The 57,671-nt window shown below is 26.0% G+C and carries 54 protein-coding genes, 3 tRNA genes and 1 other RNA gene (2 of these 58 cut by a window edge); 21 read left to right on the top strand and 37 right to left on the bottom strand.

The window, feature by feature from the left end:
- The 12 genes from metG to smrB all read right to left on the bottom strand — a co-directional run.
- Positions 1-1,378: the 5' portion of a methionine--tRNA ligase gene (gene metG, locus BU_RS00610; RefSeq protein ID WP_009874064.1), read on the bottom strand. Its footprint begins 266 nt before the window's first position; 1,378 of the gene's 1,644 nt are visible here — the first part of the coding sequence; the start codon lies at positions 1,376-1,378; its stop codon lies beyond the left edge, outside the window.
- 147 nt (positions 1,379-1,525) lie between these two features.
- Positions 1,526-2,107: a dCTP deaminase gene (gene dcd, locus BU_RS00605; protein ID WP_010895949.1), complete on the bottom strand. Its 582-nt coding sequence runs from the start codon at positions 2,105-2,107 to the stop codon at positions 1,526-1,528.
- A 201-nt stretch (positions 2,108-2,308) separates the two neighbouring features.
- Complete coding sequence (gene gndA, locus BU_RS00600; RefSeq protein WP_010895948.1) at positions 2,309-3,715, bottom strand: NADP-dependent phosphogluconate dehydrogenase; 1,407 nt, start codon at positions 3,713-3,715, stop codon at positions 2,309-2,311.
- A gap of 358 nt (positions 3,716-4,073) precedes the next feature.
- Positions 4,074-4,721 (bottom strand): bifunctional phosphoribosyl-AMP cyclohydrolase/phosphoribosyl-ATP diphosphatase HisIE, encoded by a 648-nt coding sequence (gene hisIE, locus BU_RS00595; protein ID WP_010895947.1) that lies wholly within the window; start codon positions 4,719-4,721, stop codon positions 4,074-4,076.
- Complete coding sequence (gene hisF, locus BU_RS00590; protein WP_010895946.1) at positions 4,715-5,491, bottom strand: imidazole glycerol phosphate synthase subunit HisF; 777 nt, start codon at positions 5,489-5,491, stop codon at positions 4,715-4,717. Before hisF ends, hisIE begins: the two co-directional genes overlap by 7 nt.
- Entirely contained in the window at positions 5,470-6,210 is a 741-nt protein-coding gene (gene hisA, locus BU_RS00585; RefSeq protein WP_009874059.1) for a 1-(5-phosphoribosyl)-5-[(5-phosphoribosylamino)methylideneamino]imidazole-4-carboxamide isomerase, read from the bottom strand. The genes hisF and hisA overlap by 22 nt, the downstream gene beginning before the upstream one ends.
- A 4-nt stretch (positions 6,211-6,214) precedes the next feature.
- Complete coding sequence (hisH, locus tag BU_RS00580) at positions 6,215-6,805, bottom strand: imidazole glycerol phosphate synthase subunit HisH (protein ID WP_010895945.1); 591 nt, start codon at positions 6,803-6,805, stop codon at positions 6,215-6,217.
- A complete protein-coding gene (gene hisB, locus BU_RS00575) occupies positions 6,805-7,866 on the bottom strand; it encodes a bifunctional histidinol-phosphatase/imidazoleglycerol-phosphate dehydratase HisB (protein WP_009874057.1) in 1,062 nt (353 codons plus the stop codon). The genes hisH and hisB overlap by 1 nt, the downstream gene beginning before the upstream one ends.
- On the bottom strand, positions 7,856-8,962 hold the full coding sequence (hisC, locus tag BU_RS00570; RefSeq protein WP_010895944.1) for a histidinol-phosphate transaminase: 1,107 nt from the start codon (positions 8,960-8,962) through the stop codon (positions 7,856-7,858). Before hisC ends, hisB begins: the two co-directional genes overlap by 11 nt.
- Positions 8,959-10,266 carry a histidinol dehydrogenase gene (gene hisD, locus BU_RS00565; RefSeq protein ID WP_009874055.1) on the bottom strand — a complete coding sequence of 436 codons (1,308 nt, stop codon included), beginning with the start codon at positions 10,264-10,266 and terminating at the stop codon, positions 8,959-8,961. The genes hisC and hisD overlap by 4 nt, the downstream gene beginning before the upstream one ends.
- A gap of 8 nt (positions 10,267-10,274) precedes the next feature.
- Complete coding sequence (gene hisG, locus BU_RS00560; RefSeq protein WP_009874054.1) at positions 10,275-11,174, bottom strand: ATP phosphoribosyltransferase; 900 nt, start codon at positions 11,172-11,174, stop codon at positions 10,275-10,277.
- A 324-nt stretch (positions 11,175-11,498) separates the two neighbouring features.
- A complete protein-coding gene (gene smrB, locus BU_RS00555; protein WP_009874053.1) occupies positions 11,499-12,059 on the bottom strand; it encodes an endonuclease SmrB in 561 nt (186 codons plus the stop codon).
- A 295-nt stretch (positions 12,060-12,354) separates the two neighbouring features.
- Between smrB and aroC the strand changes: the two genes are divergently transcribed.
- The 3 genes from aroC to BU_RS00535 all read left to right on the top strand — a co-directional run bounded on the left by aroC (position 12,355) and on the right by BU_RS00535 (position 15,111).
- Complete coding sequence (gene aroC / locus BU_RS00545; RefSeq protein ID WP_009874051.1) at positions 12,355-13,419, top strand: chorismate synthase; 1,065 nt, start codon at positions 12,355-12,357, stop codon at positions 13,417-13,419.
- 575 nt (positions 13,420-13,994) lie between these two features.
- A complete protein-coding gene (dapA, locus tag BU_RS00540; protein WP_010895943.1) occupies positions 13,995-14,879 on the top strand; it encodes a 4-hydroxy-tetrahydrodipicolinate synthase in 885 nt (294 codons plus the stop codon).
- Complete coding sequence (locus BU_RS00535) at positions 14,857-15,111, top strand: hypothetical protein (RefSeq protein WP_009874049.1); 255 nt, start codon at positions 14,857-14,859, stop codon at positions 15,109-15,111. The genes dapA and BU_RS00535 overlap by 23 nt, the downstream gene beginning before the upstream one ends.
- Before the next feature lie 157 nt (positions 15,112-15,268).
- Here BU_RS00535 and dapE read toward each other — a convergent pair whose 3' ends face one another.
- The 4 genes from dapE to BU_RS00515 form a co-directional block, all read right to left on the bottom strand.
- On the bottom strand, positions 15,269-16,396 hold the full coding sequence (dapE, locus tag BU_RS00530; protein ID WP_010895942.1) for a succinyl-diaminopimelate desuccinylase: 1,128 nt from the start codon (positions 16,394-16,396) through the stop codon (positions 15,269-15,271).
- A 104-nt stretch (positions 16,397-16,500) separates the two neighbouring features.
- On the bottom strand, positions 16,501-18,498 hold the full coding sequence (tkt, locus tag BU_RS00525; protein WP_010895941.1) for a transketolase: 1,998 nt from the start codon (positions 18,496-18,498) through the stop codon (positions 16,501-16,503).
- Between the two features lie 54 nt (positions 18,499-18,552).
- A complete protein-coding gene (tal, locus tag BU_RS00520) occupies positions 18,553-19,503 on the bottom strand; it encodes a transaldolase (protein WP_009874046.1) in 951 nt (316 codons plus the stop codon).
- A gap of 239 nt (positions 19,504-19,742) precedes the next feature.
- A complete protein-coding gene (locus tag BU_RS00515; RefSeq protein ID WP_009874045.1) occupies positions 19,743-20,963 on the bottom strand; it encodes a 3-oxoacyl-ACP synthase I in 1,221 nt (406 codons plus the stop codon).
- Between the two features lie 138 nt (positions 20,964-21,101).
- Here BU_RS00515 and rsmI point away from each other — a divergent pair, with 138 nt between their 5' ends.
- Both rsmI and rnpB read left to right on the top strand, forming a co-directional pair.
- On the top strand, positions 21,102-21,950 hold the full coding sequence (gene rsmI / locus BU_RS00510) for a 16S rRNA (cytidine(1402)-2'-O)-methyltransferase (RefSeq protein ID WP_009874044.1): 849 nt from the start codon (positions 21,102-21,104) through the stop codon (positions 21,948-21,950).
- 33 nt (positions 21,951-21,983) lie between these two features.
- Positions 21,984-22,356, top strand: an RNA gene (gene rnpB / locus BU_RS00505) — RNase P RNA component class A.
- A gap of 71 nt (positions 22,357-22,427) precedes the next feature.
- Here rnpB and pmbA read toward each other — a convergent pair.
- Positions 22,428-23,768 carry a metalloprotease PmbA gene (gene pmbA / locus BU_RS00500; RefSeq protein WP_010895940.1) on the bottom strand — a complete coding sequence of 447 codons (1,341 nt, stop codon included), beginning with the start codon at positions 23,766-23,768 and terminating at the stop codon, positions 22,428-22,430.
- Positions 23,769-23,961: 193 nt separating this feature from the next.
- Here pmbA and ppa point away from each other — a divergent pair, with 193 nt between their 5' ends.
- Complete coding sequence (gene ppa / locus BU_RS00495) at positions 23,962-24,510, top strand: inorganic diphosphatase (protein WP_009874041.1); 549 nt, start codon at positions 23,962-23,964, stop codon at positions 24,508-24,510.
- A gap of 15 nt (positions 24,511-24,525) precedes the next feature.
- On the opposite strand, the gene BU_RS00490 is transcribed toward ppa, so the two are convergent.
- Complete coding sequence (locus BU_RS00490; RefSeq protein ID WP_010895939.1) at positions 24,526-27,438, bottom strand: translocation/assembly module TamB domain-containing protein; 2,913 nt, start codon at positions 27,436-27,438, stop codon at positions 24,526-24,528.
- A 345-nt stretch (positions 27,439-27,783) separates the two neighbouring features.
- Between BU_RS00490 and rpmB the strand changes: the two genes are divergently transcribed.
- Both rpmB and rpmG read left to right on the top strand, forming a co-directional pair.
- A complete protein-coding gene (rpmB, locus tag BU_RS00485) occupies positions 27,784-28,011 on the top strand; it encodes a 50S ribosomal protein L28 (RefSeq protein WP_010895938.1) in 228 nt (75 codons plus the stop codon).
- 10 nt (positions 28,012-28,021) lie between these two features.
- Entirely contained in the window at positions 28,022-28,189 is a 168-nt protein-coding gene (rpmG, locus tag BU_RS00480) for a 50S ribosomal protein L33 (protein WP_010895937.1), read from the top strand.
- Between the two features lie 152 nt (positions 28,190-28,341).
- On the opposite strand, the gene fliR is transcribed toward rpmG, so the two are convergent.
- The 12 genes from fliR to fliF all read right to left on the bottom strand — a co-directional run bounded on the left by fliR (position 28,342) and on the right by fliF (position 38,269).
- The gene (fliR, locus tag BU_RS00475; RefSeq protein ID WP_010895936.1) at positions 28,342-29,118 is read right to left on the bottom strand and encodes a flagellar biosynthetic protein FliR; all 777 of its coding nucleotides are present in this window, start codon (positions 29,116-29,118) and stop codon (positions 28,342-28,344) included.
- Positions 29,118-29,387: a flagellar biosynthesis protein FliQ gene (fliQ, locus tag BU_RS00470; protein ID WP_009874036.1), complete on the bottom strand. Its 270-nt coding sequence runs from the start codon at positions 29,385-29,387 to the stop codon at positions 29,118-29,120. The genes fliR and fliQ overlap by 1 nt, the downstream gene beginning before the upstream one ends.
- Positions 29,388-29,458: 71 nt before the next feature.
- On the bottom strand, positions 29,459-30,520 hold the full coding sequence (gene fliP, locus BU_RS03185) for a flagellar type III secretion system pore protein FliP (RefSeq protein WP_407843038.1): 1,062 nt from the start codon (positions 30,518-30,520) through the stop codon (positions 29,459-29,461).
- A gap of 89 nt (positions 30,521-30,609) precedes the next feature.
- A complete protein-coding gene (fliN, locus tag BU_RS00460; protein WP_010895934.1) occupies positions 30,610-31,011 on the bottom strand; it encodes a flagellar motor switch protein FliN in 402 nt (133 codons plus the stop codon).
- The gene (locus tag BU_RS00455; RefSeq protein WP_164927324.1) at positions 31,004-31,906 is read right to left on the bottom strand and encodes a FliM/FliN family flagellar motor switch protein; all 903 of its coding nucleotides are present in this window, start codon (positions 31,904-31,906) and stop codon (positions 31,004-31,006) included. Before BU_RS00455 ends, fliN begins: the two co-directional genes overlap by 8 nt.
- Positions 31,907-32,011: 105 nt before the next feature.
- A complete protein-coding gene (locus tag BU_RS00450) occupies positions 32,012-32,578 on the bottom strand; it encodes a flagellar hook-length control protein FliK (RefSeq protein ID WP_231834385.1) in 567 nt (188 codons plus the stop codon).
- 231 nt (positions 32,579-32,809) lie between these two features.
- Positions 32,810-33,148 (bottom strand): hypothetical protein, encoded by a 339-nt coding sequence (locus tag BU_RS00445; protein WP_010895931.1) that lies wholly within the window; start codon positions 33,146-33,148, stop codon positions 32,810-32,812.
- Between the two features lie 8 nt (positions 33,149-33,156).
- Positions 33,157-33,594, bottom strand: coding sequence for a flagellar export protein FliJ (locus tag BU_RS00440; protein ID WP_010895930.1), 438 nt, complete (start codon positions 33,592-33,594; stop codon positions 33,157-33,159).
- A 29-nt stretch (positions 33,595-33,623) separates the two neighbouring features.
- Entirely contained in the window at positions 33,624-35,027 is a 1,404-nt protein-coding gene (locus BU_RS00435) for a FliI/YscN family ATPase (RefSeq protein ID WP_010895929.1), read from the bottom strand.
- Complete coding sequence (locus BU_RS00430; RefSeq protein ID WP_010895928.1) at positions 34,985-35,647, bottom strand: flagellar assembly protein FliH; 663 nt, start codon at positions 35,645-35,647, stop codon at positions 34,985-34,987. Before BU_RS00430 ends, BU_RS00435 begins: the two co-directional genes overlap by 43 nt.
- A complete protein-coding gene (gene fliG, locus BU_RS00425) occupies positions 35,640-36,635 on the bottom strand; it encodes a flagellar motor switch protein FliG (protein ID WP_010895927.1) in 996 nt (331 codons plus the stop codon). The genes BU_RS00430 and fliG overlap by 8 nt, the downstream gene beginning before the upstream one ends.
- The gene (gene fliF / locus BU_RS00420) at positions 36,632-38,269 is read right to left on the bottom strand and encodes a flagellar basal-body MS-ring/collar protein FliF (protein WP_010895926.1); all 1,638 of its coding nucleotides are present in this window, start codon (positions 38,267-38,269) and stop codon (positions 36,632-36,634) included. Before fliF ends, fliG begins: the two co-directional genes overlap by 4 nt.
- 263 nt (positions 38,270-38,532) lie before the next feature.
- Here fliF and fliE point away from each other — a divergent pair, with 263 nt between their 5' ends.
- Positions 38,533-38,829, top strand: coding sequence for a flagellar hook-basal body complex protein FliE (gene fliE / locus BU_RS00415; RefSeq protein ID WP_009874026.1), 297 nt, complete (start codon positions 38,533-38,535; stop codon positions 38,827-38,829).
- A 93-nt stretch (positions 38,830-38,922) separates the two neighbouring features.
- Here fliE and BU_RS00410 read toward each other — a convergent pair.
- Both BU_RS00410 and gltX read right to left on the bottom strand, forming a co-directional pair.
- Positions 38,923-38,995 (bottom strand) — tRNA-Ala (locus BU_RS00410).
- 173 nt (positions 38,996-39,168) lie between these two features.
- Positions 39,169-40,572, bottom strand: coding sequence for a glutamate--tRNA ligase (gene gltX, locus BU_RS00405; protein ID WP_010895925.1), 1,404 nt, complete (start codon positions 40,570-40,572; stop codon positions 39,169-39,171).
- 125 nt (positions 40,573-40,697) lie between these two features.
- Here gltX and BU_RS00400 point away from each other — a divergent pair.
- Both BU_RS00400 and BU_RS00395 read left to right on the top strand, forming a co-directional pair.
- Positions 40,698-40,770 (top strand) — tRNA-Val (locus tag BU_RS00400).
- 28 nt (positions 40,771-40,798) lie between these two features.
- Positions 40,799-40,871, top strand: a tRNA-Lys gene (locus BU_RS00395).
- 12 nt (positions 40,872-40,883) lie between these two features.
- Here the strand turns inward: BU_RS00395 and ligA are convergent.
- Positions 40,884-42,911 (bottom strand): NAD-dependent DNA ligase LigA, encoded by a 2,028-nt coding sequence (gene ligA / locus BU_RS00390; protein WP_010895924.1) that lies wholly within the window; start codon positions 42,909-42,911, stop codon positions 40,884-40,886.
- Positions 42,912-43,165: 254 nt separating this feature from the next.
- Between ligA and cysK the strand changes: the two genes are divergently transcribed.
- From cysK to BU_RS00365, 5 genes are all read left to right on the top strand, one after another.
- Complete coding sequence (gene cysK, locus BU_RS00385; protein ID WP_010895923.1) at positions 43,166-44,113, top strand: cysteine synthase A; 948 nt, start codon at positions 43,166-43,168, stop codon at positions 44,111-44,113.
- 148 nt (positions 44,114-44,261) lie between these two features.
- Positions 44,262-44,519 carry an HPr family phosphocarrier protein gene (locus BU_RS00380; RefSeq protein WP_009874022.1) on the top strand — a complete coding sequence of 86 codons (258 nt, stop codon included), beginning with the start codon at positions 44,262-44,264 and terminating at the stop codon, positions 44,517-44,519.
- Positions 44,520-44,667: 148 nt separating this feature from the next.
- Complete coding sequence (gene ptsI / locus BU_RS00375) at positions 44,668-46,383, top strand: phosphoenolpyruvate-protein phosphotransferase PtsI (protein ID WP_010895922.1); 1,716 nt, start codon at positions 44,668-44,670, stop codon at positions 46,381-46,383.
- A 49-nt stretch (positions 46,384-46,432) separates the two neighbouring features.
- On the top strand, positions 46,433-46,918 hold the full coding sequence (gene crr, locus BU_RS00370; protein WP_010895921.1) for a PTS glucose transporter subunit IIA: 486 nt from the start codon (positions 46,433-46,435) through the stop codon (positions 46,916-46,918).
- Between the two features lie 85 nt (positions 46,919-47,003).
- The gene (locus tag BU_RS00365; RefSeq protein ID WP_009874019.1) at positions 47,004-47,801 is read left to right on the top strand and encodes an undecaprenyl-diphosphate phosphatase; all 798 of its coding nucleotides are present in this window, start codon (positions 47,004-47,006) and stop codon (positions 47,799-47,801) included.
- Positions 47,802-47,826: 25 nt separating this feature from the next.
- Here the strand turns inward: BU_RS00365 and BU_RS00360 are convergent, their stop codons facing one another.
- A complete protein-coding gene (locus BU_RS00360) occupies positions 47,827-49,071 on the bottom strand; it encodes a tRNA CCA-pyrophosphorylase (protein ID WP_009874018.1) in 1,245 nt (414 codons plus the stop codon).
- A 213-nt stretch (positions 49,072-49,284) separates the two neighbouring features.
- Between BU_RS00360 and rfaE1 the strand changes: the two genes are divergently transcribed.
- The gene (gene rfaE1, locus BU_RS00355; RefSeq protein WP_009874017.1) at positions 49,285-50,232 is read left to right on the top strand and encodes a D-glycero-beta-D-manno-heptose-7-phosphate kinase; all 948 of its coding nucleotides are present in this window, start codon (positions 49,285-49,287) and stop codon (positions 50,230-50,232) included.
- Between the two features lie 271 nt (positions 50,233-50,503).
- Entirely contained in the window at positions 50,504-51,151 is a 648-nt protein-coding gene (gene ribB / locus BU_RS00350) for a 3,4-dihydroxy-2-butanone-4-phosphate synthase (RefSeq protein WP_009874016.1), read from the top strand.
- Here the strand turns inward: ribB and tsaD are convergent.
- A complete protein-coding gene (tsaD, locus tag BU_RS00345; RefSeq protein WP_009874015.1) occupies positions 51,129-52,139 on the bottom strand; it encodes a tRNA (adenosine(37)-N6)-threonylcarbamoyltransferase complex transferase subunit TsaD in 1,011 nt (336 codons plus the stop codon). The genes ribB and tsaD overlap by 23 nt on opposite strands.
- Positions 52,140-52,372: 233 nt before the next feature.
- Between tsaD and rpsU the strand changes: the two genes are divergently transcribed.
- From rpsU to rpoD, 3 genes are all read left to right on the top strand, one after another.
- Entirely contained in the window at positions 52,373-52,588 is a 216-nt protein-coding gene (gene rpsU / locus BU_RS00340) for a 30S ribosomal protein S21 (RefSeq protein ID WP_009874014.1), read from the top strand.
- Positions 52,589-52,668: 80 nt separating this feature from the next.
- Complete coding sequence (dnaG, locus tag BU_RS00335; protein WP_010895920.1) at positions 52,669-54,402, top strand: DNA primase; 1,734 nt, start codon at positions 52,669-52,671, stop codon at positions 54,400-54,402.
- A gap of 167 nt (positions 54,403-54,569) precedes the next feature.
- Entirely contained in the window at positions 54,570-56,408 is a 1,839-nt protein-coding gene (rpoD, locus tag BU_RS00330) for an RNA polymerase sigma factor RpoD (protein ID WP_009874012.1), read from the top strand.
- 105 nt (positions 56,409-56,513) lie between these two features.
- Here the strand turns inward: rpoD and cysE are convergent, their stop codons facing one another.
- Positions 56,514-57,338 carry a serine O-acetyltransferase gene (gene cysE / locus BU_RS00325; RefSeq protein WP_009874011.1) on the bottom strand — a complete coding sequence of 275 codons (825 nt, stop codon included), beginning with the start codon at positions 57,336-57,338 and terminating at the stop codon, positions 56,514-56,516.
- A 101-nt stretch (positions 57,339-57,439) separates the two neighbouring features.
- Positions 57,440-57,671: the 3' portion of a protein-export chaperone SecB gene (gene secB, locus BU_RS00320; RefSeq protein WP_009874010.1), read on the bottom strand. It continues 197 nt past the right edge of the window; 232 of the gene's 429 nt are visible here — the last part of the coding sequence; its start codon lies beyond the right edge, outside the window; the stop codon is at positions 57,440-57,442.

Genomic DNA, 57,671 nt, shown 5'->3' with positions numbered 1-57,671 from the left:
GTTTTTTTTCATTAATATATTGATTGGCTACATCTAATAATCTCATTGATTCTTTAACTATAAAACTAAATTCACGATTTTCAAAAAAATCTTCAATACTACTACTAGTATTAACAAAATATTTATATAATTTTATATTGCTTAATTTATCAGATAAATACCCATTAAAATATTTATTAATAAAACTGGCATTTCTTGCTGCTAAATTTACTAGTTTATTTACGATATCACTATTTATTTTTTGAATAAAGTCTTCTAAATTAATTTCAATATCATGGGTTTTATTAGATAACTTGCTTGCATAATAATAACGCAAACTATCGGAATCGAAATACTGAATCCAATCACTAGCTTTAATCAAAGCACCTCTGGATTTTGACAATTTCAGTCCATTCATAGTAAGATGTCCATGAACAAAAATTCCACTAGGCTGTCTAAAAGAAACAGCTTCTAATATTGCAGGCCAAAATAAAGTATGAAAGTAAATAATATCTTTACCAATAAAATGGTATAATTCATAATTAGAATTTTGGTTCCAAAGTTCATTAAAATTTAATTTTTTACTCTTAAAACAAAGATTTTTAAACGCACTAATATAACCGATCGGAGCATCAAGCCAAACATAAAAATATTTGTTAGGATAATTTGGAATTTTAAAACCAAAATAAGGTGCATCACGAGAAATAGCCCACGACTTTAAACCTACTTTAAACCATTCTTCTGTTTTTTTAATAACTGATTCTTCTAAAACACCAGAATGTATCCATTTTTTTAACATATTAGTAAAAGAAGGTAAATCAAAATATAAATGTTTAGTGTTTTTTAAAATAGGTTTTTTTCCTGAAATAACAGAGATTGGATTAATTAAATCTGTAGGCTCATAAGTTGCACTACATATTTCACAGTTATCACCATATTGATTTTTTGATTTACAAATTGGGCATGTACCTTTTATAAATCTGTCTGGAAGAAAAATTTTTTTTACTGTATCATAAAGTTGGAAAATTTTTTTTTCTTTAATTAAACCTTTTTCATTTAAACATGTAAAAATTTTTCTTGATAAATATAAATTTTCTAAACTATGAGTTGAATAATAATTATCATGAGAAATTTTAAAATTCGAAAAATCTATTTGATGCTCTATCCTAATATTTTTAATTAATTTATTAGGAGATATTTCTAAATCTTGAGCTTTTAACATTATAGCAGTACCATGTGCATCATCAGCAGAAACAAACCATACTTCGTGACCACGCATTCTATGATAACGTACCCAAATATCTGCTTGAATATGTTCTAACATATGGCCAATGTGAATAGAACCATTAGCATAAGGTAAAGCACAGGTAACTAAAATTTTTCTAAATACACTTGACATAATATTATATTTTTTTTAAATAGAGTAATATGATATAAAAATAATAATTATAAACTATTCTTGATTTAAAAAAATAGTTTTATGAATAATTGACTTATGATATAACTAAGAAATTAAAAAATATACATAGTATATTACGTAAAAACTTTATTCCTTATGAATACGACTGGGAACTACTCCATTTTGAATTTTATATTTAGCCTCTTTTCTTAAATTATAGGGACGTAAAACTGGTTGAGATAGAACTTCAAAGCTAAGTGCTGCAATCCTCATTTTAGGTCGTAATACTAAAGTTAATTTTCCTGCATTAAACATTTCTAAAACAATATTACCATTCCAACCTGGATCAATACGATGAGCGGTAGCGTGAATCATTAATCCTAAACGAGCTAAAGAAGAACGCCCATCTAACCAACCCACTAAATTATTTGGCATTTTAATACTTTCAAAAGTCGAACATAATACTAAAGATCCTGGTTGTAAAAAACATGGCTGTTCTTTAGAAAATATTATTTCATTACTCATAATTTCCGTTAATGATAATCCACCGATTATTTTAGAATTACTCAAATCAATGCAAGATCCAGTATGTTCATAAAAAAAACGAAATTTATTACCAAGGTGTATATCGACAGTAATGCCATTAATTAATGTTTTATTAGGATAAGGTTCTATAATTAATTCTTTTCTCTCCAACCACTCTTCAATATCTTTATCACATAAACGCATTTTTATCCCTATGATATTATCTTTGATATATTTTAACATCACGTGTTATAAAACAAAGAAAATATATGAAGTAATAGATATAATCTAATAGCAGAGATATTTTCTAACATCGTCTGCTATTTTAATTTTTTATCATAAACTAGTAGCAGTAATATAAGAAATATGATATTCATATATAAATATCAACTATCTTAATGTTTTTTATTGAGACCAGTTTGTATGAAAGTAACCAGTCTGATCTGTTCTTTGATAAGTATGTGAACCAAAATAATCTCTTTGAGCCTGAATTAAGTTAGCCGGTAAATATAATGCTCTATAACTATCATAATATGATATTGCCGCAGAAAAAGTTGGAGTAGAAATTCCATATTTTATCGCATACATAACAATATTGCGTAATGAATTTTCATATTCATTAGCTATTTTGGAAAAATAAGGTGTTAATAATAAATTAACTACATTTTTATTTTGAGTATATTCGTCTGTTATTTTTTGTAAAAAATTTGCTCGTATAATACACCCTGCTCTAAAAATCTTAGCAATTTCACCATATTTTAAATTCCAATGATATTTTTCTGACGCTCTTTTTAATTGAGAAAAACCTTGAGCATAAGAAATTATCTTACCTAAATATAAAGCTCGTCGAACTTCTTCAATAAAACTATTTTTATCTTTAATAAACGTTTTTATCTTTGGACCCTGTAATATTTTTGATGCAATTATGCGTTGTCTTTTTAGAGAAGATAAATAACGAGCAAAAACGGATTCAGTAATTAATGAAAGCGGTTCTCGAAGATCTAAAGCACTTTTGCTAATCCACTTACCAGTACCTTTATCTTCTGCTACATCTAAAATACGATCTATCAAATATTTTCCCTTTTCATCTTTTTCAATAAAAATATTTTTTGTTATTTCAATTAAATAACTATTTAATTCACCTTTATTCCATTTAGAAAATGTAGATGATAATTCTTCATTACTCATATTTAATAAATATTTTAATAAAAAATATGACTCTGATATTAACTGCATATCACCATATTCAATACCATTGTGTACCATTTTTACATAATGACCTGCACCATTAGGACCAATATAGCTTACACATGGCTCACCTTTAAACTTTGCTGATATTTTTTCTAACATAGGTAAAACAAGTTTGTATGCTTCTTTTTGTCCGCCCGGCATAATAGAGGGACCGTTTAATGCTCCTAATTCACCTCCAGACACCCCCATTCCAATAAAATTAATCTCATATTTAGATAATTTTTCATTTCTCCGAATAGTGTCTTTGTAAAATGTATTACCTGCATCAATTAATATATCTTCTTTTTCTAAATAGGGCAGAATCATCTTGATAGTTTCATCAGTAGCTTTTCCAGATTGAACCATTAATAAGATGCATCTAGGCTTGAGAAGTGAATCAATAAAATCTTTAATAGAAAAATATGGGACAATATTTTTTTTCTTATTCTGATTAAATACTTCTTCTGTTACTGATCTAGTTCTATTGAATATAGATACGCTGTAATTTTTGCTTTCAATATTTAATGCTAAATTTCGTCCCATGACTGCCATTCCGACAACACCTATTTGTTGCCGTGACATTTTGTCCTCCAACTAAAATATATCAAAGAGATATTCAATAATTATCTTTTTACATTGTTAAATTTTATTAAATTACTTAAACAGTAAATCATATTTTAAATATTTTCAACTTTCTATTAGTTTAAAATAAAACATTCATAAAGAATATCTATCAATTAAAATATAGATAAAACTTTTTAAAAACATGACTTTTATTTTTTATTTTTAAATAAAAACATTAATTGATATGCTATTTAATAAATATTTTTAATATGGATATTTTTAAATATGATAATACATAAAATACACGTTCTTATATTATTAAAATTTATTGTGATGTTGAAATATTATAAATTTATTTTTTAGTGCCTCCAAAATATTATTTCAATAATTTTTCAGAATTAGTGTTCAGATTTTTTTCTCTTCTTTTTTTTAAGTTATCAATAACTAAATTGAAATTTAAATCTTGGTCGTGTAACAATACGACTAAATGATAAATTAAATCTGAAGCTTCATTAATTAATTCAATCTGATCTTTATTCATCGCTGCTAATATTGTTTCTATAGCCTCTTCACCTACTTTTTGTGCTATACGACTTGTTCCCGATTTATATAAACTAGATGTATATGAGTTATCTGAAAATTTATTTTTTCTCTCTTCTATAATTTCTTCTAATTTAAATAAAAAATTTATATTGTATTTATTTGAAATAAAACAACTTGAATTACCTAAATGACATGTTTTCCCTTGAGCTGCAACTAAAATTAATAATGTATCATTATCACAATCTGTACTAATTTCAATTACTTTTAAGTAATTACCTGATATTTCCCCTTTAGTCCATAAGCAATTTTTAGTACGAGAATAAAATGTCACTAAGCCATCTTCTTGGGTTTTAGTCAAAGCATCTTGATTCATGTATCCATGCATTAAAACTTCACTTGAAGAATAATCTTGTATGATCACGGGAATCATACCGTTAGTTTTTGTCCAATCAAGATTTAATAAATCATGTTTTTTTAACACTCTCTAATCTCCATTCCTCGCGCAATTAATTTTTTTTTCAACACTTTTATCTCTACTATATTTTTATGAAAAACAGATGCAGCTAGCACTCCATCAACATTAGAATAATATAATGCTTCATAAAAGTGTTCTACACTTCCAGCGCCACCTGATGCAATTAAGGGTACTTTACATATTTTTCTTATTTCACTTAAATGTGATATATCATACCCCTTTTGTAATCCATCTTTATTCATCATATTTAACACTATTTCACCAGCACCTTTTTCTTGTACTTTTTTTACCCAATCAGATGTTTTCCAAGACGTTTGATAAGTTTTACTAATATCTCCTGTATATTGTTGTACCATATAAGAATTTTTTGTTTTATCAAACCAAGAATCAATTCCAATAACTACACACTGTACACCAAAACGTTCTGAAATTTTAGTAATTAAATTAGGATCTATTAATGCTGAAGAATTGATTGATATTTTATCTGCACCACTAGATAAAACTTTTTTAGCATCTTCTACACTTTTAATACCTCCAGCTACGCAAAATGGAATATTTATAACTTTAGAAACATTTTTTATCCAACTACGATCAACTAATTTATTTTTTGTTGCAGCAGTAATATCATAAAAAACTAATTCATCTATACCTTCTTTTGCGTAGCGTCTGGCTAATGGTACAATATCGCCTACGATTTTATGATTCTGAAATTTAATTCCTTTCACTACTACACCATCATCAACATCAAGACACGCTATGATTCTCTTTGCCAGCATTTAACAGCCTCTTCTATTGTAAATTTTTTTTCTAATAAACTACGACCAATAATAATACTCTTCACTCCAGTTTTTTTTAAAAAAATAATATCTTGTAATGATGCTACACCTCCAGATGCTTGAAAATTAATATTTTTAAAATTGCTGCAAATTTCTTTGTACAACTTAAAATTTGGTCCTAAAAGTGTTCCATCTCTAGAGATATCGGTACATAATACGTGTTTTAAACCACTAGATAAGAAATATTCAATTATTTCCTCTAGAATAAAATTTGTTTTTTTTTGCCAACCATCAATAGAGATTTCTTTTTTGTTGCTACCATCAACATGTACATCTAATGCTAAAACAATTGCATCTGGACCATAAAAATTTAACCATTGTTTTACTTGTTTTTTATTACTTACAATAGAAGAACCAATTACTACCCTTTTGACTCCTAAATCAAGAAGTGTGCTTATATCTTTTGTAGTTCTTATTCCTCCACCTACTTGTACAGGTACGGTAGTATGAGAAACTATTTTCTTAAACAATTCTATTTGTCTATTTGCGCTATTTTTTGCACCATCTAAATCTACTAAATGAACTATCTCAATTCCTTTTGATTTGTATACTTCTAAGGAGTTGAATAAGTTTACATTATAATTTTTTTGATTCGAATAATCACCTTGATATAAACGTACTGTTCTACCGTTGATTAAGTCAAATGCAGGAATAATCATTCAATTATATCTCCAAAAAATTTTTTAACAATTGAGACCCTATATTTCCAGATTTTTCTGGATGAAACTGAACGCCAAAGAAATTGTCTTTTTGTATTATTGAACTAAAATTAATACCATAATTAGTTGTAGATAATGTATATTTATTTATTGGAACCATATAGCTATGAACAAAATAAAATCTTGAATTATTTGGTATATTTTTAAATAAAGCATGTCCTTTTTGAAATGTAATTTGATTCCAACCAATATGAGGTAAAGATAAATTATTAACTTTTAAACGCAATGCAGGAGTTTTAATAATACCAATTGTTTTTACGCCATTAGATTCTTCACTAGAAGCACAAAAAAGTTGCATACCCAAACATATTCCTAATATTGTTTGTTTGCATTCTCTAATAACATTGATGATTTTTTTTTTAGACAAAAGATCCATTACTGCCGAGGCAGTTCCTACTCCTGGTAAAAAAATCTTATTAGACTTTAAAATAATTGATGATTCAGAAGTTATTGTAGCATTATAACCTAAGTTATTAATTGCTACTTTTATTGATGTCAAATTAGCGCAACCTGTATCTACTATTACTATGTACATTATAAAATCCCTTTTGAAGTTGGTAACATATTTCCCTCTATCTTAATAGCTTGACGTAACGTTCGTCCAAAAACTTTAAATAAACTCTCAATACAATGGTGGTCGTTTTTACCTTCAGCATATAAATGAAGTGTAATTTTCATAGAGTAACAAAGAGAATAAAAAAAATGCTCTACCATATTAGTGCTTAGATCTCCAGCCATTTTATGATTGAATTTTGCTTTGAAATTTAAATACGGACGATTTGATATATCCATGATACAATTAGATCTACTTTCATCCATTGGCAAGTAGAAACCAAATCTAGATAGACCATTTTTTTTTCCTAAAGCTTGCAATAAAGCCTCTCCTAAAACAATGCCTGTGTCTTCTATTGTATGATGATCGTCAATATCAAGATCTCCCTGTACAGAAATATTCATGCAAATACCACTATGTACTGATAACTGTTCTAACATATGATCAAAAAACTTTACACCAGTATCAATCTTACTTGTTTCTTCTAAATCTAACCAAACTTTAATACTAACTTTAGTTTCTTTAGTTCTCCTGATAATTTCAGCATATCTATTATGTTTTATAATGTATTTTGTGATATGTAACCAATTACATATATCTTCTTTGTATTTTATACCTTTTATTTTAAGGTTATTTGATAGTTGCATATCTGTATCTCGATCACCAATCACATAGCTCTTCTTTAAGTCTATTTTATCTAACCATGGCTCTATCATTTTTATTTTAGGTTTTCGACATACACAGTCATCATCTAAAAAGTGAGGACAAATTAATATATCATCAAAAATAACCCCTTCTGAACGAAAAACACTCAACATAAAAAGATGAGCTGTACTAAAATCTTGTAAAGGAAAAGATTCAGTACCAAGACCATCTTGATTAGTAATCATTATCAATTTATAGTCGAGTTCAACTAATTTACGTAATGAGGAAATAACATATTTTTTAAATACTAATTTATTTATTGAGTCTACTTGAAAAGTATTAATTGGTTCATCAATTAATGTACCATCTCGATCAATAAATAATATTTTATTTTTCACTCATTTCACCTTGACACATGTTTTTTTTAGAAAAAATTTTAAGCTCTTTAATTAAACGCAAAGATTCTGATCGTGTTCCCATTGAAATTCTTATACATTTTTTTAAATTCGTTTTCTCATTTTGATTTCTTAAAATTATACCTTTATTCCATAAAGTTTCAAAAACCTTTTCAAACATAGAAAATTTTACTAATACATAATTAGCATTACTTTCAAATACTGTTTCTACGCATGTGATGTTTTTCAATTGATTAATCAACCAAATACGATTATTGTTTGAATCTAAGACTCTATTTTTCATTAATTGAACATAATCTTTTTCTAAAGATCGTATAGCTATATCAGAGACAGGGATAGATATTGGATAAGGACTAATAACTTTACTTAAAGTTTGAATAATTTCTTTTTTAGCTAAAGTAAATCCGCATCGTATTCCAGCTAAGGCAAAAGCTTTAGACAAGGTTCGTAGAACAACTAAATTCGGATAATCTTTTAAATAATTTGTCATGCTTTCTTCTGGTGAAAATTCAATATAAGCTTCATCTATTACAACTAGAGCCTGTCCTAAAGTTATATTCAATAAAAAAATAAGATCTTTTTTAAAAAAAATATTACCAGTAGGATTATTGGGATTGCAAATATAAATTAATTTTACTCTACTTAAGTTTAACTTAATATTTAACAAATCTAATTGCCAAGTATTTTTAATAGTAGGAATTTCTTTTATTTCTACACCAGCTATGGTTGCATTTATTCGATACATATCATAAGTAGGAGGGCAATAAATAATAGCATCTTTACCAGGTTCGCAAAAAGCCTTAATTAATAATTCAATTCCTTCATCAGCACCTCTTGTGGCTAAAATTTGATTACAAGATAAATTAACATAATGAGCATAAGAAGATATTAGTTTACTGGGTTGACATTCTGGATAACGATTAAATGGTTTTTTTTTTAATTTAAAAAAAATAGATACAGGCGATTCATTAGCATTTAATAATATATTCCCATGTTCCCCTCCGATACGTCTTGCGGATTGATAAGGTATTAGTTTTTTTATATTTTTTCTAGACAATTTCAAAACATTATCTGTCATATTTTTCCCTTTAAAAAATCTACGCGAATTTTTACAGCATTTTTATGTGCTTGAAGTTTTTCTGCGGAAGATAAAATTTCAATAGTATTAGATAATTTCATTAGTCCTTTAGCTGTTAATTCTTGAACTAATACACGTTTTTGAAAATCACACAATCCTAAAGACGAATTTGTAATAGATTTTCCATATGTTGGTAAAACATGATTTGTCCCAGACGCATAATCTCCGGCAGATTCAGGAGACCATAAACCAAGAAAAATAGAACTAGCATTAGAGATGTAGTTAAGTACTTCTCTAGGTGATTGTGTTTGAATAATTAGATGTTCAGGTGCATACATATTAGAGATTTCAATACATTCTGATAAATTTTTGACAATTATGACACTACTGTTTTTTAATGTTTTCAAAATTTCTGATAATCTAGATAAATTATTCAGTTGTTTATTAATGGAAAGCACTACCTTTTCTGCTAATTCAAAACATGGTGTAAGCAAAATTACTTGAGAAGAAACACCATGTTCAGCTTGTGATAATAAATCAGCGGCAATAAAATCTGGATTAGCAGTGTTGTCAGCAATGATTAATAATTCTGAAGGTCCTGCTAACATGTCTATTTCTGTTCCATTAAAAATTGAACTAACTTGTAATTTTGCTTCTGTAACATACGCATTGCCTGGTCCAAAAATCTTATCTACTTTAGGGACCGTTTCAGTACCTAAAGCGAGTGCAGCTATAGCCTGAGCTCCCCCAACTTGATAAATATCATGAATTCCACAAATATGAGCAGCATAAAGAACCTCGTTACTAATCGGAGGAGGAGAGCAAAGAATAATTTTTTTACAACCAGAAATTTTAGCAGGTATCGCTAACATTAATACAGTCGAAAATAAAGGAGCTGTTCCGCCAGGAATATAAATTCCTATAGAATTTAGAGGTAAATAGATTTGCTCACAACGGACTCCAACTTCTGTTTCAACATCTATTTTAGATGGAATTTGAGCTTTATGAAAACATGTAATATTTTTTTGCGCGACAGAAATGGAATCTTTTAGAACCTTACTTAAATAAAACGAAGATGAAGAGATTTTTTCTTTTGAAACTTGAAATGTATTTATATCTTGTTTATCAAATAAAAAAGTATATTTTTTTAATGCTGAATTTCCAAATAATCTAACATTTTCTATAATTTCTTTTACAGTCTTTTTAATGAAGTTATTTTCTTTTAAAATAGGTCTTGATAATATTTTTTTTTGTTCATCAGGGTGTAGTTTGTTCCAAAAAATTATATTTTTAAAATATTTCATTGCATTTCTTACTCCATCATTTTTTCAATTGGTAAAACTAAAATTGAACTAGCGCCTAATAATTTTAGCTTTTCCATCGTTTCCCAAAATAATGTCTCACTACTAACCATATGCATTGCTACTCGATTATCATCACCTGCTAATTTTAAAATGGTTGGTCTTTCTGCTCCATGAAGTAAAGATATCACCGCTTCTAATTGTTTTATAGGAGCATGTAACATAATATATTTAGATTCGCGAGCTTTAATCACGCCTTTAATACGAGTCATCAATTTATTAATAAATTCTTTTTTTATAGAATTAATATTTCCAGTCTTACAAATAAGACAGGCATGAGAATGATAAACTACTTGCACTTCACGTAAACCATTAGCTTCTAATGTTGCTCCTGTAGACACTAAATCACAAATAGCATCTGCTAAACCAGCTCTAGGTGCAACTTCTACCGATCCATTTAACATGCAGGATTTAAAAGAAATATTTTTTTCGTCTAAATATTTTTTTAATAAATGAGGATATGAGGTAGCTATTCTAATATTTTTTAAACATGTTATATTAGTGTATATAGTATTTACCGGTAAAGCTAAAGATAATCTACATACTCCAAAATCTAGTCGTCTTAAAGTAATATAAGAACATTCAGATTTTTGTGATTTTCGTTTCAATAACTCTTCTTCAAGCACATTTTCTCCAACTATTCCTAAATCTACTACACCATCCATTACCAATCCAGGAATATCATCGTCACGAACTAACATTACATCAATGGGCATATTTTCAGCAAATGCTATTAATTTTTGTTGTTTTAAATTAATTTTAACACCACAAGATGTCAGTAGTCTGATAGAATCTTTACTTAAACGGCCAGTTTTTTGCATCGCTATACGTACACGATTATTTTCAAACATATTTCGAATCCCTTAAAGTTCTTTTTATTACATAAAAAAACTTATATAAATTTACTTTTTTAGAAAATAAAAAAACCCAAAAAATAAGGGTTTTAAAAAAAATATCTTATTAGTGCTCATGAAAAAATTATAATTAAATCATTTTATGACATAGACAATGTTATTGCAAAAATGAAGTATAATAAATTAAAATTATTGATAACATTGTAGTTTAAAAAAAATAATTAAAGAAACTTTTTATATTAAATAAAATAGCACTGTTTTAGTTTAATTCAGAAAGCAATATTTCTATTTTAATGTCTTGATATAAAATTATTTGATTTTCTAATTAAAAATATTTATATTTTTTTTTAGAGAATTAATTTCAATTATAACTATAATTGCAGCATCGCTTCCAAAAAATTTAGGAGCTTCATGAAAGGCTATTATATCAGGGTGTTGAGACAACCAAAACGGAGTTTGTTTTTTTAAAATATGTTTACCATGACCATGCATTATATGAGCACAAAAAATTTTTTCTTTTTGACATGTCGTGATTAATTCTCCTAAAGCCTGTTGTGCCTGATGTTGTGTTAATCCATGCAAATCAATAGAAATATCTGGATTGTATCTTCCTTTTTTTAGATTTTTTAAAACATTATACAAGCTTTGATGACGAATATAAGAAACAGGATTTTCTTTAAATAAATTTTTATTATTTCTATAAGAAAAATAATGACTATGAGCATTTTGTTCGAAAAAAACGCGTTGAGATACTGGATGATTATTATTTTTTTTTTGAATTCGAGAATGAAAAATAGTATCTTGTACCATTTCACGAGTATCATTTAACCATTGACGAAATAAAATACTCGAATCAACGGTATATCGGCTATTTTTATCCATAGTTGTTTGTTACCAATAATGTTAATTAATTAAAAATTCCAAACATATGTATTTAATTTAAAATATTTATAATGAATTATGTATTTTTCATTAATTATATAATTTAGTTTTTGTAAAAACAACAAATAAAAAAATATTATTATAAAACTACATAAAAAAAGAAACAATTAGTTTAAACAGATGATTTTTTAAAAAATAAATACAATTTAAATATTTTAAAAAATAAAAAATCATTTTGTTTATTTGTTCTGTATAGTTGTATTATTTCATTTTAACAATTGCAGAAGGATAAAAAATGTCTGGAAATACAATTGGGAAAATATTCTGTGTAACCACTTTTGGCGAGTCACACGGAGAAGCATTAGGGTGCATAATTGACGGAACACCTCCTGGTCTTGAATTATCTTGTAAAGATTTGCAATATGATTTGAATCGTAGAAGACCAGGTACTTCCCGTTACACGACTTTGCGCCGTGAACCTGATGAAGTTAATATACTTTCCGGTATATTTAACGGGGTCACAACTGGTACTAGTATTGGTTTAATAATTTATAATCATGATCATAGGTCTCAAGACTATAGCGATATAAAGAATTTATTTCGACCGGGACATGCCGATTATACTTATGAAAAAAAATATGGAATTAGAGATTATCGCGGGGGAGGTAGATCTTCTGCTCGCGAAACTGCTATGAGAGTTGCAGCAGGAGCTATAGCAAAAAAATACCTTAATGAGAAATATGGGATAACTATTCGAGCATATTTGTCAGCAATGGGCAATATCAAATGCCCTTTTAAATCTTGGCAAGAAGTCGAAAATAATCCTTTTTTCTGTTCTGATCCTGAAAAAATTTTAGCACTAGAAAATTTAATTAAATATCTCAAAAAAATAGGTGATTCGATTGGTGCTGAAATAACAATTATTGCTGAAAATATCCCTGTAGGACTTGGAGAACCAGTTTTTGATCGTCTTGATGCTGATTTATCACACGCCTTGATGAGTATTAATGCCGCAAAAGGAGTAGAAATTGGAGACGGTTTTTCAGTAATAAATCAACGAGGAAGTGAACATCGTGATGAAATTACGCCACAAGGATTTTTAACTAATCATTCTGGTGGTATTCTAGGTGGTATTAGTAATGGTCGAGAAATTGTACTAAAAGTAGCATTTAAACCTACATCAAGTATTCGAAAAGCAGGCAATACAATAAATAAAAATAACGAAAAAGTTCAAATAGTTACTAAAGGACGACATGATCCATGTGTAGGTTTACGCGCTGTTCCAATCACTGAAGCAATGGTAGCAATTGTATTAATGGATCATTTATTAAGATTTCGCGCACAATGCAGTGGAAAATAATTCCTTTAAAATATATTCATAATGCTAAATAACTATTTATTCGATAGGATGATCATATTAAATATCATTGATATTTTTCACATGAATAGAATTATATTTTTCTAGAAATAGCGCATAATTTAATTATGCTAAGTACTATAATTAAATTTTAAAAATACTTTTGAAGTATATAAAAAAATATATTTGAAAAATAATGCAATAAAAATTGCAAAATTTTTCTTCTGTAAAAATAAATACTTTTATAAAGATGTTACGTACAATCATACTTATAAAGCGAAATGTTAATAATAAATATATATTTTCTACCTTTGTTTCTCTATAAAATATATTGTTCAAATTAATTGTATTTCATTTAAAAAAATAAAAAATATTAAATATAAGTTATTATTATAAAAAATTTTTCATTGAATTAGATAATTAAAACTCTATTATATGTACAATATTATCTAATATTTATATATTTATTTGTCAATAAAATTATATTTTTAAGATATTATATTAATAATTTCTATATACTTAATTTTTAAAACGTGCCAAACATCCCATAAAATATTTTTTATGGAGGAGGACAACTAATGTTCAAAGGAAGTATTGTTGCACTAATTACACCCATGGATGAAAAAGGTCAGATTTGTCGTATTAGTTTAGAAAAGTTAATTAATTATCATGTTGCTAGTAAAACTGAAGCAATTGTTTCAATTGGAACTACTGGAGAATCCGCAACACTTAGTCAAGAAGAACACATAAATATTGTTATGCTCACTTTAGAATTAGCAGATGGACGTATTCCAGTTATTGCAGGTACAGGAGCAAATGCTACAACAGAAGCTATATCTTTAACCAAAAGATTTGAAAAATCTGGTGTTGCAGGTTGTTTAAGTGTAACGCCATATTATAATAGACCTACACAAGAAGGATTGTATCAACATTTTAAAGCTATTTCAGAAAACACTGAATTACCACAAATTTTATATAATGTACCCAGTCGTACCGGATGTGATTTACTCCCAGAAACAGTTGCCAAATTATCTCATTTTAACAACATAATAGGAATTAAAGAAGCAACTGGAGATTTATCAAGAATCCATAAAATAAAAGAATTAGTTAAAACTAATTTTTTATTAATCAGTGGAGATGATGCAACAGCTTTAGATTTTATGCAATTAGGCGGACAAGGTGTAATATCGGTTACAGCAAATATTGCTGCAAAAGAAATGATGGAAATTTGTTCGTATGCATTAAAAGGGGATTTTATAAATGCAAGATCTATAAATAAACGCCTAATGTTACTACATGAAGCGCTGTTCATAGAACCCAATCCTATTCCCGTAAAATGGTTAGCAAAAAAAATAGGATTAATAAAAAGTGATACACTTCGTTTGCCTATGACACCCGTTTTAGATTCTACACGTTTTCAACTTGAAAAAGCAATTCAATATGCTAATCTCAAAATATCATAGAAAATTTTTCAAAATTATAATAATATCTCAAATATTAAATATATTTTTAATAACATCTTGTACATTAAATGATTCTAAAGAAAATTATCGTTTTGATAAAATAAAAAAACAATTTCGTAGATTGATTATTCCGAAAGGAATTAGCAGCCCTAAAAAAAAAGAAGAATATAGCATTCCCTATCAAGATAAAGATCTCAAAAAAGAAAATTATGATATATTTCCACCGGTATAAAATATATAATATATTAAAAATAATAATAATATTTAAGAAAATATTTTTTATACTAAATATTCATGCGTAATAATTGGTGCAGACTATCTCTATGATATTCTGCATCATTTATAAAAAATATAAAAAATGTTTTTTTATAAATATTTTTGTTGAAAAATTAAGATAATAAATTTTTCATAATATCTTCATACATACAGCTTAATAATTTTAAATCAGATATTTTGACACATTCATTAACTTTATGAATTGTATTATTGACTAATCCTAACTCTACTACTTCAGAACCCATTAAAGCAATAAATCGACCGTCAGAAGTGCCACCAGAAGTAGATAAAATAGGCTTTTTTTTGTTAAAATAAAAAATAGATTGTATCACTGTGTCTATCAATAAACCTTTTTTAGTGATAAATGGTTTTCCTGAAAATAACCATTCTATAGAATAATTAATATCATTTGAATTTAATATATTTACTATTTGAGATTGAATGTGTTTTTCAGAAACTTCGGAACTAAATCTAATATTAAATTGAACAAATAGAGATCCTGGAATCACATTATTAAATCCATTTCCTGCATGAATATTTGCAATATTTATGCTGCTAGGTAAAAAAAAGTCATTTCCAGAATCTAATTTTATAGACAATATTTTTAAAATAACAGGTAACCCTTTATGTATTGGATTATCTGCTAAATCAGGATATGCAATATGCCCCTGTATTCCATAAATAGTTATATTAGCTGTAATTGAACCACGTCGACCATTTTTTATAACATCACCCACTATATTAGTACTAGAGGGTTCTCCTACTATACAATAATCAATCATATCCCTTTTAGACATTAAATATTCTACTATTTTAATTGTTCCATCAACTGCACTAGACTCTTCGTCTGAAGTAATAAGAAAAGACAAACGTCCTTTATGATTTGGAAACTTATTTACAAATCTTTCAGCCGCAGTAATCATTGCTGCTAAAGCACCCTTCATATCAGCAGAACCTCTGCCAAATAAATATCCACTTCGTATGACTGGTTGAAAAGGATCAGTTTGCCAATCTTTATCTTGACCTATTGGAACTACATCTGTATGTCCTGCAAATGTTAATGTTTTACCTGTACCTCTAAAAGCCCAAAAATTTTTTGTATCATTAACATTTACTCTTTTAATGTCAAATCCTATTGCACATAAACGTTTTATTATAATATCTTGACAACCTAAATCTTTTGGACTAACAGAAGGAATAGAAATTAGTTTTTTTGCTAATTCAGTAATAGAACAAGTCATATTTTTTCCTAATTTAATATTTCTATTGATAAATATTATTTTTATTTTTCATAAAAGATGGGGCTATAATTGAGCCCCATAAATATTTAAAATTTTTAAATAAATTAAGATTTTAATAAAATTAATGATTTATTGAAGATATTTTGTACAGTAAAACCAAATTTTTTAAATAAATCTTCTGCTGGAGCAGATTCACCAAATGTTTTCATTCCAATAATTACACCATTTATCCCTACGTATTTATACCAAAAATCTTCTATACTAGCTTCAACAGCAACCCTTTTAGCAACATAAGTCGGTAATACAAATTCTTTATAAGAAGCATCTTGTCTATCAAAAACACTAGTACAGGGCATAGATACAACACGTACAGAATACCCTAAAGAAGCCAATTTTTTTGCAGCAATTAAAGTAACATTTAATTCTGATCCAGTTGATATAAAGATAATATCAAGTCTTTTTTTTGAATCATATAATATATATGCTCCATAAGAAATGTTTTCTAATTGTTCAGAACTTCTCTCAAATTGATCAAGATTTTGACGTGATAAAATTAATGCTGTAGGTCCTGATGTTTTTTCAATAGCTTTTTTCCAAGCAACAGCTGTTTCTACTTGGTCACTAGGTCTCCATACATCTATATTAGGAGTTATTCTCAAACTAGATAATTGTTCTACTGGTTGATGTGTAGGACCATCTTCACCCAGTCCAATAGAATCGTGAGTATACACAAAAATATGTTTGGTACACATTAAAGCAGCCATACGAACTGCATTTCGTGCATATTCGACAAACATTAAAAATGTAGCAGTATAAGGTATAAAACCTCCATGATGAGATATGCCATTTGCAATAGCGGTCATTCCAAATTCACGTACTCCATAATGAATATAGTTTCCAGATAAATTATCTTTAATGGAATTACATCTAGACCACATAGTGAGATTGCTCGGTGATAAATCTGCTGAACCACCGATTAACTCAGGTAAAATCATCGCATATTTTTCTAATGTATTTTGAGAAGCTTTACGACTAGCAATACTTTGTCTATTTTTTTGTAAAAAAGAAATGTAATTATTAGTTACTCTATCCCACTCAACAGGTAATTTTTTATTTATTCGCCGCAAATATTCAGTCGATAAATCAGGATATTTGGATTGATATAAAGAAAATTTTTCGTTCCATTTCTTTTCAAGTTTAGATCCTTCTTCTATAAAATTCCATTTTTTATAAATTTCTTTAGGTATCTGAAAAGGAGGATAATTCCATTTCAATTGTTCTCGAATTAAAGAAATTTCAACCTCACCTAGAGGAGCTCCATGTGATTCTGCTGTTCCTGATTTATTAGGAGAACCAAAACCAATAATAGTATTGCAAATAATAATAGAAGGTTGATTTGTTATTAATTTTGCTTGTTTTATACTTCTTTCTATAGATTCTGAATCATGACCATCTATATTATCTAATACATGCCAATTATAAGATTCAAAACGTTTTGCTGTATCATCGGTGAACCAGTGAGCTGTTTTCCCATCTATCGAAATACCATTTTTATCATAAAAAACGATTAATTTTCCAAGATTTAAAGTTCCTGCTAAAGAACAGACTTCGTGAGAAATACCCTCCATTAAGCAACCGTCGCCTACAAAAACCCAAGTATAATGATTAATTATATCATATCCTGGTCGATTAAAATAAGAACTTAAAGTTCTTTCTGCAATAGCCATACCAACAGCATTTGCTAACCCTTGTCCCAATGGACCAGTAGTTGTTTCTACACCAGGTGTTTCACCTGTTTCAGGATGTCCTGGAGTTTTTGAATTCAGTTGTCTAAATTTTTTTAATTCTTCGATCGGTAGATTATAGCCTGTAAGATGCAACAAACTATAGAGCAACATAGAACCATGTCCGTTAGATAATATAAAACGATCGCGATCATTCCAATTAGGATTTGCTGGATTATGTTTTAAAAAACTTCTCCATAACACTTCAGCAATATCTGCCATTCCCATCGGCATACCAGGATGTCCTGATTGTGCATTTTGTACAGCATCTATACTTAACATACGAATTGCATTAGCTAATTCTTTTCGTGAATACATAGATTTTCCTTATCAATTTAAAAATATTAGTCAAACTTTATTTTTTTATATTATTTATATTTTTTTAGAAAATATTTTCTCTAAACGTAATTGATCTTTTCCAAAATTTCGTATGCCGTCAGATAATTTTTGAACCGCCATAGCATCTTGATTATGTTCCCATCGAAACTCTTCTTCAGAAAGTGCTACTGGAGGGACTGAAATAAAACTAGGAGGAGCAAGATTTCTATCAATTTTTGCAGTATTAGATTCGAGTTCTTTTAATAAAACAGGTGAAATAGTTAACCGATCACATCCAGATAAATATAATATTTGTTGAATGTTACGGAAGCTAGCCCCCATGATAATCGTTTTATAGCCATACTTTTTATAATATTCATATATTTTACAAACAGATATTACACCAGGATCTTTTCCTAAAAAAGATTTAGATAGTAAATTTTGTGAAATATACCAATCATAAATACGTCCGACAAAAGGAGATATTAAAAACACATTTGATTCCGCGCAAGCACGCGCTTGAGCAAAGGAAAATAAAAGAGTTAAATTACAAAGAATACTATCTTTTTTAAGTTCTTCTGCAGCCTTTATACATTCCCATGTAGCAGCTAATTTAATTAAGACTCTATTCCTAGAAATCCCTTGTTCTTCATATAAATCAATTATTTTTTTTGCTTTTAAAATAGACGCCTCTGTACTAAAAGATAAACGAGCATCTACTTCGCTTGAAATATAACCTGGTATTTTTTTTAGAATTTCTATTCCTAAATCTACTAATATTTTATCACTTGCATTGATGATCTGATCTTTATATAGCCCTCCTTTCTTTTTTGCATATTGCACAGCTTGATCTACAAAATTTTGATTAGTATTAGAACTTACTGCTTGTAGTATTAAAGATGGGTTGGTAGTGGCATCTTCTGGTTGGTATTTACAAATAGATTTTATATCACTAGTATCTGCAACAATAATAGAAAATTGTTTCAAAGCACTCAATTGATTCATATTTAATCTCTCTTGTTTTTCAATAAAAAAATTTAAATCAAAAAATAAATAAATTAGATTTCATAAATATATTTTTTATTTTATATAAACTGAATAATATATATTAAGAATAAAAAATCATTTTAATATCAAAAAAATATTAAAATGATTTTTTTAAAAAATACTAGTCAGATATATAAAAAATATGTTTTTTAAATAGAAAAAGATTTTTAAAAAATATTTCAATTATTGATAGTATATTAATATTTTTTTACTATTAGTGACACGTTAGTTCCACCGAAACCAAAACTATTAGACATAGCTGTATTAATTTCTATATTTGTAGTTTTTTGAATAATATTCATATTTTCCGCACAAGGTTCTAAATTTTCTATATTGATTGTAGGAGCTATAAAATTATATTTTAACATTAATAGTGTATAAATCATTTCATGTACTCCTGAAGCTCCTAATCCATGGCCAGTCATTGACTTTGTTGCAGAAATCATTGGTTTTTTTTCATTTAAGAATACTTTTCTAATTGCTTCTAATTCTATTAAATCACCAATTTTTGTTCCAGTACCATGTACATTAAGATAATCAATAGGAATATTTTTACCTTTTCTAGCTAAATTCATACAACGAATTGCTCCATCTCCTGAAGGTACAACTATATTTGAACCATCAGATGTGGCTGCATATCCAATAATTTCTGCATAAATATAAGCAGAACGAGATAAAGCTGAATTCAATTCCTCAATTACTAGCATACCTGCTCCACCTGAAATAACAAAACCATCACGATATACATCATAGACACGTGATGCTTTTTTGGGGTCATTATTAAAACACGTAGACAAAGCTCTCATTGCATCAAATTGCATTGCTAGTTCTAAACTTATTTCCTCTCCTCCACCTGCAAAAATAAGATCTTGCCTACCGAATTGAATTAATTCAAATGCGTTTCCGATACAATGTGCAGAGGTTGCGCAAGCGGAACTTATAGAATAAGTGACCCCATAAATTTTAAACAGAGTAGATAAGCAAGCTGATATTCCAGAAGGCATCGTTTTAACTGCAAGATACGGACTGATGCCTTTTGAAATATGTTTATTTTTCATGAGATGAATATCAGATGTTAAAGTATTTTTTGAAAAACTACATCCTGATCCAGAAATTAGTCCAACACGAGGATTTTTTTGATAATATTCTCTATCTATCTTAGCATCTTTAATAGCTTCCATCATAGCAACAAAAGAATATCTAGAAGCATTATTCATAAAGCGAGATAATTTTTGTGTTATTATGTTTATACTTTCTAATTTAATATTACCCCAAACTGCACTACGCATGCCTAATTTTTTCATTTCTTCTGAAGAAACAATACCAGAAACACCTTTATATAAAGAAGCTAGTACTTCTTTTTTATTATTACCAATGCTAGAAACAATCCCAATGCCTGTTATAACTACTCGTCTCACTTTTTGTCCTTACATTTACAAAAACTTATATATTCAATTAAAATTAGAATAAAAAAATAAAAAAATTTTATATTTAAATAAAATGTTTGATTAATCTTAACTATTATCACATATATAATAATATTTTATGGAAAAAAAATGAATGAATTTTATATTGGTATTCTTTATATTGTACCTACTCCTATCGGTAATCTATCAGATATTACTTATAGAGCATTAGAAGTGTTAAAAGATGTTGATATAATCGCCGCTGAAAACATCAGACACACTAATATTTTACTTCAACATTTTAATATTAAAAATAATTTAATATTAATGAACAAAGATAATGAAAAAAAACAAAGTCATAATTTGATCCAAGAACTGAAAAAAGGGAAAAAAATTGCTTTAGTTTCTAATGCAGGCACACCGATTATTAATGATCCTGGTTGTATATTAATAAAACAATGTCATATTTTTGATATAAAAGTAATTCCTCTTCCAGGTGCTTGTGCTGCTATCACGGCATTAAGCGCTTCTGGAATAATAAATAATCGTTTTTGCTACGAAGGCTTTTTGCCTTCTAGAAAAAAATCAAGATGTGATTTACTACATTCTTTAAAAGAAGAAACACGAACAATTATTTTTTATGAATCAAAACACAGGATACTTGAAAGTATAAAAGATATAATAGAACAAATAGATAAAAATCGACATATAGTAATAGCAAGAGAAATGACAAAAAAATGGGAATCTATTTATGGTGCAAAAGCAAGTTTAATACTTGAATGGCTTAAAGAAAATAAATATCGTTATAAAGGAGAAATGGTAATTATCATTGATGGTTTTAAAAAATTAAAAAATTATACTCTATCAAAAAAAATATTAGATACATTTTCAATATTAAGAAAGTTTTTTTCATTAAAAACATCAGTTTTAATTACTGCACAAATACATGATATTAATAAAAATAAATTATATCAATATGTAATAAAAAAAGAAGAGTGACAAAATTATTAAAATAATGTATAATTTGATTTTGAAGTTGACTAAAAACAGTCGCTGTTTAGTTTTTAAAAATTAAAAAGAGGAAAGTCCGGGCTCCATAGAGCAGGGTGCCAGATAACATCTGGAAAGCGTGAGCTTATGACTAGTGCAACAGAAAATAAACCACCTATTTTGTAATATATAAAAATATGGCCAGGGTGAAAAGGCGTGGTAAGAGCACACCGCATAATTGGTAACAATTCATGGCATGGTAAACTCCACCCGGAGCAAAGCCAAATATAGGATAAATTTTTTGTACTGCTCGTACTTCTTAAACCTGGGTAGGCTGCTTGAATTAGTAAGTGATTGCTAATCTAGATGAATGACTGTTAAAACAGAACCCGGCTTACACGAGTCAACTTCAATAACTAGAAATATTTTTATAAAGGTAATAAATTTATTACCTTTAGTTCATTATTTAAAATTAAACAATATAAGTTAATTTCCAGAAACCTGAATTTCAGATAATAATACCGAACCACATTGAATATTATTACGTCTATCAACATCACTGCTAATACTCACGATATTATTCCACATATTTCTTAAATTTCCAGATATAGTAATTTCATTAATAGGATAAGAAATTTTTCCTTTTTCAACCCAAAAACCTACTGCTCCACGTGAATAATTACCATTTATAATATCTACACCTTGTCCCATTAATTCTGTTACTAATATACCTTGATCCATCTTTTTTAAAAGTTCTTCAAAAGATATATTTTGATTCGAAACTAACCAATTGTGAATTCCACCACAATTTCCTGTACTGTCTAATTTAAGTTTACGAGCATTGTAGCAATTTAATAACCAAGTTTGTAAGATTCCAGCTTTAATAATATATTTAATTTCTGTAGCTACACCTTCATTATCAAAAGGTTTACTACCCAAACCTCGTTTTAAATGTGGATTTTCTTCAATATCAAGCCAATCGGGAAAGATTTTCATTTTCAGATCATTAATTAAAAATGTAGATTTTTGATAAACATTATCACCGCTAATCGCACTAGCAAGATGTGAAAAAAACATGTGAGATATTTCTGATGAAAAAATAATTGGAGATCTCATAGTTTGTATTTTTCGAGAACCTAATCTAGATATAGCTCGTTTAGCTGTTTTTTGACCTAAAATTTCTGGTTTTATTAAATCATCAATTCTTCTTGAAAGAGAATAATCAAAATCTCTTTGCATAGAATTTTTATCTTTAGCGATCATACAAGTATAATTAGAATAACGAGTAGATTTATATTTTTCTAACACACCTAGACTGTTTCCAAAAACATTTATAGTTGTATGACTATTTAAAAAACTTCCTTCACTATTAACAATCCTTTTATCAGATTCAAAAGCTGATTTTTCTGATAATATAGACATCTTAATGGCATTTTCTATGTTAAATTCCCACGGATGAAACAAATCAAGTTCCATAGAATGAAAGCATAAAAATTTTATGTCCGGCAAACCTGAGAAAAAATCAGAAGAAGAATATTTTGAAATATTAATAGCTATGTCTAACATATTTTTAATGTTCTTAATACTAAAATCTTTAGATGAAACACTACCTTTAGAGAACTTATTATATACTGTTATAAACAATCCACCATCGCTATTAAACTCTACATTTTCAACAACATTATTTCTTACATTAACACTAATACCTATTGTTTTTTTTATAAATACTTCTACAGAGGCATTAATATTTTTAGATAGTTTAAGAGTGTTTTTTACTGTATTCACAAGATGTAATTCTTCGTTTTCTATTTCTTTAATTAATTGCATATATATAAATCCTTACAACATGTTTTTTGTATATAAATATTATATTAAAAAACATTCAAAATTAAAACACATTACTTTGTACAAAACGTAGATATAATTATTCTTCGATGTTAAAATTTATTTAAAACTATAAACTCATCTACTTATCTTAAAATTATATAAAATAATCACAAAGTATTAATAAGGAAAAAAAATGAATTTAAATAAAATTGTTGCTGGTGATGATATACCAAATGATATATATGTTATTATAGAAATTTCATCAAATTCATCCCCTATTAAATATGAGGTAGATAAAAAATCAGGAATGCTTTTTGTCGATCGTTTTATACCTACTCCAATGTTCTATCCCTGTAACTATGGTTATATTAATCATACTTTATCTTTAGATGGTGATCCCTTAGATGTTTTAGTACCTTCTCATTACCCAATAAAGTCTAGCTGTGTCATTCATTGTAAACCTATTGGGATATTAAATATGCAAGATGAATCAGGTGATGATGCTAAAATAATAGCAGTACCCAAAAGTAAAATTTGCCAAGAATATAAAAACATAAATGATATATCAGATATATCAGAATTGTTAAAAAAGCAAATTACTCATTTTTTTCAGAATTATAAAACATTAGAAAAAGAAAAATGGGTGGAAATTATTGGATGGGGAAACTGTCAAGATGCAAAATTAGAAATTAATGATGCATATAACCGTGCTAAAAAAAATAGTATCTTTTTAAATAAGTGATATTTTTTGATAACATTAAAAAATAAAATTTTTTTCGTTAATTTGAAAGTAAAATAAGGAAAATTTTATATATCCAATTAAGTCATATTTTGAAAATAAATAATGCAAATTTAATTTCGAAGAAAATTTTACCTTTATTTTTGGAAAAATTAATACTGATATTTTTTTGCTATTAAATGCAATATTCCATTCTATATCAGCAGAGTTATTTTTGAAAAATGGTTTTAATGTAAATAATATATTTCCTTTATTCATCATTATTTCTTGATTAATCTTTATATTATCTACTTTTCCTAAAAAATAAGGAAAAAATAAAGTTATATACTTTAATATGTTGTTACTTCTAATAAAAATATTTTTAAAATGTACATCGGCCAAAACTTTAGGCTGATATAAAGTTCCAAATAATTTTATTTTACTTTGAAACTTACCACTAACTTCTTTAAAATTTGTAGTAAAAAAATTTATAAAAGAAAAAGGAAATTTATAAAAGATAAATTCACCTTTTATGTTTTTTTTGTTGTAAATGTCTATAATGTTTAAATACCCAAAAATATTTTTATTATTCGATAATTTTTTATTTTTTTTTATTATCCATTTACTTTTAAAATCATTTTTTATTAAATTCATAGATATTTTAAAAAAATCTATATTTTGAATAAAAATTTTTTTATTAATTTTTTTTTCTAATTTCGTATTATTGCCTTTTAAAAAAATTGCACCATCAGAAATCATTTTTCCTAATATTAATTTTAATTTTGCATTAATAGATAATTTACTTTCAAAACTAATGAAGGATCTATTAAATAAATTAAAAAAAGACATCTTTACATTGTATAAAAAAGATGAAAAACAATTCCTTTTTTTGATACTTTTTTGATAAAAATTAGTGATACTGTTATGAGAATCATAATAATGAATAAAATTATTTTTTTTTGCAGTAACTTGCCCCCAAAAAGTACGAATATTTATTTTTTTAAAAAAACCATGCCAATGTCCTGTCTTATTATTAAAAGCTCCATTTATTATTAAATTTATATGTAATCGATTACTTTTTAATAAAAAAGAAAAATTTTGTTTATGATTATTCGAATAAGTTTGAATATGTAAAGTATTAATATAAAATTTATAAAAATGAATTTTATTTGCATATATTAACATTTTTCCTGAAAATGTATTATTAATATTTATTCCCGTAAGTACTTTAATATTCTTAAAATATATGTTGTTCCAATTTAAGTCTCGAGCTAAAATTTTGCTAGATATAATAGGAAATTTATTATTTCCTAGAAAATTCACTTTAGCTTGCATTCTACCTTGTAATTTAGGAAAAAAATAATCTAAATTATTCGCATAAATAGATGAATAAATATTATATTTTTTTCCTAATGAACCTCTTAAATACAGTTTATTTTTTCCTAAAAGTAAATTTATCCCAGGAGTTTCTATAAAATTAAAATTTTTATAATATAAAGCGCCTAATATAGATAATTTTTTTTTCATTATATTAGCATATAAATCTATTTTAGGGATATGTACATAATGTGTATGTCTATCAGATTTTCCTGTGATGTTAATTTGTCCTATTAATTTTAATATATATTGATTGTATTTTATATAATCTTCTGGATGAATTACTTTTTTATAAAATTTTTTTTGTTTGATCGGAAAAAAATTAATTTTTTTTAAAAAAATATTATTTAAATCACCTCTCCCTTGAATATCAATGAAAATTGGAGGCAAATCTTGTAAAGTAAAAATATTTTTTAAAGAAAAAAAATAATTATTAATATATCCTTTTAAAACACCATCAAAACTTTTTAATTTAAATATATAATTTTTTTTAATTACACAAGATAAATTACGACTCTGTAATTTTATAAAAAATGGATAATCTGAAAAATTTAAAAATACTAAACCATTAATTTTCATATTATATAAATCTTTAGAGATTAATTTAAATATTAATTGATGATCTACGTTAAAATTGGCTTTAAGTTGAAAATTTATACTTTTATTATACAAGCTTGGTATTACTGTTTTACTATTCATCACACATGAAATAGAATAATCATTATTAAAAATAACTTTTCCATAAGAATTCATCTTTAAAAAGGAAGAATCTACTTTCATTTTATTTATTTGTAAAATATTATTTTCTATATTAGCTTGTAACTCTACTTGCAATAGATTCTTATATTCATAATCTATAAATTGTGTTTTATTGCATTTTAAAGACTTCAAATAAATATTTAATGGAAAATTTTTTTTTGTTTGATTTGAAGAAAAATACGAAAAACTATATATTTTTTTAATTTTATTAAAATTTTTAATAATAGTTGATTTATTTAAAATATTTTTTTTTTCAAAATTAAATTTTGCAGACGATACATGAATAGTATTTATATAAGTAGGTGAAAAAATAATATTATTTCTAACCAATTTTATGCCACTTAAAACATCTAAAAAAGATACACGTACTTTAGGTGATGTAAAAAGAATTTTATCTGCATGTATTTTTTTTAAAATAATCGGATATTTTATAAAAAAAATGTTTTTTGAAATCTTAGAGGGTAGGCTGTTTTGTGAAAAATTAGAAGCGGTATTTTTTTTTAATGAAAGTATTACATTTTTTGTCTCAATCTTTTTGAAAATTGTTGACATTTTAAATAAAGATCTAGTGTCTAATACTATATGTAAACTATTAGCTGTTATGGAGATTCCAAAAACATCATATTTAATATTTTTTAATGTAAAATCACGCCAATTTCCTGATATTTCTTCTGCTTTCAATCCTATAAAAATACGATTCGTAAAATTAAAAATATATTTAAAACCAACACTGCTTTCTATAAATAAAAAAAATATAACAAAGAAAACAGAAAAAAAAATTACAGATTTAGATATATATCTCCGATATATACTCATAAAAATTGTCCTGATTTAGTATTAAATTATAAATATAAAAATTAATTTATAATAAATTAACTAATAGTTAACATCATATATTTTATATTAAAAATAAAAAAAAGACGATATTTTTCTACTTGAAAACTATTTTTTTGCATGTTTTTATAATATATTTCTATTATATTAGAACTCATTTTAATTTTATAACATATTATATTCACTTCATAAAACACGTGAAAAATTAAACAACTATTATAGTTTTTTATAATATGTTAAAATATTGTTCTCTACTTTATAAAAAGTAAAAATTATAATGTTTTTTAATTTAAAATAATATCAAATATTAATTTGAGAGAACACCTCATGTCACGTATATGTCAGATCACAGGTAAAAAAAGAATGATTGGCAATAATCGTTCTCACGCTTTAAATGCCACCAAAAGAAAATTTTTAATAAACATTCAATACCATCGATTTTGGATTGCTGATGAAAAAAGATTTATTAAGTTACATGTTTCGACCAATGGTATGCGTTATATTGATAAAAAAGGAATTGAAACAGTAATAAGAAAAATAAATATGAAAAAATAAAGGTGAATCAATGGCTAAAAAATCTCGTGAAAAAATAAAAATGATATCTTCTGCAGGAACTGGACACTATTACACCACGACTAAAAATAAAAGAAACACACCAGATAAATTAAAATTAAAAAAATATGATCCTGTAATTCGTAAACACATCTTATATAATGAAGGAAAAATTAAATAAAAAAATAATCTATTTTTTTACACTAAAAATTAAAGTATAATTTTTTTAAAAAATTATACTTTATTTGTAGAAATTTTTTAAATATTAAAATTCATAAGATATACATTCATATGAAACAAGTATATTTTTAAATTATATAGAAAAAATTAAAACTATATATGTAAAAGATTATTATTCATAAAAAATATCAAATCATCTAAAATTTTTTTTAAAAAAGGCAGCATAACAGGTATTAAAAAATATAACATTAACATCCCTAATATTAAATTTAAAGGAAAACCAATGGAAAAAATAGATATCTGAGGAGATAAACGATTTAATAAGCTCATTACAAAACTAATAGATAATAAAATAATCATAATTGGTAAAACTAATAAAAGACCGTTTAAAAAAATAGAACTAGAAAATTTTAATAAAATAAAAAAAATATTTACATTTAAAAAATAACCATCAATAGGCATACTATAAAAACTATCAATTACTATCGAAATTAAATAAAGATGCATATTAAGAGTTATAAATACAAACAAAGCTAAAATATTCAAAAAACGAGATATTATAGAGGTGCCAATTTGACTATTATTATTAAAAAAGGTTGCAAATGATAGACCCATTTGTAAGCCTATTATTTCACCGGATAAATTTATTGTAGCAAACAATAATTGTGCAGTAAAACCCAAAACAATACCAATTAATATTTGTTGTAAAATCAATAAAAATCCAAAGTATGAAAATAATACTGTATGAACTTCAGGCAAAAAGGGCCATACTAACCAACTAATCATACCAGACAAAAGAATTTTGCTCTTCCTATTTATCAGTTTTTCCTTAAAAATAGGTGCAACAGAAAAAAAAGATAAAACTCTTATCATAGGCCAAAAAAAATTACTAATTAAAGTTATCAATTGTAAACTGTTAAATGTTAACATTATTTGATAATCAATATTATGTTATTAAATAAATTATGCATATAATCCAGCATAACACCTAACATCCAAGGTCCAAGTATTGATATTACGCCTAAAACAGAAATAATTTTAGGTATAAAAGATAAAGTTTGTTCATTCACTTGTGTAGCTGCTTGTAATATACTGATAATTAAACCACTAATTAAAGCTGCCAATAATAATGGTGATGCAATAATCAAGGCAACTTTCATAGCATTATAAAATAATTCCATTACATATTCGGATGTCATAAATAAACATCTCCATTTTTAAAGTTGATTTAAAATTATTTGTAATAAACAAAAAATATTTTATAAAAATATTATGTATTAAAACTATGTGCTAATGAAGTAATTAATAGTTGCCATCCGTCTACTAGAACAAACAACATTAATTTAAAAGGCAAGGAAATTGTTGAAGGTGGTACCATCATCATACCAAGAGCCATTAATACACTAGCTACAACCAAATCAATAATTAAAAAAGGTATAAAAATAGTAAATCCAATTTGAAAAGCTGTTTTTAATTCACTTGTAATAAATGAAGGCAATAAAATTCGCATTGGTATATCATTTTTATTTTTATAAGAAGAAATATGGGCTAATTTTGAAAACAATTCTAAATCAGGTGTACGTATTTGATTTAACATGAATTTCTTTAATGGCATTGAACCTTTTAAAATAGCGTCTTCCATATTCATTTTTTCTTGACTAAATGGTACATAAGCATCTTTATAGATTTTTTCAAATGTAGGAGACATTATGAAAAAAGTTAAAAAAAGAGCTAAACCAAGTAATATTTGATTTGGTGGTGCATATGGAGTTCCCAATGCATTTCGTAATAGACCAAAAACAATCACGATCCTTGTAAAGCTGGTCATCATCAAAAGAAATGCTGGAAGAAAAGTCAGAGATGTCAAAAAAACTAATGTTTGCACTGGTACAGACCAAGTTTGACTGCCATCATCTAAAATATGACTTGTTAAACCAGGCATATCTGCATGCGCGGAAGGGCAAAGTGACAATAAAAATACAAATGGAATAATTCTATAAAACATTGTTTTTTTCCAGGATGTTTTAGAAAAATTTTTCAAAGAACGATCAAAAAGATTTTTTTGCAACAAAGTATCATTTGTTTCTTTAATTAGTTCATCTTTTGAATTAGACGGAAACGTATGCAAATGACTAATATTTTTTTTTGTCACACCTAATAATAATCTTAATTGTTTAACTTCTACAAGAATAATAGATTCTTGAGATCCAACAGACAATCTTTCTATAATTTTCATACGAGATATTATCTTGTTAATTTTAAAAGAAGAAATCTTTTTTAAGATCCAACTAAAAATTAATATTAGCAATATTATTTCAGACAATGAACTCATTATTTGTAAAAATTTTTCACTGTTAAATATTGGATGAAGAGAATTTGATATTGATTGAAAAAACAAATTATTTTTCATAAAATTTTTATTTAAGATGAAATATTTATAGTTTTTAAGGAATTTTTTATATTAGTAATACGTATTCCGTATTTTTCTTCTAAAACTACAATTTCTCCAGATGCAATTAAATGACCATTCATAAAAATATTTAATGGTTCTTTAATTGATTCATTTAAAATTAACATGCTTCCTTTTGAAAATTTAAGAAAATCTTTTATTTTTATTCTTGATGTTCCTAATTCTACAGTAATATTAACAGGTACATTAAGTATTGTTTTTTTGCTGTCTACTATATCAATAGTATTATCTAATGTACTATTTTTTGAATTTTCTTGGGGTAATAAATTTTTGTCAACATCTTGATCTGTAGGTATTTTTTTTTCAGAATCAATTAATTTGTCATTATCAGAGTTTTTCTGTATCTTACTCATTAGAGTATTCCTTATCTTGATTAGACTCTGAACTAGAGTCAATAAACTCTTCTATAAAAATAATAGACTGTTCATTAAACCTCTTATAATTACCAAGAAATATAGCTTGATCTTGGATAAATCCTGTAATTTTATTAGGTTTTTTAATTGATAAAACATCTCCTATTGATAAATTATAAATCTTATCATACGAAACAGAAATACCAATTATTTTAGATATAATATTTACTTCAACATTGTATATATCATTTAAAGATACTTTATTCTCAATATTTTTTTCTATACATGTATTTTTATGACTATCATATGTAGAAAAAAATTTTTTCTCATTTTGATATTTTAGTATTGATTTGGGAATTAAAAAATTAAAAAAAATTTCTGTATTATTAATTTTAAAATTAAAACAATTAATTAAAAATAATTTGTTAAGATCAAAGTTATATTTTTTAAAATCAAAAAATGTTTTTGTATTGAAAAAATTTATTTCTTTTACAAAATACTTCTTGTAAATTTCAGAAAAAGCATTTGTTATAAATTTCATTATTTTTTTATTAACTAAAGACTCAGTAGAAGTAATATCTCTTATTTTTTTAGTATGATCTTTAAAATCACCCTGGCCTCCAAATAAAATATCTATAATATTAGACAAAAAATTATAGGGAAAAATTATAAAAGATTTTTTTTTATAAGGTAATATTTCTATTAAATTAAGACATCTTAGGTTGGTTATAATTTCTTTATTAGAAGTGCAAGATCCTATTTTTATACTACAGGAAACTAATTCCACGCTATTTTTAAGGAAATTAGAAAAAAATTTTGTAAATTCATCTGAAAAATGACGATTAATCTTTTCTAATATTTTAATTTCATCATGTAGATTCTTACTTTCCCCCATTTTACATGCCTCACAGGTAAAAGTTATTAAAAGACAAGCTAACACGCTTGATTTTTTATATCGAATAGTATCATTATTTTTTGAATAAATATTTTATATTATTTATTAAACATATACATCAATTGTTTTATCTTTTATATAGTCTATTTTTTTTTCATTCCAATTTAATGTTTTCTTGATATGATCTGTGTAATAAATATTTTTATAAAATAAGTTTTTATAATTTTTTAACTGGTTTTTTTTTGAAGAAATAGAAATCTTAAATTCTTTTAATTTAATTCCATTTTTCTTTAATGAATTATACAAAAAAGGCATATAACTGTCTAAAAATGTTTTGACTTCATTATGTTCAGAAATAAATTTTAATGTGGCAATATTATTTTTCATGCTAATTGATACATATATAGACCCTAGCGATTCCGGTTTCAAATGTATCTTAGCTTGATTGTACTTATTAGAAATTGATAAAAGTATTTTATGACTAATTAATTTTTTCCATTCAATAGAATTTTTTGTGTCGCTCGACATAAATGGTTCTATATATGATTTTATAAATTCCTTTTTATTAGAAAGAATTTTACATGAATGTCTTTTACTGATCATGGGATTGATTTTATTGATATTTTTAGAATCAAATACAATCTTTTTATTTTTTTTAATATTTAATGGCAAAATAATTTTTTCTTCGTTATTTATAATTTTTATGTGATTTTTAATGGTGTCAAAAACATTTATTTTTTTTTGAAGTGTTTTATTTTTTAGATTTTTAAAGTCGAAATCATTTTTTTTTTTAATATTACTTGATTCATGAATTTTATTGAAATTATTTTTATGTTTAAATAGTTCTCTTAAAAATTTTTTTTCTGTGGTATTTTTTGTGTTTCTAAAAAAATGCCCCGTTTTTTATAAATTAACCTGGTTGTTATCTATTTTTTTTTTTTTTATTTGATCATTTTTAGAATTATTAAAGTTTTTGGAATTAAAATCTGTATTTTTTTGATTTAAAATATTTAATAAATAATTAACTATAAAATGAGAGGAAATAACAATTTTATCCTTGTTCTCTTTTTTTTCTTCTGCAATAATATGATCAAATTCTATTTTTTTATTTAGAAAATATTGATTAAATCTACTAAAAGTAGATTTTAATAAATATGATGAATTAATAATATTAAAGAAACTATTATTTTTATTAGTCGAAACGTTATCTTGCGATGTTATATTGCTAATTATTTCTATCATTACAATGACTACACCTTTTTAAAAAATTTTAATTGAATATGACTATCATTGATAATTGCGTCCTTTATTTTTTTTATTCTTAATATTTTCCTTTTATGTATCATATTTAAATGTTTCCAAATATTACCTTGAATTTGATTTTTCGACCATATTTTAAAACTTTCTTGAATTATTTTCTCGTCTTTTTTGATTGTATTTATATTATCTTGAATAATTACTTCTAATACAGAAATAAAACTATTATAGTTTTGCCATTGATGTACCGACACACCTAATATTAATTTATCATGTATTTTTCTTAAATATTCTTGTTGATAACCACTAAGTAGTTTTAATTGTTTGATATGCTTTTTTTTATGCAAATAAATATTTTTAATCTTAATTGTTTCTTTTTCTATTTTCTTTTTTTCTATCTTTTCCAAAAGAGAAAATGTTTTATGTTTCATTAACATATCATATCCAGTTTCTTTAAATATTAAATAAATATTTTATTTAATGCTTCACAAGAAAAAAGATAATCACTTTTTTCTGAGATTTCTTGCTGTAAGAATTTTTCTAATTTTGGCCAAATTTTAATCGCATGATCTAAAATTACATCAGTGCCACTCACATAAGCCCCTATATTAATTAAATCTCGATTTCTTTGATAAGACGCAACTAGTTTTTTAAAATAAAAAGCTTGAGAATATTGTTTAGCATTAATAATGTTAGGCATAACACGACTAATAGAAGATTCAATATCAATAGCAGGATAATGGCCTAAATCAGCATAATAACGCGACAACATAATATGTCCATCTAATACAGAACGAGCAAGATGTGAAACTGGATCTTGTTCATCTTCACCTTCAGTTAAAACTGTGTAAAATGAAGTAATAGATCCTTTGTTTTTATTAAATATGCCCGTTCTTTCTATTAAATTAGGAATTTTTGAAAATATAGAAGATGGATAACCTTTAGAGACAGGTAGCTCTCCTAGAGACAATGAAATTTCTCGTTGTGCCATAGCATAGCGAGTCAATGAATCCATAATAAGCAATACATGTTTATTATTTTTATAAAAATATTCTGCAATATTAGTAGCATAAGATGCTGCTTTTATTTTTAATAAAGGAGATACATCTGCAGGAGCGGCGATAATTACTGAACGTGATAACCCTGCTAAACCTAATATATTTTCTATAAAATCTTTTACTTCTCGACCTCGTTCTCCTATTAAAGCAATAACAATAATGTCAGCTTGTGTATATCGTGCTATCATTCCGAGTAAAATGCTTTTACCAATACCAGAACTGGAAAAAATCCCTATTTTTTGACCTCTTCCAATAGTTAAAAGTCCATTAATAGCGCGTATTCCAGTATCTAATACTTCAGTAATTGGAGTTCTATTCAATGGATTAATACTATAATTTTTTATCGTAGAATAATACTTATGATCAATTTTAGGCAATTGATCTAATGGTTGACCTCGTCCATCTAACACTCTACCTAGTAATTCCATACCTAATGGCAATTTTTTTATAAAAAAATTGCTATTGCTAGCTATTTTTGAAAAAACACGTGCTCCGGGAAAAATACCATGAATGTCTTCAAAAGATAATAAAAAAGTTTTTTCTCCCGAAAAACCTATCACTTCAGCATTAATATTCGCATTTTTACCATCTATTGTTCTTTCAATTAAACATTCTGAACCAATAGATGTGTTCAATCCTACCACCTCTAAAATTAATCCATTAATACTAACAAGACGACCATAATTAATAATATCAGATAGCTTCTCAATTCTACTTTCAAAAGAAGAAATATTTTTTAAAAATTGAGCAAATCTTAAATTCATTAATATTCCTCTAAATAAATAAGACGACATAATTGCTGCCATCTAGCATCTACGGTCGCATCTATATCCACACTTTCTGATTTAATTTTACAACCATTTAAGTCTATACCGTCGTCACAAACTATAGTCCATTTGTGACTATTTAAAAATTTTTTAAAAATATCTTCTATTAGTGTTTTATTTTTAGGATGGATTATAAACTGTGGTTTTTTTAAGAAAACACCCTCTTTATTAATTATTTTTTTTATGTAATTTAATAAAATTTGTTTATCTATATCAATTTTTTTCCCAATTACATAAGATGAAATTTTTAAAACTGTTTTTAGTAATTGAGAACATAGTTCATTTTCAAATTTAGCAAGAGAATTTTCAAAATTTAAAAATAAATCATTTAATTTATTTTTCAACAAAGTGTTCTCCTCTTTGCCTTTTAGAAGTCCTGTTTGGAAACCTGTTTCATATGCTTTTTTTTGTGTTAAATTTATCTCTGACGTTTCTTTGCTAAAAGTAAGATCTTTTTGATTTTTTTTATCTATAAAAAAATCTTCTTTTTTAAAATTATTAGAAGAACATAAAATTTTTTTAATTTTTTTTGTATTTTTAAAAGATATATTTTCCGGATACCATTTCGTCCATTTTTTTTCTAAGATTAAATTAGACATAATATTCTCTTAAATTTTTTAATGAAATTCTTCCGTTTTCTACAATGCTTTTAAGCATTATTAAAATCAGTTTTTGTTCATTTTTTATAGAAATATCAGAAATATAAGATTTTTTTTCTAAATTTAAAGTTAGTTCGTTAGACTCTGTATGAGACATGTTTTTAAAAAACTTTTCTCTGATTGCTTGACTAGTATTTTGAAGCGCAATGTGTAGTTTTTCTTTTTCGATATTTTCAAGTAAAATTTTAATATATTTATCATCTAAATCTACTAAATTTTCAAATAAAAAAATTTCTTTAATAATTTTATCTGCTAATTGTTCGTTAGATTTACTAATATTTTCTATAATTTCTTTCTCATGCTTTATTTTCATCGAATTTAAAATTTGAGCGGCAGTTTTTATCCCTCCTTTTTCTGATAAAATTAATTTTTTATTTTTTAATAAATTGTTAATCACCTGAGTTAATTCCACTAAACTAGACTCTTCAATACCATGAAAATCTACAATTCTTAAAATAATTTCAGCACGTTTTTTATCACTAAGAAACGAAAGAACTTCAGCTGATTGATTTTTATTTAGACATATGAGTATTGTAGTAATAATTTGAGGATGCTCTTTATCTAATAAAAAAGCCACTTGTTTTGCTTTCATATAATTAAGAGCTTTAATGCAAATCCTAGCATTTCGAATTTCTAAAGCCTCTTTTAAAAGAGACGTGCCTTTTTTTTCTCCTAATGCTTTAGTTAGCATCTTAATAAGATATTTATCACTATTATTACAGTTAAATGCATTGTTTTTTATTGCAAGGTTATAACACTGTAGTAATATTTCATTTAATTTTTGAGCAGAAACTCGTTTAATATTTACCATAGCGGTAATTAGTTCTTGCACTTCAAAAGGAGTTAAATGTTTTAATATTTCCCCTGCTTGATCAGAACCTATTGCCATTAATAACAACGCACTTTTTTCAGTACCATTTACAATCATATTTTATCACTCATCCATTGACGAATAATCAACGCTATAGTACGTGGATTCTGATTAGATATATTACAAATTTTATGAATTAATTTATCTGTATTAGTATTATTTTGAAGATCTACTTGAAAAGTATTTTTTTCTATAATATTACGTGTATCTATACTTTTTTTTTCTTGTACAGGTATTGTATTTTGAAACGTATTATTTTTTGAAAAAGGACATATGTACTTTTTTAATAAAAGAAAAAGAAGTGCAAAAGAACAAAACCATGGTGCAAAATTATATAAAAAATTTGATTTTCTAAAAGTATTTATATGATTTATATGAACTGGTATTTTTTGATCATATTTAGCAAATGATGCATTAACAAGATGAACACTATCTCCTCGAGCTTTCGAATATCCTATTGCTTCTCGTATTAAATGTTCAATATTTTTTATTTTTTGTGTGCTTAAAGGGACAAATTTTCCATTTTTATCTTTAGAAAAGTTCACTATAACTGCTGCTGATAACCTTTTAATTTCTCCTATGTTCATTTTTGTATGTGATACACTATGATTTAATTCATAATTTACTGTGTTATCACGATTAATTTTACTATCAACAGGAATATAATTATTTTTTAAATTTTTACTATTTTTAATATTATTATTAAAATAAACATGATTATTAGAGTTAGATAAAGGAATAGGCGTCTCTTCTTGAATATTGCTCTTTTCTATTTCGTTGTGAATAATTATTTGATGCGATCTTATTGATTGATTTTTATGATCACTATTTGGTGAATATTTTTCCTGTGTTTTTTCTTGTGCATTAAAATCTATCTGAGCAGTAACTTGAGCGTAAATATTCCCAATTCCCACTAATGGTTCTAAAATATTTTTTATTCTATTTCTATAGCGAGTTTCAATCTCTTCAGTATATTTAAATTGTGAATCATTCACCTGATCATATTCCACAGAAGTTTGATTTAATAACTTACCTGATTGATCTACAATAGTAATATTTTCCACTGGAAGGTCAGATATACTACTTGAAATTAAATGCATTATAGCATTAATTTGACCTGTATTTAGATTTCTTCCTGGTTGTAATTCTAAAATAATTGAAGCTGATGATTTCTTTTTATCCTGTAAAAATAGTGATGATTTAGAAAATGCTATATGTATTCTGGCATTTTTTACAGAATTAATTTTTTTTATAGTTCGAGCTAATTCTCCTTCTAAAGCACGATGATAATTTATTTGTTCATTGTATTGACTAATTCCAAATTTTTCTTTATCTAATAATTCAAATCCAATACTCCCGCCTCTAGGCAAATTATTTTCTGCTAAACGCAATCGAATTTCATATACTTTATCTTTTGGAACTAATATTGGACCATCAGAATCAGTGAATTGATAAGGAATTTTCATTTCGTTTAATTCGTTAATAATAGATCCACGATCTTCATTAGATAAGTGATTATACAAAACTTGATACTCAGGAGATTTAATCCATACTGAAATAGAAACAGCAGTAATAGCTGCAGCTGTTAATAAAATAATTAAAAAACGAGAATTTTTTAAAAAACCAGATAAAAAATTATTAAATTTTTTTTTCTCTTTTAAAACGGACTCTTCTATAGTACTGAAATTCATGAAATCTTCCTATCTAATATAATTATTTCTAACTATAATTTAGTGAAAACTACAACATACACCAATAGTATGAAATAAAAAAATTTCCTGTTAAATTAATTTTAATTCAATGCTTATTAAGAATATATATATAAAAAATATTATTTAATTTTAATATTATATATTTATCTTTTATGAAGATATTATTTTTATCTTGATAAAGATATGATAGTATTTGAAAAATTTAAACATATAAAAATTATTTTTTTTTATAGAGGAAGATTATGTTTATTGAAAATATCAATCATCAAAATATTAATACAAAATTTAATTTGTTAGACGCACAAAAAAAAGACAGTGAAAATTTTATAGACTATATAAAAATAGCACTAGGAGAAATAAGCAAAAATCAAAATCATGCAAAAATTGATTCTGAAAAATTCATATTAAATCAATCAGGAATTTCTCTAAACGATGTAATGATCAATTTAGAAAAATCTTCTATTTCTATGCAATTAGCAGTACAAATAAGAAATAAAATTGTATCAGCTTATCAAGAAATTATGAGTCAACAAATATAATTTATAAAAGTTACTGTGCTGAATAAAAAAAAATTTAGCACAGCGTTAAAAAATATTTTTTATAAAATTTTCAATCTAAAAGAATAAATTTCGTGGAGCTAAGCGGAATCGAACCGCTGACATCTTGCATGCCATGCAAGCGCTCTACCAAATGAGCTATAGCCCCAAAATATTACAATATAAAAACACATGAATCCTGTCAATTTATTTTTTATAAATAATTTTTTAAATGTATTTTTTGTAAAAACTTAAACATAATCTTACTAAAAATCATATGTGTCAAATTTTTTATAAATAATTTTTATATGTCTCAGATAAAGATATTGAAAAATACTATTTTTATAAATTTTTAATATAATTAACAACGTTATTGATTCTTAATAAAGCTTTTTCTTTTCCAATTAAAAGTATGACAGTACTTATACTAGGCGAACAGATATCTCCTGTCATAGAGATACGTAATATCATACTAATTTCTTTTTTTGTAACTTTGATTAATTCAGATACGTCATTGATTATTTTAGATATATTTTTGTTGTCCCAAATAGATAATTTTTCAATTTTCTTATAACATGTTTGTAAAATAAAACAATTTTTTCTTGTAAAATATTTTTCTATGACTGTATGATTAAAAAAATTAATTTCTTCGTAAAAATATCGACAAGATTCTGTTATTTCTTTTAAAGTATGATGACGACTTCTAAATAATTTAACTAACAATTCTAAATCAGGACCCTTTTCTACATTAATATTTTTCTTTTCCATGTAATTCTTAAGGCAGTCAGAAACATAATCTAATGGTGAATTATTAATATAATATTTATTCATCCATAAAAGTTTTTTAAAATTTACTGTACTAGAAGATTTAGTAATAGATTTTAAATTAAATAATTCTTTCATTTCTGAGAGGTTAAATATCTCTTTGTCGCCATAAGACCAACCTAATCGTATGATATAATTTAATAATGCTTCTGGCAAAAATCCATTTTCATAGTATTCAATTATATTTATAGCATTTTTTCTTTTAGAAATTTTATTACCTTTCTCATCTAAAATCATTGATAAATGTGCATACACAGGTATTTTTACTTTTAAAGAATTCAAAATATTGATTTGACGGGGTGTATTACTAATGTGATCCTCTCCACGAATAACATGAGTAATTTTCATATCCATATCGTCGACGACGACACAAAAGTTATAAGTAGGCATACCGTTAGAACGTTGAATAACAAGATCATCTAATTCAGCATTATCAAAAACAATTTCTCCTCGAATTTTATCTTGAAATTTTACTTTTCCAAAAAGTGGATTTTTAAACCTTATTACATGATTTTGATTTGATATATTCTTGATATTTAAATTTCTACATGTACCAGGATAGCGTGGTTTATTACCTTTTTCAATTTGTTTCTTTCGTATTTCTTCTAATTCTTGACAAGAGCACACGCAAATATATGCATCTTCTTTTTCTAACATAACATTAATAACTTCTTTATATCTATCTAATCGTTTAGTTTGAAAATAAGGACCTTCATCCCAATTGAGACCCAACCATTTTAATCCATTAAAAATAGAATCTATAGAAATTAATTCAGAACGTACTAGATCCGTATCTTCTATACGCAATACGAACTTTCCATTATGATGTCTTGCAAACAACCAAGAATACAAAGCAGTACGAATGCTTCCAATATGTAAGTTTCCAGTGGGACTAGGTGCAAAACGAGTTTTTACTTTCATGTATTCCTCAGAAAATAGATTATAATTTAATCATTATGATTAAATTTACACCAAACAAATATTATTTTTTAAAAAAAGATTGACTCTATCACATCTATCTTTACAATATAAATAGGTGTAGAAAAGGGTGATTAGCTCAGTTGGTAGAGCTCCTCCTTTACACGGAGGAAGTCGGCGGTTCGAGTCCGTCATCACCCATAAAACATCATTGAAAAACTCTTTAAAAGGGTCGTTAGCTCAGTTGGTAGAGCAGTTGACTTTTAATCAATTGGTCGCAGGTTCAAATCCTGCACGACCCAAAAAATATACTACTACTCTTTAATACGAATTAAAGAATTTAACTCCTCTTGATTAATAATTTTGACGTCTAGATCTTTTGCTCTAAAAAATTTTGAACCGAAATTATTGCCATAAATTAAAAAATCTGTTTTTCTAGAAATATTATTTGAAATTTTTGCACCTAAACTTAATAAAATTGTTTTTAACTCTATTCTTGAAAACGATTTAAAAACCCCTGTTAAAACAATTTTTTTATTAAAAAAATAAGTTTTTTCTGAATTTATTTTGTGGATTTCTTGATCATTCAAAAAAATTCCGGCTTGTTTTATTAATTTAACCACCATTTCACGATTTGAAATTGTAGAAAAATAATTAAATATATTATTTGAGATAATTTTTCCTACTCCTGAAATACAATTTAGTTCTAAAATATTAGAATTCATCAATTTATCTAATTTTATAAAATAATTTGCTATTTTTCCCGCAACCACCTCTCCTACACCAGGTATACCTAAAGCATAAATAAAACATTTCAGAGTAGTTTTTTTACATTTTTTAATACTATTAATAATTTTTATACTTTTCCGTTTTCCAACATTTTTCAATTGAATTAAATCAATATCTTTAAGGTAAAAAAAATCTATTGGATTCTTAACTAATCCCTTTTCTACTAATTCATTGATAATTTTCGGTCCTAAACCGACTACATATAAAGATTTTTTTGAAAAAAAATGATATAATGCTTGTTTTTTTTGCGCATCACATGTTAATCCAGAATGACAGCGAATTAATTTTTCCTCAATATTTTCTAATAATTCTGTATTGCATACCGGACAAAAACTAGGAAAAATAATTTTTTTTGCATTGTCACAACGTCTTATCTCAATAACATTTAATAATCTTGGTATAACATCACCGGAACGACAAATAGTAATAGTATCATTAAAATGTAGGTTTAATCTTTCTATTTCATTTTTATTGTGTAATGATGCCTTACTAATCATAACTCCAGATATATAGACAGGATTAAAATAAGCTACAGGTGTAATCACGCCCGTTCTACCAACTTGAAATTTCACATCATTTAATGTTGTAATCCTTTCTTTAGGAGAAAATTTAAATGCTATAGCCCATCTCGGTGATTTTGTGGTAGATCCTATTTTTTTTTGCAATTCTAAAGAATTAACTTTAATAACAATACCATCTATATCAAAATCAAGAAAATTTCTTTTTTGTGCAATTTTTTTATAAAACTGGATAATCTCTATGTCACTTGAACAAATAACAATTTCTTTATTAACTGGTATCCCCCAAGATAAACATTTCATTAATCGTTGATAATGAGTTGTTAGCTCTTTGTTAGTTTTTACAAAAAAATCACATCCGTGACATGAAAATATTAATTTTCTTTCAGCTGTAATATTTGGATCAATATGACGCAATGAGCCCGCTGCTGCATTTCGAGGGTTAGAGAAATATTTATTTTGATTTAATTTATATTTTTTATTTAATTTTATAAAATTCGATTTCAACATAAATACTTCACCTCGAATTTCTAATCTTTTAGGTATGTCAATTCCTTTTAATTTTAAAGGGATGGAATCAATCATTCGAGCATTAGATGTAATATTCTCTCCTTCAAAACCATCACCGCGAGTTGCAGCTCGCACAAAGATGCCTTCTTCATAAATTATACTAATAGCTACTCCATCTAATTTTAATTCACAACAAAAGGATAATGGCTCATTATTATGGATGGATTTTTTAATTCTTTTTTTAAAGTTTAAATATCCATTAACATCAAAGGTATTTTCTAATGATAACATAGGGGAAAAATGTTTAATTTTTTTAAATTTCTGCAATATGTGCGATCCTACTTTTTGAGTAGGTGAGTCTGAAGGAATAAGTTCTTTATTTTTTAGTTCTAATTCATACAATTGACGAAATAAGTAATCATATTCTGCATCAGAAATAATTGATTGATTTAATGTATGATAAAAATATTCATACTTTAAAAGAATTTTCCTTAATTTTTCGATTTTATCTTTAGTAGATGTCATGAATTTATTATATATAATTATCGTATAAAATAGACAAGTTTTAAAATTTTTTTTAAATTTTATAAATTAATAATATTGATAGTTTAAGATATTTTTTATTATATAATTTTTATTTGCAATTAAAAACAATATTTTAAAATAAGTTCCACTAGAAAAGATAATAAAAAATATTTAACTATAACACTGGAATAATATTCAATTTAATATGATGTAATTATTATGTCACAGGAAAAAATTTAAAAATAAGGAAAAAAATGAGTAAAATATATCAAGATAATTCTTTAACTATTGGTAATACACCTCTAGTTCGTTTAAATAGAATTGGAAATGGAAATATTTTAGTAAAAATAGAATCTAGAAATCCAAGTTTTAGTGTTAAATGTAGAATTGGTGCTAATATGATATGGCACGCCGAAAAAAATAATAATATAAATAAAAATGTAAAACTAATCGAGGCGACTAGTGGTAATACAGGAATAGCATTAGCTTATGTTGCAGCTTCTAGAAATTATCGATTAACTCTAACTATGCCTGAAACCATGTCTATTGAGCGGAAAAAAATATTAAAATCTTTAGGTGCAGAATTGATTTTAACCGATGGAAGATATGGCATGAAGGGAGCTATTTCTAAGGCAAATGATATTATATCTCGCAATCCAAGTAAATATTTTTTATTAAAACAATTTGAGAATCCAGCTAATCCTGAAATTCATCAAATTACTACTGGACCAGAAATATGGAACGATACTAATGGCAATTTAGATATTTTAATTTCTGCTGTAGGAACGGGTGGCACAATTACTGGTATCACAAGATATATCAAAAAAATAAAAAGAAAAAAAAATTTAATCAGTATAGCTGTTGAACCTTCTGAATCACCTGTAATCACACAATTTTTAGCAGGAAAAGCAATCGAGCCTGGACCACATAAAATTCAAGGAATTGGGCCTGGTTTTATACCCAAAAACTTAGATTTAACAATAATCGATCAAGTTATTACTGTTTCTAGTGAAGAAGCAATATTAACGGCTAAAGAATTAATGAAAAAAGAAGGTATACTAGCAGGAATCTCTTCTGGTGCTGCGTTATATGCAGCAATAAAAATCCAACAGCAAAAAAAATTTTCAGACAAAAAAATAGTTGTTATTTTACCTTCTTCAGGAGAACGTTATTTAAGTACAGAATTATTTTCTGAACTATAAAAAAACTATTAAAAATAGAATTTATTTAATATAAAAACTCTAAAAAACCTTGTTTTTATTAGATAATTTGTATTTTAATAGTTACAATAAAAATTTTTTTTAAAATTATTACAATATTAGATTAATCAACTCTTACTAAGGAAAAAAAATGTTTCAAAACCAAGTTAAAATTACTGCTCCACATGGTTTGCATACTCGACCTGCTGCTCAGTTTGTAAAAGAAGCAAAAAAATTTACTTCTGAAATTTCTATTATTTATAACGGAAAATCAGTAAATGCAAAAAGTTTATTTAAAATTCAAACACTAGGCCTTATTCAAGGAAGTCTTATTACATTATCAGCTGAAGGAGAAGATGAAAAAAAGGCAATTGAACATTTATCTCTAATAATGACAGAATTAGAATAAATTGTTCTTAAGTATTAATGTTAAATTTCTCTACAAAATACGTAGGAGCTGAATAAAAAAACTTCTAATTATTTTATGAAAAATGATTCGCCTGACACGTCATATTTCCATCTCTGAATAGATAAACTTTATTATTAAAGGTAATGTTATGATTTCAGGCATTTTAGCATCACCGGGTATAGCTTTTGGAACAGCTCTTTTATTAAAAGAAGATGAAATTGTTATTAACCGGAAAATAATTAATATTAAAAATATTACAAAAGAAATAGAAAGATTTTTTGAAGGAAGAAGAAAATCAATTCAACAACTCACAGAAATAAAAACTAAGACAAAAGAAAAGTTTGGAGAAAAAAAAGAAAGTATTTTTGAAGGACATATTATGCTTCTTGAAGATGAAGAGCTAGAACAAGAAGTTATTTCTTTAATAAAAGAAAAAAATATGTCGGCTGCAGCAGCAACTGAATTAATTATTGAAGGACAAGCAAAAGCTCTGGAAAAATTGAAAGATGAATATTTAAAAAATAGAGCAATCGATGTAAGAGATATTGGCAATCGTTTATTAAAAAATATACTTAATTTAAACATTATTGATTTAAATAATATCAATAATGAAGTAATTTTAATTGCAAAAGACTTAACTCCTTCTGAAACTGCTCAAATTAATCTAAAATATATTTTAGGATTTATTACTGATTTAGGAAGTAGAACATCACATACATCTATTATGGCAAGATCATTAGAAATTCCTGCAATAGTAGGAACCGGGAACATTACAAAGATAGTAAAAAATAATGATTTTATCATTTTAGATTCTATAAATAATCAAATTCTCATAAATCCATCTCATAAATTAATTAATCAAACAGAAGTAATAAAAAAGAAATATCTCACAAAAAAAAATCAGTTAATAAATTTAAAGAATTTACAAGCTATTACTACTGACGGACATGCTATTAAAATTGGTTCTAATATTGGAAATGTTGAAGACATTAAATCAGCAAAAAAAAATGGCGCTGAATGTATTGGTCTATATCGAACTGAATTTTTATTTATGGGCAGAAACTGTTTACCTGATGAAAACGAACAATTCCAAGCATATAAAACCATTGCAGAATTAATGAAAAATAAATCTGTTATTATTAGAACAATGGATATTGGAGGGGATAAAGATCTTCCTTATATGAATTTACCAAAAGAAGAAAACCCGTTTCTTGGATGGCGTGCTATACGTATTTCAATGGATCGAAAAGAAATATTACATACACAATTAAATGCTATTCTTAGAGCGTCTGCTTTTGGAAAAATATATATCCTCTTCCCTATGATAATATCCGTAGAAGAAATTAGAATTTTAAAATCAGAGGTTCGAAAACTTCAAATACAATTAAAAAATAATAACATACCATTTGATAAGAATATTAAAATTGGAATTATGATAGAAACTCCAGCGTCAGCTATAATAGCCGAATATTTAATTAAAGAAGTAGATTTTTTTAGCATTGGAACAAATGATTTAACACAATATACTTTAGCTGTTGATAGAGGTAACGATTTGATTTCACATCTTTATAATCCTATGAATCCATCTGTTTTAAAACTAATTCAACAAGTTATAAACGTCTCGCATACACATGGAAAATGGACTGGTATGTGTGGAGAACTTGCAGGCGATGAACGAGCTACTATTCTATTATTAGGGATGGGATTGGATGAATTTAGTATGAGTTCAATAAGCATCCCTAAAATTAAAGAGATCATTCGCAAAACATCTTTTTCTAGTGCTAAAAAATTAGCTCAAAAAGCATTGACACTACCTACTAACAGAGAAATACTTAATTTAGTAGAAAATTTTGTTAATCATTAAGAGGCAGAATATATTATAAAAATAACGTAAGAGTTATTAGGAGAAAAAAATGAGTTTCTTTTCTGATTTTTTTAACAGTAAAAAAACAGAAATTTTTGCACCTTTATCAGGAGATATAATAAATATAGAAGATGTTCCAGATCCTGTTTTTTCTAAAAAAATTGTAGGAGACGGAATAGCTATTAAACCTTCAAGTAATCGGATACTCGCACCAGTAAATGGAACGATTGGAAAAATATTTGAAACTATGCATGCTTTTTCAATCATTTCAGAAGATAATGTTGAATTATTTATACATTTTGGTATTGATACCGTAAAATTAAAAGGAGAAGGTTTTAAAAAAAAAGCAAAAGATAATCAAAAAGTAAAAATAGGAGATGAAATTATTATACTAGACTTAGAATTTATAAAAGAAAAAGCAGAGTCTATTTTAACTCCTGTTGTAATATCAAACATAGAGAATTTTAAAAAAATAAAAAAATCATCAGGAACTATTGCTGCTGGACAGACAGTTATTATAACTTTGTATCATTGATTTTTAATACAAAAACGGTGCTATTATTTAGTACCGTTTTAATTTATATATACTAAAATAAAATTATTTTATAACAGGAAAATATATGCTTGATCTACATCAAGTTATTGTTTCTATTATTATCGGAGTAATAGAAGGGATAACAGAATTTCTTCCTATATCTTCTACAGGACATATGATTATCGCTTCTCATTGGTTAAAAATAGATAACGAAAATACCAAAATATTAGAAATATTTATTGAATTCGGCTCTGCATTATCGATATTGTATTTTTTTCATAAAAAAATTTTAAGAATATTAAAATTTAACATAAATGTTAAAAAAACAAATACAAAAAATCTTCATATTCTCCTTGCTATTTTACCTACAATATTTTTTGGACTTCTATTTTATAAAAAAATAAAACTACTATTTAATACATATAATGTTATGTATGCATTAATATTAGGTGGAATTTTTTTATTAATATCTGAAATATTTAAACCTAAAAAATATAAAACGTGTAGTATTAATGATATTAGTTTGCTTCAATCCGCAATAATTGGGTTTTTTCAAATTTTTTGTTTGTATCCTGGTTTTTCAAGATCTGGAGCCACTATAGGAACTGCAATATTATTAGGAATTAAACGATCAGTTGCAATAGAATTTTCTTTTATAATATCTATTCCATTAATAATGGGAGCATCATTTTATGATTTTATAAATAATATGCATAATTTTAAAATATTAGATCTTCCAATATTTTTTATTGGATTCATGATCTCTTTTATAGTATCTATATTGTGTATCAAAAAATTATTAAAAATAATCAATAGAACGTCACTAATATTCTTCGGAATATATCGCTTTATCATATCTGGATTGATTTATTTTATTAATTGATTAAAATATTAATTAAAGATTGATTTCATAGATAGAAACGATGTTTAATATTTTTTATACGCCAAAATTCTAATTTTTTAATTCTTAGACGCGTTATTTCTTGTTTTATTTCATATCCCTTAAAACCTTTTTTTAAAATTAATTTAATAGAAACATTTTTTACAACAGAAAAACATTTTTCTAAAAAACAACCAGACTTTATACAAAAAAATTCAGATTTAAAGTTTCTTAAAAAATTAAAATTACTTAAAAATGCTAATTTTTTTACACGATCAGGTTTTCTCCAAGCATCAACTTTTGAAAATAGATTTATAATATTTTTAGATGATTGATAATGAATCGTATTTAAAAAAAAATAAAAACCAGTATTTAATACTGCTATGTCTCGAATATAAGATGGGATCTTAAAGCGTTTACATACACTATGAATAATAGAAGCCGCATATGAGTCAAAAAATATTTTTGAATAATTTCTATCTATTTGATTAACTGATAAAAATTGACATAAATAAGAAAAACGAACATCGATATCTTTATTCAAAAGTGATATTTCAGCCAAACCCATTAATATAATATTCTTATTACAGAATTTTTTGAAAAAAGAACGGTTTAAAAAATTTTTTTTTTCATATAAAAAATACATTTCAGGGAAAAAAAAATGCAATGCATTGCATTCATACAAAACTTGAAAATATACATGAGGGTTAAGGGTTTTCAAAGCTTTTTCAGTTTCATTCCATATTCTGTTTGACGTTAAATATGACAATTCCTGTTTTTTAACTATAATGCACATTAATAACATAGTTTCTTCTGCAATTTTAAATCCTAAATGTACTAAAGTTGCAGCAAATCTTGCTACACGTAATACACGCAATGGATCTTCTATAAAAGATTCTGATACATGTCTTATTAAACCACATTCTATATCTTTTTTACCTTGAAACGGGTCAATATAATTACCGTACTCATCTTGAGCAATAGCATTGATTGTTAAATCTCGTCTTATTAAATCTTCTTCTAAAGTAACATCTGAATTACAATCAGTATCAAATCCAGTATATCCTTTTCCAGATTTTCTTTCTTTCCTTGCCAAAGCGTACTCTTCATGTGTTTCTGGATGTAAGAAAACTGGAAAATCTTTTCCGACTTGCTGAAAATTTCTTTCTAGCAGTATTTTTTCTGTACCACCAACTACTACCCAATCTTTATCTTTAACGGGTAAATTAAGTAAGGAGTCACGCACAGCTCCTCCTACTAAATATATTTTCATAATAATTTTCTCATACTAAAAACAAAATTCTATTCTATAATAGAAAAATAGAATTTTTTATATAATTATTTATTATTTTTCCACAATTCAATAATATAATAATATTTATATATTAAATAAAAAATATCTATTAAACTTTCAAATGTTTATATTTATAAAAAAATTGAATTTTTAATTTTCATTATATTCTTTAAAATATACAGAGATAACACTATGAAGAAAAAATTAATAAATTTCAATAACTCACTAGTTTTAGTTGTCGGAGATCTAATACTAGATTGTTATTGGTATAGCAAAAATCACTATATGCTATCTGAACAATTAACACCAATTGTACCAATTAATAAAATCAAAGAACAACCTGGAGGTGCTGCAAATGTAGCTAAAAATATTGCAGAGATTGGGGGGTATACTAAAATTGTTGGTTTTATTGGAATGGATAATGAAGGATTAATATTAAAAAAACTTATGGATCATATTCGAATTGATTCTGATTTAATCTCTATAAAAAACAATAAAACTATTACTAAGATTAGAATCTTATCAGAGAAAAAACAATTAATTCGAGTGGATTTTCAAGAAAAATATATTTCTAATAAAAACAATCTATTACATCAAAAAATTATTGATTCAATATCGTCTTTTAAAATTTTAGTACTTTCAGATTATGCAAAAGGCACTTTGGCAAATATACAAAATATTATTGATCTTGCAAAAAAAATGTCTATCCCTATACTTATAGATCCTAAAGGAATAGATTTTAAAAAATATTCGGGAGCTAGTTTATTAACACCAAATCTTTTTGAATTTGAAAAGATAGTTGGCAAATGTTATAGAGAAAATGAAATACTACAAAGAGGGATAAAATTATTATCTGAACTACAGTTATCAGCTTTATTAGTTACTCGTTCTAAGAATGGAATGACTCTATTTCAAAAAGAAAAAAAACCAATACATTTTCCTGCCGCATCTAAAATAGCTTCAGATGTAACTGGTGCAGGAGATACAGTGATCGCTATAATTGCAGCATCTTTAGCAACTGGATATTCTTTAGAAGAAGCTTGTTTTTATGCCAATATTGGAGCCAGTATTGTTATACAGAAAATTGGAACTGAAACATTGAATATTAATGAGTTAAATTCTGTTTTAAACCATCAATAAAAGTACTGTTATTTAATTTTTGTATTTTTATTTGGTCTATTTTTTCAAGTAAGCTTTTAAAAAAAAATCGAAGTAAAATTTTATATCAATATGTTGTTTAGAATGCTAATAGATAAAAAATTGAAAAAATATTATTCAATATAATAATTTCTACATTGCTCTTAAATTTAATTCAATATATAATATATTAACTATACAAACATAAAATTTAACTAATTTTTCTATAAATAAAACTTTTTTTAAATAATTTAACTCTATTAAGATTTTTATAATGAATCAAACACTATTATCTAAATTTGGAAAACCTATAGAAAGAATTAAAAATGCAATACTTGCTTTGAAGTCCGGACAAGGTGTTATTATATTAGATGATGAAGAACGTGAAAACGAAGGAGATCTTGTTTTTGCATGTGAAAATATGACAGTAGAACAAATGGCTCTAAGTATTCGGTACGGTAGTGGAATAGTATGTCTTTGTATAACCGAATCTAAACGGAAACAACTTAATTTACCTATGATGGTTAAGAAAAATACTAGCGCATATCGCACCGGATTTACAGTCACAATAGAAGCTTCTAAAGGTATATCTACTGGCGTATCAGCTAAAGATAGACTCACTACTATAAAAACCGCTATTGCTGATGACGCTAAACCAAGTGATTTAAATAGACCAGGTCATGTATTTCCTCTGCGAGCTCATAAAGGCGGAGTTTTATCAAGACCAGGACACACAGAAGCTGCTATAGAAATTGTTTCTCTAGCAGGTTTCAAACCAGCCGGGGTTATTTGTGAATTAACAAATAAAGATGGTACCATGGCTCGTACCCCTGAAATAATAAAATTTTCTGAAAATAAAAAAATGCAAGTATTAACCATACAAGACTTAATTTTTTATATTAAAAACATAAATCATCTATAGACCATTTTGGTTTAACCAATATTTCTAATTGAGAATTCCGCGCTTCTTTTTGACGCAATGAACCAAGATAGGCAATCATCGCAGCATTATCTGTACAAAATTCTAAACTTGAATAAAAAACTGTTCCATTAAAATTTTTTTTAACCATGATCTCGGATTTTTTACGTAATTTTTGATTTGCACTAACACCACCAGCTATAACTAAACGTTTCCATTTTTGTTTTTTTAATGCTTTTTTAGTTTTAATTAATAATATATCAATTACTGCATCTTCAAAAGCTTTTGCAATATTAGCTTTTTCTTGCATACTTTTACTGGATTTCTTAATCGTTTGAGCTGCAAAAGTTTTCAAACCTGAAAAGCTAAAATTTAAATCAGAATGATGTATCATCGGTCTGGGAAAATAAAAATAATCTTTTATTCCCTTAGAAGCTAATTTAGATAATTCTAAACCACCTGGATATTTTAATCCTAATAATTTTGCTGTCTTATCAAATGCTTCACCTGCTGCATCATCTAAACAATTTCCAAGTATTTCATACTCACCAAATTTATGTGCACCTATAATTTGTGTATGTTTTCCCGATACCAATAATCCAATAAATGGAAATTGAATTGTTTTATAGTCTAACATCGGTGATAATAAATGCGCTTCCATATGATGCACAGGTAGAACTGGTATATTTAATGATAACCCTAATGAACAAGCAAATGTAGCTCCAACTAATAATGAACCAATTAAACCAGGTCCTGCAGTATAAGCAATCATATCAACATATTTATAAATATTTTTTTTCTTAAATATTTTATTTAATAAAACAATCATTGCTTCCATATGTTCTCGAGATGCTAATTCTGGAATAATACCTCCATATATATTGTTTAACTTTCTTTGATTATATATCTCATTAATTAACAAACCTTTGTTAGTATCATAAATAGCTATTCCTGTATCATCACAAGAAGTCTCAATACCTAATATTCTCATAAATTTAAACCTCTATATATTATAAATTTTTACAATAAGAAAAAATATATTTGACATAAATTTTAAAATGAACATTCATTTTAAATGAACTAATCTAAATATTTAATTAAAACTGCATTAAAACATAAAAAAATGATACTTTACAATATCACACTAATTGATATAGGATCTATTATCCTAAAAATTTCGATAATTTTTTATCACATAAATTAAATAATTAAGGTAAATTTTGAATGCCAATAATAAAAGTACGCGAAAATGAACCATTTGATGTAGCACTCCGCCGTTTTAAACGGTCTTGTGAAAAAGCTGGCATTTTAGCTGAAATTCGTCGAAGAGAATTTTATGAAAAACCTACAACCGAACGCAAACGAGCTAAAGCTTCGGCTGTCAAACGTCTTGCAAAAAAACTTACAAGAGAAAATGCAAGACGTATTCGTATGTACTAAATATGTTTTAAAACATAAAATAAATAAAAAAAGCCGTTCTTGTTCAAGAACGGAAACGAATTCTATAATTATAAAATTATATGTCTGGAAAAATACCTAAATACTTTATTACTGAACTACTGTCTCGAACTAATATCATAGAATTAATTAATACACGTCTAGAATTAAAAAAATATGGTAAAAATTATCAAACAAATTGTCCTTTTCATCATGATAAAACTCCATCTTTTACCGTCAGTAATGAAAAACAATTTTATTATTGTTTCGGATGTAATGCACATGGAAACGCAATTGATTTTTTAATACAGTATGAACATTTAAGTTTTATAGAAAGCATCGAAGAACTAGCGTTAATACATGGTGTTAAAATACCATTTGAAAATACAGTACAAAATTCTATTTATGTTAAAAAACAAAAGTTATATTTATTAATGGAAAAAATATGTAAATTATACAAAAAAAATATTAATGTTACTCATTTAGCTAATAAATATCTAGCTAGAAGAGGTATCAACCAAAATATGATTGATTTTTTTTTAATTGGATTTTCTAGTTTAAAATGGAACGAATTTTATAAAAAAATAAATATAAGTAAAGAATTTGAACAAGAATTATTAATAAACAATATTATTGCTACTGACAAAAACGGATATATATATGATCGATTTCAAGGACGTATAATATTTCCTATACAAGATAATCATGGCAGAATCATAGGTTTTGGGGGCCGCTCATTAAATGATATGTCACCAAAATATCTTAACTCACCTGAAACAGATATTTTTTATAAAAGAAAACAAATATATGGATTATATCAAGTTATAAAAAAATGTTCAAAACCTGTATATTTATTGGTTGTTGAGGGGTATATTGATGTTATAACATTAACACAATATAATATCGATTATGCTGTTTCTATATTAGGAACTTCAACAACAACTGAACACATTCAACTTCTCTTTAAAAATACTGATATCATTATATGTTGCTATGATGGTGATGATGCAGGAAAAAATGCAGCTTGGAAAACTTTAAAAAAAGCCTTGCCGTATATATCAGACAAAAAAACATTAAAATTTATTTTATTACCTAACCAGGAAGATCCTGATACAATTATTAGAAAAGAAGGTAGAGAAAAATTTCAAAAACGAATTGATAACGCAATTACCATGTCAAAATTTTTTTTTAAAAATATACTAAAAAATATCAATTTATCATCTGATGATGACAAATTTCATTTAAGCGTACATGCTTTACCTTTAATAAATACGATTTCTAGTGACACTATAAGAATTTATTTGCGTCAAATATTAGCTAGAATGATAGGAATTTTAGATGATAATCAATTTGAAAAATTTTTATATGAAAAAGAAACTAAAAATACTCAAAAAACATATTTCCAAATAAAACGTACTCCCATGCGTACTTTAATAGGATTATTAGTACAAAATCCTAGTTTAGCAAAACTAGTGCCTGTGACAATGAAATTTAAAAATTTACAAATAAAAGGATTATCTATTTTTTTAGAAATATTACAGACATGTCGTGATAATCCTAATATTCATACGGGTCAATTATTAGAACTATACAGAAATACTACAATAATTAATGTTTTAAAAATTTTAGCACGATGGGATCACATGATAATTCAAAAAGAAACTCAAAACATGTTTTTAGATTTATTAATGAATATACATGATAAAATCCTTGAAAAAAGACGAGAATATCTTATTGCAAAAGAGAGAAAAAAAGGATTGCAAATGAATGAAAAAAAAGAGATTTGGTCTATTAATAAAAAGTTATCGAAAAGATAAAATTATACTTATTAAAAAATATAATAAAAATTAAATATACTAAAAGTTTAATGAATTAAAAAACTCTTTAATTTATTTAAATATTAAAAATAATTTTATTATTATTCATCATTGACAAAAAAGTCAATTAATATTCATTCAATTAATAGAATTCCGGATACCACATTATGGATCAAAACCCACAGTCGCAACTTAAGCTACTTGTCACACATGGTAAGGAGCAAGGGTATTTAACCTATTCTGAAGTGAATGATCATCTACCAGAAGACATTATTGATTCTGAACAAATCGATGATATTATTCAGATGATTAATGACATGGGCATTCCAGTAGTTGAAGAAGCACCTGATGCTGACGATCTAATATTAAATGAAATCAATACAGATACAGATGAAGATGCAGTTGAAGCAGCAACTCAGGTACTATCTAGTGTAGAATCTGAATTAGGACGAACTACTGATCCTGTACGCATGTATATGAGAGAAATGGGTACTGTTGAATTACTCACACGAGAAGGAGAAATTGATATTGCTAAACGTATTGAAGAAGGCATTAATCAGGTTCAATGCTCAGTATCAGAGTATCCAGAAGCCATTACATATCTTCTTGAACAATATGATCGTGTTAAAACTGGACAAATACGATTATCAGATATAATAACAGGTTTTGTAGATCCCAATGCAGAAGAAATTTTCCCCCCTACAGCTATTCATATAGGTTCTGAACTTCTTGATGAACAACAAAATAATGAAGAAGACGAAGAAAACAATCAAGAAGATCATGAAGATGATCATAGTATTGATCCAGAATTAGCTAATGAAAAATTTTCTGAATTACGTATACAATATAATAATACAAATAATACAATTAAAAATAAAAATCGAACACATAAAGATTCATTATTAGAAATTTACAATCTTTCAGAAGTTTTTAAACAATTTCGACTAGTTCCAAAACAATTTGATCATTTAGTTAATAATATGAGACATATGATGGAAAGAGTACGAAAACAAGAAAGAATTATTATAAAATTATGTGTTGAAATATGTAAAATGCCAAAAAAAAATTTTATTAAAATTTTTCCAATAAAAAAAATTAACTATCTTTGGTTTATAAGAGAACAAAATACAAATCAACCATGGTCTGAAAACTTAAAAAAAGTTAAAGAAGATGTGTTTATTAGTGTGAAAAAATTAATTAAAATAGAAGAAGAAACTGGCTTAACAATTGAACAAGTAAAAGATATTAATAAAAGAATGTCTATTGGAGAAGCAAAAGCTAGACGAGCGAAAAAAGAAATGGTCGAAGCTAATTTACGATTAGTTATTTCTATCGCAAAAAAATATACGAATAGAGGACTACAGTTTTTAGACTTAATTCAAGAAGGAAATATTGGTTTAATGAAAGCTGTAGATAAATTTGAATACCGTCGTGGTTATAAGTTTTCAACTTATGCTACTTGGTGGATTCGACAAGCTATTACTCGATCTATTGCTGATCAAGCTCGTACAATTCGTATTCCAGTACATATGATTGAAACTATTAATAAACTCAATCGTATTTCTAGACAAATGTTACAAGAAATAGGTCGAGAACCGACTCCAGAAGAACTTTCTGAAAAAATGCTTATTCCTGAAGATAAAATTAGAAAAGTATTGAAAATAGCCAAAGAACCGATCTCAATGGAAACACCTATTGGAGATGATGATGATTCACATTTAGGTGATTTTATTGAAGATACTACTTTGGAATTACCATTAGACTCTGCTACCTCTGAAAGTTTACGTTCTGCAACACATGATGTTCTATCAGGTTTAACAGCTCGTGAAGCAAAAGTACTCCGTATGCGCTTTGGAATAGATATGAATACTGATCACACTTTAGAAGAAGTTGGAAAACAATTTGATGTTACTCGAGAGAGAATTCGTCAAATAGAAGCAAAAGCACTTAGAAAACTACGTCATCCCAGCAGATCAGAAGTTTTGCGCAGTTTTTTAGACGATTAAAAATAGAAGAATTAAATATAAAATAAAGCTTCTGTACTGGTATTAGTCTAACCACTATATTTTTTTCGAACAAAACAGAAGTTTTTATTTTATATAAGAAATAAATTAAATACCATCTCCGTGTTGAAATATATTTATATATTTTAAACTATTTTTTTTCTTCTGAGAATAATACTTTTTACTAGATACTTGACTAACAATTTTCGCTGGTACTCCTACAACTGTTACATCTGAAGGAACATTTTTTAAAACTATTGATCCCGCACCTATTTTCGCGCCTGAACCTACTTCAATATTTCCTAAAATTTTGGCACCCGCCCCTATAACAACGCCTTTTCTAATAGTAGGATGTCTATTTTGGCTAAAGTTTTTACCAGTTCCTCCTAAAGTAACCGAATGAAGAATTGATACATCATTTTCTATAGTCACACCTTCTCCGATTACAATGCCAGTTGCATGATCAAGCATTACACCAGATCCAATAAACGCTGCTGGATGAATATCTACAGAAAATTCAGAAGAGATTCTACTTTGCAGATACAGAGATAATGATTTTTTCCCTGTATTCCAGAGATAATGACTTATTCTATAAGCTTCTAGTGCATGGAAACCTTTTAAATAAAGTAAAGGTGTTAAATAATCATTTACTGCTGGATCTCGTTTTAGTACAGCCTTAATATCTTGCACTATAAAATTTAAAATAGAACGATCATTCAGATATACATCATCAAATATACCTTGTATTTTCTTTTCAGAAATCATAGATGTAGATAATTTATTTGATAATATATAACTTAAAGAACTTGTAAAACTTTGGTGTTGTAAAATACTACTTTGGTAAAAATCTGATAAAATTGGTTCTTTTTTTAATAAAAAAGAAACATCGTAGAGTATTTTATTCCATATTCTTGATATTTTCAAAATACACATAATTTTCTCCTACAAAATATTTATAGTATTTTTATACTAAAAAATTATATTATTATCTTATAAAAATGAGTATATTCGTAATTTATATTTTTATATTTTTTTTATTTAATATGATCATGATAGAGAGCATCAAAATTAATAGGAGCGAGATTCATCTGTGGAAAACTGCCACAAGATACTAGATTAGATATACATGTACGCGCATAGGGAAATAGAATATTTGGACAGTAAGAATATAAACAATGTTTTAATCTTTTCTCATTAATGTTTGCAATAAAAAAAATACCAGCTTGATCTATATCACATAAAAAAACTAAGTCTTCTTTAATTTTA

The organism is Buchnera aphidicola str. APS (Acyrthosiphon pisum) (genome assembly GCF_000009605.1).
In the GTDB taxonomy this organism is placed as follows: Bacteria; Pseudomonadota; Gammaproteobacteria; order Enterobacterales; family Enterobacteriaceae; genus Buchnera; species Buchnera aphidicola_I.
Note: the sequence above shows the minus strand (reverse complement) of the source record. Positions and strands in the feature narration are given on the sequence as shown.

Excerpts from the sequence above, each read along its gene's own strand:
- dcd (WP_010895949.1), bottom strand. The coding sequence starts at position 2,107 with ATGCGTTTATGTGATAAAGATATTGAAGAGTGGTTGGAGAGAAAAGAA.
- gndA (WP_010895948.1), bottom strand. The coding sequence starts at position 3,715 with ATGTCACGGCAACAAATAGGTGTTGTCGGAATGGCAGTCATGGGACGA.
- hisF (WP_010895946.1), bottom strand. The coding sequence starts at position 5,491 with ATGCTGGCAAAGAGAATCATAGCGTGTCTTGATGTTGATGATGGTGTA.
- hisA (WP_009874059.1), bottom strand. The coding sequence starts at position 6,210 with ATGATTATTCCTGCATTTGACTTAATCAACGGTAGAACAGTACGTTTA.
- hisH (WP_010895945.1), bottom strand. The coding sequence starts at position 6,805 with ATGTACATAGTAATAGTAGATACAGGTTGCGCTAATTTGACATCAATA.
- hisC (WP_010895944.1), bottom strand. The coding sequence starts at position 8,962 with ATGACAGATAATGTTTTGAAATTGTCTAGAAAAAATATAAAAAAACTA.
- hisD (WP_009874055.1), bottom strand. The coding sequence starts at position 10,266 with ATGAAATATTTTAAAAATATAATTTTTTGGAACAAACTACACCCTGAT.
- hisG (WP_009874054.1), bottom strand. The coding sequence starts at position 11,174 with ATGTTTGAAAATAATCGTGTACGTATAGCGATGCAAAAAACTGGCCGT.
- smrB (WP_009874053.1), bottom strand. The coding sequence starts at position 12,059 with ATGGATAAAAATAGCCGATATACCGTTGATTCGAGTATTTTATTTCGT.
- aroC (WP_009874051.1), top strand. The coding sequence starts at position 12,355 with ATGTCTGGAAATACAATTGGGAAAATATTCTGTGTAACCACTTTTGGC.
- dapA (WP_010895943.1), top strand. The coding sequence starts at position 13,995 with ATGTTCAAAGGAAGTATTGTTGCACTAATTACACCCATGGATGAAAAA.
- BU_RS00535 (WP_009874049.1), top strand. The coding sequence starts at position 14,857 with ATGCTAATCTCAAAATATCATAGAAAATTTTTCAAAATTATAATAATA.
- dapE (WP_010895942.1), bottom strand. The coding sequence starts at position 16,396 with ATGACTTGTTCTATTACTGAATTAGCAAAAAAACTAATTTCTATTCCT.
- tkt (WP_010895941.1), bottom strand. The coding sequence starts at position 18,498 with ATGTATTCACGAAAAGAATTAGCTAATGCAATTCGTATGTTAAGTATA.
- tal (WP_009874046.1), bottom strand. The coding sequence starts at position 19,503 with ATGAATCAATTGAGTGCTTTGAAACAATTTTCTATTATTGTTGCAGAT.
- rsmI (WP_009874044.1), top strand. The coding sequence starts at position 21,102 with ATGAATGAATTTTATATTGGTATTCTTTATATTGTACCTACTCCTATC.
- pmbA (WP_010895940.1), bottom strand. The coding sequence starts at position 23,768 with ATGCAATTAATTAAAGAAATAGAAAACGAAGAATTACATCTTGTGAAT.
- ppa (WP_009874041.1), top strand. The coding sequence starts at position 23,962 with ATGAATTTAAATAAAATTGTTGCTGGTGATGATATACCAAATGATATA.
- BU_RS00490 (WP_010895939.1), bottom strand. The coding sequence starts at position 27,438 with ATGAGTATATATCGGAGATATATATCTAAATCTGTAATTTTTTTTTCT.
- rpmB (WP_010895938.1), top strand. The coding sequence starts at position 27,784 with ATGTCACGTATATGTCAGATCACAGGTAAAAAAAGAATGATTGGCAAT.
- rpmG (WP_010895937.1), top strand. The coding sequence starts at position 28,022 with ATGGCTAAAAAATCTCGTGAAAAAATAAAAATGATATCTTCTGCAGGA.
- fliR (WP_010895936.1), bottom strand. The coding sequence starts at position 29,118 with ATGTTAACATTTAACAGTTTACAATTGATAACTTTAATTAGTAATTTT.
- fliQ (WP_009874036.1), bottom strand. The coding sequence starts at position 29,387 with ATGACATCCGAATATGTAATGGAATTATTTTATAATGCTATGAAAGTT.
- fliP (WP_407843038.1), bottom strand. The coding sequence starts at position 30,520 with ATGAGTTCATTGTCTGAAATAATATTGCTAATATTAATTTTTAGTTGG.
- fliN (WP_010895934.1), bottom strand. The coding sequence starts at position 31,011 with ATGAGTAAGATACAGAAAAACTCTGATAATGACAAATTAATTGATTCT.
- BU_RS00455 (WP_164927324.1), bottom strand. The coding sequence starts at position 31,906 with ATGGGGGAAAGTAAGAATCTACATGATGAAATTAAAATATTAGAAAAG.
- BU_RS00445 (WP_010895931.1), bottom strand. The coding sequence starts at position 33,148 with ATGATAGAAATAATTAGCAATATAACATCGCAAGATAACGTTTCGACT.
- BU_RS00440 (WP_010895930.1), bottom strand. The coding sequence starts at position 33,594 with ATGAAACATAAAACATTTTCTCTTTTGGAAAAGATAGAAAAAAAGAAA.
- BU_RS00435 (WP_010895929.1), bottom strand. The coding sequence starts at position 35,027 with ATGGCAGCAATTATGTCGTCTTATTTATTTAGAGGAATATTAATGAAT.
- BU_RS00430 (WP_010895928.1), bottom strand. The coding sequence starts at position 35,647 with ATGTCTAATTTAATCTTAGAAAAAAAATGGACGAAATGGTATCCGGAA.
- fliG (WP_010895927.1), bottom strand. The coding sequence starts at position 36,635 with ATGATTGTAAATGGTACTGAAAAAAGTGCGTTGTTATTAATGGCAATA.
- fliF (WP_010895926.1), bottom strand. The coding sequence starts at position 38,269 with ATGAATTTCAGTACTATAGAAGAGTCCGTTTTAAAAGAGAAAAAAAAA.
- fliE (WP_009874026.1), top strand. The coding sequence starts at position 38,533 with ATGTTTATTGAAAATATCAATCATCAAAATATTAATACAAAATTTAAT.
- gltX (WP_010895925.1), bottom strand. The coding sequence starts at position 40,572 with ATGAAAGTAAAAACTCGTTTTGCACCTAGTCCCACTGGAAACTTACAT.
- ligA (WP_010895924.1), bottom strand. The coding sequence starts at position 42,911 with ATGACATCTACTAAAGATAAAATCGAAAAATTAAGGAAAATTCTTTTA.
- cysK (WP_010895923.1), top strand. The coding sequence starts at position 43,166 with ATGAGTAAAATATATCAAGATAATTCTTTAACTATTGGTAATACACCT.
- BU_RS00380 (WP_009874022.1), top strand. The coding sequence starts at position 44,262 with ATGTTTCAAAACCAAGTTAAAATTACTGCTCCACATGGTTTGCATACT.
- ptsI (WP_010895922.1), top strand. The coding sequence starts at position 44,668 with ATGATTTCAGGCATTTTAGCATCACCGGGTATAGCTTTTGGAACAGCT.
- crr (WP_010895921.1), top strand. The coding sequence starts at position 46,433 with ATGAGTTTCTTTTCTGATTTTTTTAACAGTAAAAAAACAGAAATTTTT.
- BU_RS00365 (WP_009874019.1), top strand. The coding sequence starts at position 47,004 with ATGCTTGATCTACATCAAGTTATTGTTTCTATTATTATCGGAGTAATA.
- BU_RS00360 (WP_009874018.1), bottom strand. The coding sequence starts at position 49,071 with ATGAAAATATATTTAGTAGGAGGAGCTGTGCGTGACTCCTTACTTAAT.
- rfaE1 (WP_009874017.1), top strand. The coding sequence starts at position 49,285 with ATGAAGAAAAAATTAATAAATTTCAATAACTCACTAGTTTTAGTTGTC.
- ribB (WP_009874016.1), top strand. The coding sequence starts at position 50,504 with ATGAATCAAACACTATTATCTAAATTTGGAAAACCTATAGAAAGAATT.
- tsaD (WP_009874015.1), bottom strand. The coding sequence starts at position 52,139 with ATGAGAATATTAGGTATTGAGACTTCTTGTGATGATACAGGAATAGCT.
- rpsU (WP_009874014.1), top strand. The coding sequence starts at position 52,373 with ATGCCAATAATAAAAGTACGCGAAAATGAACCATTTGATGTAGCACTC.
- dnaG (WP_010895920.1), top strand. The coding sequence starts at position 52,669 with ATGTCTGGAAAAATACCTAAATACTTTATTACTGAACTACTGTCTCGA.
- rpoD (WP_009874012.1), top strand. The coding sequence starts at position 54,570 with ATGGATCAAAACCCACAGTCGCAACTTAAGCTACTTGTCACACATGGT.
- cysE (WP_009874011.1), bottom strand. The coding sequence starts at position 57,338 with ATGTGTATTTTGAAAATATCAAGAATATGGAATAAAATACTCTACGAT.